This window comes from Roseofilum reptotaenium CS-1145 (assembly GCF_028330985.1).
Lineage (GTDB): Bacteria > Cyanobacteriota > Cyanobacteriia > Cyanobacteriales > Desertifilaceae > Roseofilum > Roseofilum reptotaenium.
Genome location: NZ_JAQMUE010000082.1, coordinates 57672 through 115342 on the forward strand (window position 1 = coordinate 57672; position 57671 = coordinate 115342).

Annotated in this window: 52 protein-coding genes (1 of these 52 only partly in view); 24 read left to right on the forward strand and 28 right to left on the reverse strand. The window is 44.7% G+C overall.

Going from position 1 to position 57671, the window contains the following annotated elements:
• The 4 genes from PN466_RS17425 to PN466_RS26415 form a co-directional block, all read left to right on the forward strand.
• On the forward strand, positions 1-1115 hold the 3' portion of the coding sequence (locus PN466_RS17425) for an NAD(P)(+) transhydrogenase (Re/Si-specific) subunit beta (protein WP_271941832.1). Its footprint begins 301 nt before the window's first position; the window shows 1115 of its 1416 coding nt (coding positions 302-1416); its start codon lies beyond the left edge, outside the window; its stop codon occupies positions 1113-1115.
• 138 nt (positions 1116-1253) lie between these two features.
• Positions 1254-1823 (forward strand): Uma2 family endonuclease, encoded by a 570-nt coding sequence (locus PN466_RS17430; RefSeq protein ID WP_271941604.1) that lies wholly within the window; start codon positions 1254-1256, stop codon positions 1821-1823.
• A 33-nt stretch (positions 1824-1856) separates the two neighbouring features.
• Complete coding sequence (locus tag PN466_RS17435) at positions 1857-3251, forward strand: FAD-dependent oxidoreductase (RefSeq protein WP_271941607.1); 1395 nt, start codon at positions 1857-1859, stop codon at positions 3249-3251.
• 85 nt (positions 3252-3336) lie between these two features.
• The gene (locus tag PN466_RS26415; protein WP_271941835.1) at positions 3337-3546 is read left to right on the forward strand and encodes a DUF1810 family protein; all 210 of its coding nucleotides are present in this window, start codon (positions 3337-3339) and stop codon (positions 3544-3546) included.
• Between the two features lie 230 nt (positions 3547-3776).
• Here the strand turns inward: PN466_RS26415 and PN466_RS17445 are convergent, their stop codons facing one another.
• Genes PN466_RS17445 through PN466_RS17455 form a run of 3 tightly spaced genes read right to left on the reverse strand, consistent with a single transcriptional unit; the run spans position 3777 to position 5798 of the window.
• Positions 3777-4370: an NAD(P)H-dependent oxidoreductase gene (locus PN466_RS17445; RefSeq protein ID WP_271941610.1), complete on the reverse strand. Its 594-nt coding sequence runs from the start codon at positions 4368-4370 to the stop codon at positions 3777-3779.
• Positions 4371-4416: 46 nt separating this feature from the next.
• Positions 4417-5061 (reverse strand): peroxiredoxin-like family protein, encoded by a 645-nt coding sequence (locus PN466_RS17450; RefSeq protein ID WP_271941613.1) that lies wholly within the window; start codon positions 5059-5061, stop codon positions 4417-4419.
• A 32-nt stretch (positions 5062-5093) separates the two neighbouring features.
• The gene (locus PN466_RS17455) at positions 5094-5798 is read right to left on the reverse strand and encodes a glutathione S-transferase family protein (RefSeq protein ID WP_271941615.1); all 705 of its coding nucleotides are present in this window, start codon (positions 5796-5798) and stop codon (positions 5094-5096) included.
• A gap of 164 nt (positions 5799-5962) precedes the next feature.
• Between PN466_RS17455 and PN466_RS17460 the strand changes: the two genes are divergently transcribed.
• Positions 5963-6325, forward strand: coding sequence for a winged helix-turn-helix transcriptional regulator (locus PN466_RS17460; RefSeq protein WP_271941617.1), 363 nt, complete (start codon positions 5963-5965; stop codon positions 6323-6325).
• Positions 6326-7194: 869 nt separating this feature from the next.
• Positions 7195-8781, forward strand: a complete 1587-nt coding sequence (locus PN466_RS17465) for a serine/threonine-protein kinase (protein WP_271941620.1) — start codon at positions 7195-7197, stop codon at positions 8779-8781.
• Positions 8782-8868: 87 nt separating this feature from the next.
• Here PN466_RS17465 and PN466_RS17470 read toward each other — a convergent pair whose 3' ends face one another.
• From PN466_RS17470 to PN466_RS17495, 6 genes are all read right to left on the reverse strand, one after another.
• On the reverse strand, positions 8869-9453 hold the full coding sequence (locus tag PN466_RS17470; RefSeq protein ID WP_271941623.1) for a GNAT family N-acetyltransferase: 585 nt from the start codon (positions 9451-9453) through the stop codon (positions 8869-8871).
• Positions 9446-10285, reverse strand: a complete 840-nt coding sequence (locus tag PN466_RS17475) for a class I SAM-dependent methyltransferase (RefSeq protein ID WP_271941625.1) — start codon at positions 10283-10285, stop codon at positions 9446-9448. The genes PN466_RS17470 and PN466_RS17475 overlap by 8 nt, the downstream gene beginning before the upstream one ends.
• A 129-nt stretch (positions 10286-10414) precedes the next feature.
• Positions 10415-11041: a class I SAM-dependent methyltransferase gene (locus tag PN466_RS17480; protein ID WP_271941838.1), complete on the reverse strand. Its 627-nt coding sequence runs from the start codon at positions 11039-11041 to the stop codon at positions 10415-10417.
• 392 nt (positions 11042-11433) lie between these two features.
• Entirely contained in the window at positions 11434-11859 is a 426-nt protein-coding gene (psaD, locus tag PN466_RS17485) for a photosystem I reaction center subunit II PsaD (RefSeq protein ID WP_271941628.1), read from the reverse strand.
• 118 nt (positions 11860-11977) lie between these two features.
• Complete coding sequence (locus PN466_RS17490; protein WP_271941631.1) at positions 11978-14053, reverse strand: DICT sensory domain-containing protein; 2076 nt, start codon at positions 14051-14053, stop codon at positions 11978-11980.
• Between the two features lie 66 nt (positions 14054-14119).
• Entirely contained in the window at positions 14120-14422 is a 303-nt protein-coding gene (locus PN466_RS17495; protein WP_271941841.1) for a hypothetical protein, read from the reverse strand.
• 245 nt (positions 14423-14667) lie between these two features.
• On the opposite strand from PN466_RS17495, the gene PN466_RS17500 reads away from it, so the two are divergent.
• The 4 genes from PN466_RS17500 (at position 14668) to PN466_RS17515 (ending at position 18820) form a co-directional block, all read left to right on the forward strand.
• Positions 14668-15306 carry a peroxiredoxin gene (locus PN466_RS17500; RefSeq protein ID WP_271941634.1) on the forward strand — a complete coding sequence of 213 codons (639 nt, stop codon included), beginning with the start codon at positions 14668-14670 and terminating at the stop codon, positions 15304-15306.
• A gap of 121 nt (positions 15307-15427) precedes the next feature.
• The gene (locus PN466_RS17505; RefSeq protein WP_271941637.1) at positions 15428-16402 is read left to right on the forward strand and encodes a cysteine synthase A; all 975 of its coding nucleotides are present in this window, start codon (positions 15428-15430) and stop codon (positions 16400-16402) included.
• 322 nt (positions 16403-16724) lie between these two features.
• Entirely contained in the window at positions 16725-18446 is a 1722-nt protein-coding gene (locus PN466_RS17510) for a CRTAC1 family protein (protein ID WP_271941640.1), read from the forward strand.
• 74 nt (positions 18447-18520) lie between these two features.
• Positions 18521-18820, forward strand: coding sequence for a (2Fe-2S) ferredoxin domain-containing protein (locus PN466_RS17515; protein ID WP_271941643.1), 300 nt, complete (start codon positions 18521-18523; stop codon positions 18818-18820).
• Positions 18821-18826: 6 nt separating this feature from the next.
• Here the strand turns inward: PN466_RS17515 and PN466_RS17520 are convergent, their stop codons facing one another.
• From PN466_RS17520 to lpxD, 8 genes are all read right to left on the reverse strand, one after another.
• A complete protein-coding gene (locus PN466_RS17520; RefSeq protein WP_271941646.1) occupies positions 18827-19669 on the reverse strand; it encodes an acyl-CoA desaturase in 843 nt (280 codons plus the stop codon).
• 84 nt (positions 19670-19753) lie between these two features.
• Positions 19754-20803: a fatty acid desaturase gene (locus PN466_RS17525; protein WP_271941649.1), complete on the reverse strand. Its 1050-nt coding sequence runs from the start codon at positions 20801-20803 to the stop codon at positions 19754-19756.
• A gap of 90 nt (positions 20804-20893) precedes the next feature.
• Positions 20894-21946 carry a fatty acid desaturase gene (locus tag PN466_RS17530; RefSeq protein WP_271941842.1) on the reverse strand — a complete coding sequence of 351 codons (1053 nt, stop codon included), beginning with the start codon at positions 21944-21946 and terminating at the stop codon, positions 20894-20896.
• 164 nt (positions 21947-22110) lie between these two features.
• A complete protein-coding gene (gene hpsU, locus PN466_RS17535; protein ID WP_271941652.1) occupies positions 22111-22725 on the reverse strand; it encodes a hormogonium polysaccharide biosynthesis acetyltransferase HpsU in 615 nt (204 codons plus the stop codon).
• Entirely contained in the window at positions 22712-23653 is a 942-nt protein-coding gene (locus PN466_RS17540) for a glycosyltransferase family 2 protein (RefSeq protein WP_271941655.1), read from the reverse strand. The genes hpsU and PN466_RS17540 overlap by 14 nt, the downstream gene beginning before the upstream one ends.
• A gap of 136 nt (positions 23654-23789) precedes the next feature.
• A complete protein-coding gene (locus PN466_RS17545; protein WP_271941657.1) occupies positions 23790-24719 on the reverse strand; it encodes a glycosyltransferase in 930 nt (309 codons plus the stop codon).
• Between the two features lie 128 nt (positions 24720-24847).
• Complete coding sequence (locus PN466_RS17550; protein ID WP_271941660.1) at positions 24848-25390, reverse strand: hypothetical protein; 543 nt, start codon at positions 25388-25390, stop codon at positions 24848-24850.
• Between the two features lie 86 nt (positions 25391-25476).
• Positions 25477-26517 (reverse strand): UDP-3-O-(3-hydroxymyristoyl)glucosamine N-acyltransferase, encoded by a 1041-nt coding sequence (gene lpxD, locus PN466_RS17555; RefSeq protein ID WP_271941662.1) that lies wholly within the window; start codon positions 26515-26517, stop codon positions 25477-25479.
• A 278-nt stretch (positions 26518-26795) separates the two neighbouring features.
• Here lpxD and PN466_RS17560 point away from each other — a divergent pair, with 278 nt between their 5' ends.
• A complete protein-coding gene (locus tag PN466_RS17560) occupies positions 26796-29687 on the forward strand; it encodes a CHAT domain-containing protein (RefSeq protein WP_271941665.1) in 2892 nt (963 codons plus the stop codon).
• 120 nt (positions 29688-29807) lie between these two features.
• Here the strand turns inward: PN466_RS17560 and kaiC are convergent, their stop codons facing one another.
• The 3 genes from kaiC to PN466_RS17575 all read right to left on the reverse strand — a co-directional run bounded on the left by kaiC (position 29808) and on the right by PN466_RS17575 (position 32754).
• The gene (gene kaiC / locus PN466_RS17565) at positions 29808-31382 is read right to left on the reverse strand and encodes a circadian clock protein KaiC (protein WP_271941668.1); all 1575 of its coding nucleotides are present in this window, start codon (positions 31380-31382) and stop codon (positions 29808-29810) included.
• Positions 31383-31462: 80 nt separating this feature from the next.
• Complete coding sequence (gene kaiB, locus PN466_RS17570; RefSeq protein WP_271941671.1) at positions 31463-31777, reverse strand: circadian clock protein KaiB; 315 nt, start codon at positions 31775-31777, stop codon at positions 31463-31465.
• A gap of 62 nt (positions 31778-31839) precedes the next feature.
• Complete coding sequence (locus PN466_RS17575) at positions 31840-32754, reverse strand: circadian clock protein KaiA (RefSeq protein ID WP_271941674.1); 915 nt, start codon at positions 32752-32754, stop codon at positions 31840-31842.
• Positions 32755-33033: 279 nt separating this feature from the next.
• Between PN466_RS17575 and PN466_RS17580 the strand changes: the two genes are divergently transcribed.
• On the forward strand, positions 33034-34242 hold the full coding sequence (locus PN466_RS17580; RefSeq protein WP_271941677.1) for a sensor histidine kinase: 1209 nt from the start codon (positions 33034-33036) through the stop codon (positions 34240-34242).
• 356 nt (positions 34243-34598) lie between these two features.
• Here the strand turns inward: PN466_RS17580 and PN466_RS17585 are convergent, their stop codons facing one another.
• Together PN466_RS17585 and PN466_RS17590 are read right to left on the reverse strand one after the other, a co-directional pair.
• Positions 34599-35366 (reverse strand): Uma2 family endonuclease, encoded by a 768-nt coding sequence (locus PN466_RS17585; protein ID WP_313898638.1) that lies wholly within the window; start codon positions 35364-35366, stop codon positions 34599-34601.
• A 133-nt stretch (positions 35367-35499) separates the two neighbouring features.
• Positions 35500-35802, reverse strand: coding sequence for a hypothetical protein (locus tag PN466_RS17590; protein WP_271941679.1), 303 nt, complete (start codon positions 35800-35802; stop codon positions 35500-35502).
• A gap of 255 nt (positions 35803-36057) precedes the next feature.
• Between PN466_RS17590 and PN466_RS17595 the strand changes: the two genes are divergently transcribed.
• From PN466_RS17595 to PN466_RS17620, 6 genes are all read left to right on the forward strand, one after another.
• Positions 36058-37557: an AAA family ATPase gene (locus PN466_RS17595; RefSeq protein WP_271941682.1), complete on the forward strand. Its 1500-nt coding sequence runs from the start codon at positions 36058-36060 to the stop codon at positions 37555-37557.
• A 27-nt stretch (positions 37558-37584) separates the two neighbouring features.
• Positions 37585-38016: an SH3 domain-containing protein gene (locus PN466_RS17600; protein ID WP_271941685.1), complete on the forward strand. Its 432-nt coding sequence runs from the start codon at positions 37585-37587 to the stop codon at positions 38014-38016.
• A gap of 273 nt (positions 38017-38289) precedes the next feature.
• A complete protein-coding gene (locus PN466_RS17605; protein WP_271941687.1) occupies positions 38290-38463 on the forward strand; it encodes a hypothetical protein in 174 nt (57 codons plus the stop codon).
• An 18-nt stretch (positions 38464-38481) separates the two neighbouring features.
• A complete protein-coding gene (locus PN466_RS17610; RefSeq protein ID WP_271941690.1) occupies positions 38482-39201 on the forward strand; it encodes a peptidoglycan-binding domain-containing protein in 720 nt (239 codons plus the stop codon).
• A 126-nt stretch (positions 39202-39327) separates the two neighbouring features.
• Positions 39328-40359, forward strand: a complete 1032-nt coding sequence (locus PN466_RS17615; RefSeq protein ID WP_271941693.1) for a peptidoglycan-binding domain-containing protein — start codon at positions 39328-39330, stop codon at positions 40357-40359.
• A gap of 88 nt (positions 40360-40447) precedes the next feature.
• Positions 40448-41032, forward strand: coding sequence for a thioredoxin family protein (locus tag PN466_RS17620; protein ID WP_271941696.1), 585 nt, complete (start codon positions 40448-40450; stop codon positions 41030-41032).
• Between the two features lie 105 nt (positions 41033-41137).
• Here the strand turns inward: PN466_RS17620 and PN466_RS17625 are convergent, their stop codons facing one another.
• Positions 41138-41923: an EAL domain-containing protein gene (locus PN466_RS17625; RefSeq protein ID WP_271941699.1), complete on the reverse strand. Its 786-nt coding sequence runs from the start codon at positions 41921-41923 to the stop codon at positions 41138-41140.
• Positions 41924-42087: 164 nt separating this feature from the next.
• Positions 42088-43803, reverse strand: a complete 1716-nt coding sequence (locus tag PN466_RS17630) for a sensor histidine kinase (RefSeq protein ID WP_271941701.1) — start codon at positions 43801-43803, stop codon at positions 42088-42090.
• 362 nt (positions 43804-44165) lie between these two features.
• Here PN466_RS17630 and PN466_RS17635 point away from each other — a divergent pair, with 362 nt between their 5' ends.
• From PN466_RS17635 to PN466_RS17655, 5 genes are all read left to right on the forward strand, one after another.
• Entirely contained in the window at positions 44166-48599 is a 4434-nt protein-coding gene (locus PN466_RS17635; protein ID WP_271941704.1) for a hypothetical protein, read from the forward strand.
• A 103-nt stretch (positions 48600-48702) separates the two neighbouring features.
• Positions 48703-49047, forward strand: a complete 345-nt coding sequence (locus tag PN466_RS17640; RefSeq protein ID WP_271941707.1) for a hypothetical protein — start codon at positions 48703-48705, stop codon at positions 49045-49047.
• A gap of 332 nt (positions 49048-49379) precedes the next feature.
• Positions 49380-50375, forward strand: coding sequence for a S1C family serine protease (locus PN466_RS17645; RefSeq protein WP_271941710.1), 996 nt, complete (start codon positions 49380-49382; stop codon positions 50373-50375).
• A 90-nt stretch (positions 50376-50465) separates the two neighbouring features.
• A complete protein-coding gene (locus PN466_RS17650; protein ID WP_271941712.1) occupies positions 50466-51599 on the forward strand; it encodes a DUF58 domain-containing protein in 1134 nt (377 codons plus the stop codon).
• 119 nt (positions 51600-51718) lie between these two features.
• The gene (locus PN466_RS17655) at positions 51719-52288 is read left to right on the forward strand and encodes an HD domain-containing protein (protein WP_271941714.1); all 570 of its coding nucleotides are present in this window, start codon (positions 51719-51721) and stop codon (positions 52286-52288) included.
• Positions 52289-52524: 236 nt separating this feature from the next.
• Here the strand turns inward: PN466_RS17655 and PN466_RS17660 are convergent, their stop codons facing one another.
• The 3 genes from PN466_RS17660 to PN466_RS17670 are packed head-to-tail and all read right to left on the reverse strand — an operon-like array spanning position 52525 to position 55170.
• Positions 52525-54330, reverse strand: a complete 1806-nt coding sequence (locus PN466_RS17660; RefSeq protein WP_271941716.1) for a DNA polymerase III subunit gamma/tau — start codon at positions 54328-54330, stop codon at positions 52525-52527.
• Positions 54331-54348: 18 nt separating this feature from the next.
• Positions 54349-54798 carry a type II toxin-antitoxin system VapC family toxin gene (locus PN466_RS17665; RefSeq protein WP_271941720.1) on the reverse strand — a complete coding sequence of 150 codons (450 nt, stop codon included), beginning with the start codon at positions 54796-54798 and terminating at the stop codon, positions 54349-54351.
• A 15-nt stretch (positions 54799-54813) separates the two neighbouring features.
• On the reverse strand, positions 54814-55170 hold the full coding sequence (locus tag PN466_RS17670) for a hypothetical protein (RefSeq protein WP_271941722.1): 357 nt from the start codon (positions 55168-55170) through the stop codon (positions 54814-54816).
• A gap of 186 nt (positions 55171-55356) precedes the next feature.
• On the opposite strand from PN466_RS17670, the gene bchI reads away from it, so the two are divergent.
• The gene (bchI, locus tag PN466_RS17675; protein WP_271941725.1) at positions 55357-56466 is read left to right on the forward strand and encodes a magnesium chelatase ATPase subunit I; all 1110 of its coding nucleotides are present in this window, start codon (positions 55357-55359) and stop codon (positions 56464-56466) included.
• A gap of 44 nt (positions 56467-56510) precedes the next feature.
• Here bchI and PN466_RS17680 read toward each other — a convergent pair whose 3' ends face one another.
• Positions 56511-57572 carry a hypothetical protein gene (locus PN466_RS17680; protein WP_271941729.1) on the reverse strand — a complete coding sequence of 354 codons (1062 nt, stop codon included), beginning with the start codon at positions 57570-57572 and terminating at the stop codon, positions 56511-56513.
• Between the last annotated feature and the right edge of the window lie 99 nt (positions 57573-57671).

Below are 57671 nucleotides of genomic sequence, written 5' to 3' on the forward strand. Positions count from 1 at the left end.
GAGCTGCATCTGCTCTAGTGGCGATCGGTGAATTTTGGCGGCGCTTAAACCAGCAGCAACCGATTCCCATTGATGCCAATCTCTCCATTATTCTCAGCGTCTTTATCGGTGGCGTTACCCTCACCGGTTCTCTAATTGCCTTCGGAAAACTCCAAGGCTTACTCACCGGAGCGCCGATTAAATTTCCCCTGCAACAACCCATTAATATCCTCCTGCTGATTGCTTTTCTGGGTACAACCGGCTATTTACTCTACGACTCCATCAACGCCCCGGTTTTCCTGGTGATGACCGGAATTTCCTTACTCCTAGGTATCCTATTCGTCATTCCCATTGGCGGTGGCGATATGCCCGTAGTTATCTCCCTCCTCAACTCCCTTTCAGGTTTAGCCGCCAGCGCCGCCGGATTTGTGGTGATGAATAACGTCCTGATTATCTCCGGTGCATTAGTCGGAGCCTCTGGTTTAATCCTCACCCAAATCATGTGTAAAGCCATGAACCGCACCCTCACCAATGTTCTCTTTGGGGGCTTTGGAACCGCTGAAGGAACCAGTAGTAGTGGAAGTTCTGGAGGAGCAGTACAACAAACCGTTCACAGCATCGACTCCGAAGAAGGAGCCATGATGCTCGGCTATTCCAAATCCGTCGTAGTCGTTCCCGGATATGGCATGGCAGTTGCCCAAGCCCAGCATGTCGTCCGGGAGTTAGCTGATTTACTCGAAAAACAAGGAGTTGAAGTCAAATATGCCATTCATCCCGTAGCTGGACGGATGCCAGGACACATGAACGTCCTGTTAGCAGAAGCCAATGTTCCCTACAACCAACTCTATGACATGGATGACATCAATCCCCAATTTGACCAAACCGATGTGGCGCTAGTTATTGGAGCGAATGATGTTGTTAATCCTGCCGCTCGCAGTAATCAGGATAGCCCCATTTATGGGATGCCCATTCTAGAAGTAGACCGCGCCAAGCATACCATTGTCATTAAGCGCAGTTTGAATACTGGGTTTGCCGGTGTAGATAATGAGTTGTTTTACAAGGATAAAACAATGATGCTCTTTGGTAGCGCTAAGGATATGGTCAATCAACTCGTTTCTAGTGTCAAAGAGTTGTAGTTGTAGTCATTTCCAATAAAATGGAGAGAGTAGTGGCTCAAAGTTTTGAGCCACTACTGCTTTTTATTCCCTGGCGATCGTTGGTTAATTCATCGGATTTGATATAATCAGGATATTCGCGCAAACCAGGACAAACTCATGAAACTTTCTACAGCATTAATTTCCGTAGTAGATTATCTTGAAGGTGAAAAAAAGAGTCCCATCCGCCATGAATATCTTGGCGGCCAAATATTCGCCATGTCTGGTGGCAGCGAAGAACATAATCGTATTACTCTCAATATTGCTAGTTTCTTAAACTCTCACTTACGGGGCAGTGGTTGTAAAACATTCATGTCAGATATGAAAGTTAATATGCCCATGGCTCGCGATACTGCGGAGCTTTTTTATTATCCCGATGTCATGGTGACTTGTGACCCTCAAGATACGGAAAGATACTATAAAACTCGTCCTTGTTTAATTGTAGAGGTCCTTTCTCCTTCCACTCAAAGTTTAGATCGACGAGAAAAACGATTGAATTATCAAAGTTTGCCCAGTTTACAGGAATATTTTCTTGTTTCTCAAACCCAAATGAAGGTGGAAGTATATCGACGGGATACGGACGGAACCTGGTCTCTAGAAATCTTAGAGTCCGATGATAATTTAGAGTTAAATTCAGTGGGTTTAACCTTGACAATGGCAGAGATTTATGATGAGGTTTTGACACAGTGAGAGATGACCGAGTAATAGATTTCAATTCTATCCATGACTAAAGTTCCTATCTATGATGTGGTAATTGTGGGCGCTGGCCCAGTAGGGTTAGCTACGGCAATCGGTTTGCAAAAACGAGGTCTAGAAAATATCCTAGTTATTGATAAAACTCGTGAATTTCGTCAAGTTGGTCAGGGATTTGATTTACTACCAAATGGTTTAAAGGCGCTGAAACTGATTGCTCCAGATGCATATGACGCAGTTAAACAATCTGGAACTTTATATTTAGCTTCTCCCGATCAGCCTAGTTCCCCATCTCCTCAATGGGTCTATAAAAATACCCAAGGTGAAATTTTACGGGCTGTTCCTCTGAGTTTTGACCATTGGTTCAAAACCTATGGAGAAGGGCGCGTATCTATCGGTTGGTACACTTTGCAAACAACTTTAAGAACGCTGCTGTCTGAATCCCAAGTTCAAGCCAATTGCCGTTGTGTTAATATCGTACAAGAATCAGATACAGGATATCTGAGAATTGACTATCAATCTAATGGTCAAGAATCCCCAAATATTTATGCTCATTGGCCAGAAAGTTTCACAGAAAATCCCTCTACAGAACCGACTTCTATTCAATCTATTCGCGCTAAATTGGTAGTTGCTGCTGATGGCATTAATTCTACAGTTCGCCGTCTGATCTATCCAGACGATCGCCCTTTGTATTCCGGTTATGGTCTAATTGGATGTACGGGGACTGAAACAATTCCTGATACTTTAGCACAAACTATCTATGAAAAATTTATCGGCCAATTGCCTTTAGTCTCTATATTTAACGAACATTCAACACAGGGAATCAATAACAACAAGTCGCGTTTAATTTTGGCGAAAAGACCGAATCATCAATTTGCTTACATCATGCATCATTGTTTTTCTGTAGAAGAATTAACTCAACAAAGCAAGCCCGAAATTATCGATCGTACCATTCATATTCTGACCCAGGAAGAATTTCCAGAAGAATTGCTTGAGTTATTACGCTTATCTCCGGCAGACTCTATGGTAGCTCGTCCCTATTATATCTATCCGGTTACTGCTGATTTATCGTTTCCAGAAACGGCCGATCCTCGATTAAAAACAGCTTGCATCCCTGAGTTTTCATGGCATCGAGACAAAATAGTTTTAGCTGGAGATGCAGCTCACGGAATGCCGCCTTTTGCTGGACAAGGCGCTAATCAAGGTTTGGAAGATGCTTGGTGTTTGTCTAGGGGAATTTCTCGGTTATTTGAGCAAGGTTATGAAGAGAATTTAGAGAAAATTAATGAAGTGTTTGATGAGTATGAAAAAACTCGCTATCCAATTATGGCCCAAGTGCAACAAGCCACGTTGAGGGGATTATATCAAACTGACCAAGAATGGCAGGATTATAATCAAAGGATACATGGCAGGTCTTTAAGTTGAGATTGGACGCATCTCTCTTGCGATTAACTAACTCAAAGCAGCGATTATTGAGTCAATTTTAGAGCATTCAGTTTTAGGCGATCGCCTGCTCGAATGTACAACAACCGTTTTAGGGATAGCTGGGCGATCGGCACATGACATGTTTGGCTCCCCTGATGACCTGAAATTGCGATCATGTGCCACCTTATTTTCAGTCGTGCCACCCCCTGATTCTGTGTTTGTACAAGTGTTGGATCGGTTTTACAACGGGGAACGAGACAGGAAAACGTTGGAGTTGTTGGGATGCAATCAATAATACAGCGCCAAGCGCTCTCCGTGGAGGAATAGGGGAGTGGGTGGAGTGAATAACATATTCAAAGCTCCACCAAGTCTGTTCTTTGCTCCCTCTAGTTCCCCATCACAGCACCAAGCACTATAAAACAAGTCTGGGCTACGAAGACCCAATCAAATAACATCTTTTCGTCAGACAAGAGGACACCCTTCAATACAATATTGAAGTAATTGAAAGTTTTTTACTTGAGCTTTCTAAGAGCCTTTGAAGTACTGATTGAGATGCGATTCAAATCGGATAAAGTCATTTTCAATATCTGGGTTTTTCATCACATCAAAACAGACAAACGTTGGTAAAGGCTCCATGTCAAAAAACTTAAAGTTGAGATGCATCGGCCAGAATAAATCATCTACACTTTTGCCTTCAAATAACCACTGATTGGGATCGTTAAAGGCTTCTTTTGGTGCGTTAAACGTCAGGGAAAGCATGTATTTTTTACCAGTCAGCGTTCCACCCGTACCATATTGCTTGCTGGGGTCTTTGCGAGTTCTGCCATCACCGTTACAGAGCCGACTATCCAGACCAGAAGAATACACATAATCCATGTATTTTTTGAAGCTCCATGATACCCCCATCCAGTTGACGGGAGTTTGAAGAATAATTGCATCAGCCCACTGGTGTTTTGCGATTTCTTCTTCAATGTCGTAATCATCTTTCATCGTAGTGATTTTGACGGTATATCCTTTGGCACTCAGAAGAGTTTGGGCTTTTTCAACTAACGCGGCATTGAGTTTGCCGGGGGAGATAGCATATTCTTCGTGGCCATTGATGATGAAGATATTTGGCATGGTTGAAATTTCCTGGGGTTATGGTTGATAGGGGCAATCGAAGTTATTACAGCCCTTTCAAAGCATCTACAATAACACTCGGTTCTGCCCGTTTGGTGTAATCGACATCTGTAAAGGCATACACAATTTCGCCATTGGGTTGGATGACATAGGTGGCGGGAATGGGTAATTCAAAATGGTCATTGCCATTATGAGCCGCCACATCAATGCCGAAACTTTGATAAATAGGAAGCAGAGAAGCGGGCAACTTAAAGACCAGCCCAAATTGTCGAGCGACCTGATTGTCCACATCACTTAAGACGGGAAACGCTAACTCATTTTTCTCTTGCGTGGTTAAGGAATTATCTGGAGTTTCGGGCGAAATGGCGACTAGAGTGGCTCCAGTCTCTTCAATACTTGCCAGGGCATTTTGCAATGCCTGGAGTTCTAGGTTGCAGTAGGGACACCAACCGCCGCGATAGAATGCGATCGCTACAGGGCCTTTCGTCAAAAGTTCTTTAATACTCACAGGTTGCCCTGTAGCGTTTGGCAAAGTGAAGTCTGGAATGGTATCGCCCACCTTGAGCGTTTGCTTCAGAATCCCGGAGTCCCCTAAGTCCGTGGTAGCCTGCTGCATTACATTCTGTGTTTCTTGGGGAACATTACTGCGAAATTGTTGTTGGAAAGCTTGTAAGTCGTTTGCGAGCGTCATGTTGAATTCTCCAATGGGTATTAAGTGTGAGTTTACGCATTAAACCGTGAGGCATTTTCGGCTTGGGAAGCGGCTTCATCCCCTTTGCCAAAGAATGCTGAGAAGGGTTTGGGAATCGTGACGGCCTTTTGAGTGGCAGGTCGAGCATCGATGCGATCGCACCAAGCTTGGAGGTTATCGAGTCCCTCAATGGAAACTTTTGCCCAAGGGTACGATCGCACCCAGGGATACGTGGCAATATCAACAATGGTGAAGTCGTCTCCCAATAAATAGGCTTTGCCTTCGAGTTGCTGGTCTAGCACTTCTAGCAATCTCCGTGACTCGGCCACGTAGCGATCGATCGCGTATTGGTCTTCAATTCCTTTAGGGGCGGCAATGCGTTGAAAGTACATGGCTTGCCCCATCATTGGCCCAATGCCACTCATCTGAAACATCAGCCATTGCAAGGCTTGAGACCGGGCTTTTTCGTCGAGCGGAAGAAACTTCTGGTACTTTTGTGCGAGATACCAGAGAATTGCTCCCGACTCGAAAACGACAAAGTCATCATTGCCGCGATCAATAATTGTCGGAATGCGGCCATTGGGGTTGAGCTTCATATACCACTCAGATTTTTGCTCTTTTTTCCCAAAGTCAATGTAGGTCAGTTCGTACTCAACCTCCGCCTCTTCGAGAAAGATGACGGGCTTCCAACCATTCATCGTGGAAGCGGTGTACAGATGAATATCGGGGGATGCCATAACAACCTCTGATCATGAAAGGATGTAAATCGGATATAGGAGACGGCTAGTGCTTGTCGTCATCCCAAAATCCGGCCAGTGATGGTACAGGTGAGCTATATATCTTAAGATAAATAATCTAGTAACTAGCGTCAACCAGTATACTTTTAGTAACCAAATTTATTATGAGTACTGTTACCAACATCACCACAGATAGCAAGGGTCGCAAGAGTGCAGTAGAGCCTTGTTTAGAACCCTGCCCCATTGAGCGAGGAATGCGCGTGTTGGGGGGCAAATGGAAAGGCTCAATTCTCTGGCATCTCAAAGATGGCCCGGTGCGCTTCAATGATTTGGTGCGACAGTTAGGGGGAGCCAGTAAAAAGATGGTGAGCCAGCGGCTGCAAGAAATGGAAGAATCGGGTTTGGTCAAACGGGAAGTAGTGAGCGATCGCCCGATCGCCGTCGCCTACGAAATCACCGAGTTTGGCCAAACTGCGCTCGGCTTTTTGGAAGAACTCAAAAATTGGTCAGAAGCTAATAATATCTAGAGGAATTGCAGATTTTCAGGTATGCTAAGGCATAATTGGAAAAAATCACCACGTAAATGAAGGGTTTGGGAATAGGCAGAAGTTGCTGTTGTGACCCAATCTATAGCGATCGCCTTATCCAATACTATACAGACATTGACCTTATGCGACATATAGGCTGCTGTATAATTACCCTTGTGTTGACCCTCATTCCATTGCCGTCATTTGCAGAACCTCTAGCACAGTTCTTAATAGGTGAATAGACATGCCAACCGACAGAAGGAGGTACAGCATTCACATGGAGAGTTACGGACGAGGTTGGCTTATTGGAAAGGGATTTGAAGACAATCGTTTAAGCTCAGTCGAAACCTGGTCTTTTAATTCCGAAGGCCAGCTAATGGAGCGGCGACAGTTTTCATCTAATGGAGCGTTTATTGAGCTTTCTGTGGTTGAGCGTGGTCAACAGAATCTCTCCTCTAGGGGTCAACTAACCCGTCGTACAGGTGAAAGGGTTCAAATTCAACATTCTCTAAGGAAAATAGACGAGAATCATATTGAAGTGACGTGGGAGGCTTACATGGATAACAGTTGCTGATGAGATCTGTGTGCGCCGAGAAATTTAGGCTTTGACATTACCCCATGGTTAACTGTCAAGTTCTTGAAAGAGCATGTATGATGATAAATAGGGATGCATAACTCAAAAGTCATACCTAGATTGTGATTGATGATTGGATTGCTCTGCCAGTCGCTTGGTATAATTACTCTCAACTCCCAGATAAAGGTAGTAATTAGAGCGACAATGACGATCGAACACCTGCTTAACTTGCGTCATAATCAATCTAGGATAGCCCTATCCTGGCAGTCAAACTTAAGAAGCGAGTAAGGCCTCAATGAGCTACTGCGTTAACCCGGTTTGTCCAAATCCAGAAAATTCTCCCAATGCTCAAGTTTGTGCTGCTTGTGGCTCCAAACTGCTGCTTCGAGAACGTTATCATATCTCTAAACTCTTGGGACAAGGTGGATTTGGGGCAACTTTTCTGGCTCAAAATTTATCCCTTCCAGGGAATCCCTATTGTGTGATTAAGCAATTGCGCCCGGCTTCTACCTCTCCTCAAACCCTGCAAATGGCTAGAGAGCTGTTTCGACGAGAAGCAAAGACCCTGGGTAAAATTGGCAATCATCCACAGTTACCTGGTTTGCTCGATTATTTTGAAACTGAACAGGAATTTTATTTGGTTCAGGAATACATTAGCGGAGCAACCTTAAGCCGAGAGGTAAAACGGGGAGGGCCATTTACGGAAGCCGGAATTAAGCAGTTTTTAAGCGAGCTGTTGCCAGTCATTGAGTATATTCACTCCAATCAGGTTATTCATCGAGATATTAAACCCGCTAATTTGATTCGCCGCAATCAGGATAAGAAGTTAGTGTTGATTGATTTTGGGGCAGTTAAGGATCAGGTAAATCCGACAGCAGTAGATAATAGTTCAGAACAAACTGCTCTAACGGCTTTTGCGATTGGCACTCCAGGATATGCCCCCCCAGAACAAATGGCTCTGAGACCCGTTTATGCCAGCGATATTTATGCAGTGGGTGTAACTTGTATTTATTTGTTAACCGCTAAATCTCCAAAGGATTTGGGTTACGATCCGGCGACCGGCGAAATTCTTTGGGAACGACAGGTACAAATTAGCGATCATTTAACTCGCGTGTTGAAGAAAATGCTCGATGGGTCAGTTAAACATCGCTATCAGTGTGCCCAAGATATTTTGAAGGCTTTAGAGTTAGAGCCTTATTTGGATAGTTTAGCCCAAGGGATGTTAACGGGGCCAGTGAAACCGACAACGGAGACCTCTTCTAGGGGGACAGGAGGGCGCAATACTGGGAATTCTGGCCCAAGTAGCCATCTCTCTCGTTTCGGGGTGTCGATTCGTTCGCGCCAATCTAGATTGCGAGGCGGTAATACAGGACTTTCTAATACCTCAATTTCAACTCAAGCCAATTCTGGCCCAACTTCGGGAGGAAGTTCGGGGGCAAACAAGCCAAAGATTCCCACTCGTTTGAAGGAGCAAGAGCTGCTCACCTATTATGCCAAGGGTCGTAGGGATTTTGTCGATCATGACTTGAGTGCCCTTAATCTTCAGGAAATGGTGTTTCCAGAGGCAAATTTCCGAGAATGTAAGTTTGTGAAGACAAATTTCACTCGTGCCAATTTATTTCGCTCGGATTTTACAAAGGCGCGTTTAAAACAGACAATTTTGCGGGATGCGAATTTGAGTCGCGCTTATTTTAATTATGCGAATTTAGAGGGGGCGGATCTGCGGGGCGCTGATTTGAGTTATGCCTATTTGAGTAGTGCCAATTTGAATGGGGCAAATTTATGTGGGGCGAATTTAACGGGGGCTAAGGTGACCGATCAGCAGCTAAAGCGGGCGCGAACGAATTGGAGGACGGTGTTACCCAAAGGGCGCGGAAAGTAGGCTGAATGAAGTTGGAACCCGAAAACTTAATCAAGGTTTAATAGTGAAAACCCAGGTTTAGGGCTGACAATCTTCTGAACTCTTGAGTTATCGATCGTGTTTTTCTCGCCATATTTGAGCTGTTAACTCCATCCTTAACATATCCTCTACACTACTATCAGGCATAGTCCATGAACTATAGAGGATTGTTTTCACAACAAATCCTAATTTCTGGAAAAGGTTTACTGAAGCCCTATTAGATACTAAAACGGCTGCTCCAATAAGTTCAAAGTTCAATTCCTCAAATGTGTAATCAATTAATTGCCCGATCGCTAATGTCCCATATCCTCTATTTCTGTACATTTCATCCAAGATTGCGATACCAATTTCTGCGGTTCCTATTTCCCAATTAATTCCCTTAAGAACAGCATATCCAATCGGCAGGATTTCGGTAACATAATAAATCCCAAAGGCTAGGGGGTCACCCGATCGAGAATAGGGGAAAGCAAACAATGAGATGGCTTGTATGAATTCTTCGGTTTGATCGAGTTCAAAATATGGATTCCAGCCTAACAAAAGACTTAACTCTGGATTGCGAGCCAGCTTTATTAAGTGACTCACATGCCCACTTTCCATAGGCTGAAGAAAGATTTTGTTTGGACTCTTGGGTTCTAAAATTACTTTCTTATCCATGACTTTCTCTTTTCTCACGTAAAGGTTTAAAGGCAATCAACCAAACTTCTTGTGGAAAATAGTACGAAGAATCCCGATACAGGGATTTAAGATATTTTGCCATTCTAGGGCGAGCAAGCAACATCTCTAGGAAAATATTTCTAGAGGTATCTAATTGAGTATGTTCCTTATCTTTATTGAAACTGTTAATGGTCGCTTCGTGTTTAATATAATGTTCTATGGCTGCGAGATCGTCAGCTTGGATTTGCTCTTCATAGACAATACGGTAGACCTGATGCTCGATTCTACAGGATGAGAGGGCTGCGACAATATCTTCTGCTGAGGTAAAGCGATCGCCTCTCCCTTCTGCAAAGATATGCCGATATTGCTCGTAGAAATTAACATAGAAAGACCTCTGAGTCGCCAGCGCAATAAATCCAACTCCAGTCTCATTGAGCGAACCCGCACATTTTTGTAAGACCGATTCTAAATCTTGACGGGGAACCATGTAGAAACCATGCATTGACCACAGCAGATCGTAGGCATTGGGATCGAGTTCAGCCTCCTGAATTGTGCTATTGTATTGCTTCTCCTGGCGGAAAGGATGATACATCTTCTGTTGAACTTGAGTAATAGCACTTTCAGAGGGATCTAATGCGTCATAGATAATTGATTCAATTGCTTCGTCGAGTTGAACATAGCGATCGAACGCCTGCAACCATCTTCCCGTACCACAGGCAACATCGAGTAACCGAAGGGGGGATGGTTGAGTTGGGCTGTTTAATTTTTGCTGATGTTGTTTGAAGAAAGTTCCCGACCAATCAAATTGTCGAGCCAGTTGCCAATAATCCACGACTGGATCTAAATCATCTGGTTTTCTTACAGCAGCGTTGTCTGGAACAGCTTGGAGAACAAAAACACCCAGAGGTTCCTGAATAAATGCTTTGCCAGAGTCATCAGTTTCAGCTAACTGCGAAAATGCCTAGAGAACCTTCGCAAATTTTGCCTCGTGCAGTTGGCGTAGATCGCATTCCATGCAAAAGGACCTAATTTTGATGCCTGTATCCGATCGCACTAAGCATGACGTGACATCTAATTGAGCATCAACAGGATAAAACTGGTATGGCCAAGATTGGCGATCGAGTAAATTTTGAATATCATCTGCGGTCAACAGTTCATCCTCATTGCCCTTAATATCGAGCATATACTCGCGCTGGATTTGAGGAATACCGGTAGCCGCTTGGTGAACGATAATGACTCTCCCATTCGGTTTGGTATGAGCTAGGGCATGTTCAATGGCTTGAGGTGGATCGTCAAAGTAGTATAAAACATGGGTTAACAACACCAGGTCATACGGTTCTTGAGAAAGGGGTTGATGTGGATCGAAGGAATCTTCACGTACCGATACGTTTATGGTATGTGCTAAAGAGGCGTGGTGAAGGCGATCGAGGAAGCGATCGCGATGAATCGGATTCGGTTCAAGAGCAACATAGTGCAACTGTTGCCACGGGCGATCGGCTTGAGGAGCGAGACTCTTAATGATTTCCAGATCGATATCCCCTTCTCCGCTACCGATGCTGAGTACCGATAATGTATCATCATTGTGCAGGGGCGATCAGGATTGCATTAACACGGTCAAATTGCTCTGAAACCACTCAATTGATGCCTTAGTCATCGTTGAGGCAGCTTTACGCAGCTCATAACTTTCAGCGTAAAATCGATCGTCTAATGCTGGCGCAAAGAATAGTGGCGAGTTTTTATGGCCTTCTTTTTCTACATTATGTTCTAAGCTTCCTGTCACTTCATCTGAAATTATCATTTGGAAAACCAATGGTAGATAGTAGACCAGTTTAATCTCTCATACTCAGACATATAATGACAATGCTTTCTTTTTAATGAGAACGATAAAGGGCGATCGCAAAGATCGCCCTTTTGCATCAAAACACTCCCAACTAGGGGAGTCTTTTGCTCGTTTTACTCAAGGCATATGAGTTGAGCGCCTTAAACCTCGTAGGGTTGTTTACCACTAAATTTAAGGGTGGCTGGCTCAGGATTGCTGCCGATATTGCGGTCAACTTTACCGTTAAATTGCCGACCTTCGTTCACTTTTTCAGGGAACACACCATCTGCGGGATGAAGATACTGAATTTCACCATTGGGATAAACCCGGTAAATTTTATAATCGTTGATCTTAAATTTGGGCCGCAGTTGGCGATAGGCGAGGGCCAAGCATTGTTCTTTGCGAGCCAGATACAGAAGGTTTTCACCTTGTTGCATAGTGGCTGCACCACCGGTGGGCATCTCAAAGACTTGGGCTTTGGGCGATGTCCAAGTGATGGCGTATTTTTCTTCTACTGATGCTTTGGTGAGTAGTCCACCAGTACTTCCCCCAAATAGGGGAGCTTGTCCGGTCAGTGTCTCACTCATGGTTACAGCTCTCTCCTCTAAACCAAGATTTTTATGGCATCGTATCACTGAGATGGGGGTGGACTAGAGATTTTGTTAGGAACTGTTACAGTTGTTCATAATTCATGGGCAGTAAGTCCTATTTGTGTCGTCCAATAGTGGGTGACTGACGACGGGAACGGGAGGGGCGATCGCCTCTTGATGAGCCTCTTGATGGGCCTTTCGATGAGCCTTTATCTACGATAGGCAGGGTAAATCGGAATTGAGAGCCTTGGTTTTTCCCTCCAGATTCAGCCCAAATCTGTCCTCCCCAGTTGGTGACGATTTGACGGCAAATGGCTAAACCGAGACCTGTACCACCGGTACTGCGACGTAGGGCCCCTTCTTCTTGATAAAACCGATCGAAGACCGTTTCTAGGCGATTGGGTTCAATCCCGCGCCCACTGTCTTCAACGGTGACTAAAATCATCGGTTGGTTATTCTGCGGTCGTTTTTGGGGAGGAACTCGCTCTTGAAACGGCTTGGTCTGGGTACTACAGATGGCTTGGATGGTGACCTGTCCCGGAGATGGAGTAAATTTACAGGCGTTATCGAGCAGTTTCGATAAGACTTCAACTAACCATTCTCCATCGACGTGAACCAGGGGTAGAGTCCTGGGCAGATGGGTAATAATCTGGGGTAAGTCCTGATTGGGTTGATGAGAGCGAATACTGCTGATGGCCAGGTCAATACATTCTTCCAAAGGTAGGGGTTCGGGATTCCAGTCTACTGAGCCACTTTCAAGGCGAGAAAGGGTCAGGAAGTCTTGGATCAGCTCTCGTAGGCGTTCAGCATCATCTAGGGCGGTATTGAGCATCACCTGGCGCAAGTCCTGGGGCATATCTGGTTCACTGGCCAAACTTTCTAGACAAACTTGGATGGTCGAAAGTGGGGTGCGCAGTTCGTGACCCGTGATAGCGATCAAGTTACGGGTGGTGCGATCGAGGGCTTCGAGTTGTTGGTTGAGGTCTTCGAGGTTAGCATAGGCCTGGGCTTGGATGAGGGCGACCCCAATTTGGGAAGCGATCGCCTGAACCATTTCCAATTGACTCGATGCCCAAGTATAAGAACTCTCGCCACAGTGGTGAATTTCAATCATTCCGAGAAGTTCCTCTTTGTAGAGTACAGGAACCATTAACCAGGAATGGATTTTGGCGGGGGTGACTTGATCGGTTAGGGTCGGGTGATTGAGGGCATCTGGGTTTAAGTTACTCAGATAAGCGCGGTGATTTTGCTTAATGACATGGGAAAATAGGGGATGATCGGTTAGGGGCCAAGTTTTTCCTTTCAAGGAAGAGAGCTTACCGGAGTTCATGTATTCATATTCGATGATCACCTGTTTTTGAGACGCTTTACAGGGATATATCAGACAACGACAGCTCTCCATTGCTTGACCGAGTTCTTTGGCAGCAATCTGAAAAATTTCTTCTGGATTGAGGGAGCGACGAATGGCATCAGTAATGGAGTTGACTAAGCGTTCTTTTTTCTCTTGGTTGGCGATCGCGGTATAGGCCTTCACCAGTTTATATTGACCGGCTTGTAAATAGGTTACTAGACGCTCGGCGAAGGGAGCCGGATCGAGATGAGAGATCTGACAGGCAGGCGCTTGTGTGATCCGAGTTTGGGCTTGTTCCACTTTAGCCGCTAATTCCGGACGATACTCTAAAATTCGAGACAGTAAGGCCTGGGCTGCCTGTTCGCAAATTTGGCGATCAAATGTCCAAATGCCCTCAAAGCGTCGTGCTTGATCCATCGTCATCAAGGGAATTTCGGGCAATCCCATCCCTGATGGATCGCGTTCGCGACAAATTAAACACGTAGCATACTGCTGACCAATAATCACCAAATGCCATTCATGCTTGAGTTCGTCCTGGGAACTAAAGGCAATCGTTTCATACTCTTGGGAAGCATTCTTAAATTCCGTTTCTGGAGCAGCCAGAACATAAACCTGGTCAGTTTTTTGAGCAATGCGGCGATAGCGATGAGACTCTTGGCGATAAAACCGTTCTCGCTGGAAATTAGCAATGACTAAGGGCTGATCGGCCCCAGCCCCAGCCAAGACCTGGTCTTCCATAGCATGGGAAAGGGCGGTCAAAGACGGCTTAAAATAGATTTGCGATCGCAGTTGGGGTAACCTTTGTAAAAGGTCTGCCAACACGGAAGGATAATTACTCATTAACGCTGCTTGGCCCAGTCAGGACAACTCCACACTTAACTTTAAGTTACTTTAAGTTTAGTTCGTTTAAGTTTTTATTCTATCGAGTTCCTGGGCCCTTTGATACGGTTTATAGTCCAGGCAATCGATCGCCCGCTCAGAATTGGCATAGTGAGGATGTACGGTACATTTGAGCCGATGGTCATTCGTAAAAAATTGACAATGGGCACAGGGAATCTGATGCATTTGTTTGGCCTGAGCTAGAGTATCTCCCATGGCTCTACCTAATGTCCAGGCGATCGCTGCCATGAAAACCCAAGCACTGACGAAGCAAATCGGAACCCCCAAAGGCTGTATACTTTGAAGCAGTTGAAAGAAAAAGTCAATCATCGTGAGCATAAACGTATTCTCGATCCTTAAAAGTCTGGACAAGCAAGTTACAATCCGTTATAGCAGGAAGAGAGGCTCAATGAACTGGGGGATGACGATTCTAGATTGTGGCGATCGCCTCAGATATCTTAAAGCGTGAAATAAAATAACGAATTGTAAACCCTCTAAAATCTGAAATCTCCTATGAGAGGATAGTATTTGATGTCCAATCACTAACCGAACTACGATCGAAAAAGGATAGTTTTATGAGTCTCCGACTAGGTGATACAGTTCCTAATTTTACTCAAGCCTCTTCCGAAGGTGATATTGACTTCTATAGCTGGGCAGGAGATAGCTGGGTTGTACTCTTTTCCCATCCCGCAGACTATACTCCCGTTTGCACCACAGAACTGGGTATGGTTGCCAAACTCAAACCCGAGTTTGATCAACGCAATGTTAAAGTCATTGCTCTGAGTGTCGATGGTGTAGAATCCCATAACGGATGGATTGGGGACATTAACGAGACCCAGAAAACAACCGTCAATTATCCCATTTTGGCTGATGAAGACAAGAAAGTCTCCGATCTCTATGACATGATTCATCCAGAATCCTTGAATAACTTAACTGTTCGTACCGTTTTTATCATCGATCCCCAGAAGAAACTGCGCCTGAATATAACCTATCCAGCGAGTACCGGACGTAACTTTGATGAAATTCTACGGGTGATTGACTCCTTACAATTAACAGATAATTATCAAGTGGCTACCCCCGTCAATTGGCAAGATGGAGGCGATTGCGTGATTGTACCTTCTCTCAAAGATCCAGAAGTCTTGAAAGCAAAATTCCCTAAAGGATATGAAGAAGTTAAACCCTATTTACGCATGACTCCCCAGCCCAACAAATAGGTTATAGCGCTTCACGCTAGGATGAGGAAGTGGGGAAACGGGGACACGGAGACGCGGAGGGAGATTCTTGCCTAGTTCCCTATTCCCTATTCCCTAAAGATAAAGTTCGGTAACTAAACGGATGGATATCAAAGCAGGATTTATAGCCACAGTGGGCAATACGCCCCTCATTCGATTAAACAGCTTTTGCGAAGAGACCGGGTGTGAAATTCTCGGTAAAGCAGAATTCCTCAATCCAGGGGGTTCAGTAAAAGACCGAGCCGCCCTGTATATCATTGAAGATGCTGAAAAACAAGGACTCCTCAAACCTGGCGGCACAGTCGTTGAGGGAACTGCTGGCAACACAGGAATTGGTTTAGCCCATATTTGTAATGCTAAAGGATATCGCTGTAAAATTATCATCCCTGAAACCCAATCCCAGGAAAAAATAGAGGCCCTGCGAACCCTCGGTGCAGAGGTTCAAACTGTCCCTGCTGTACCCTATCGAGACCCAAATAACTATGTGAAATTATCGGGGAGAGTAGCGGCTGAACTCGATAATGCGATTTGGGCGAATCAATTTGAAAATTTAGCCAATCGTCAGGCCCATTATGAAACTACAGGGCCAGAAATTTGGCAACAGACTGACGGTAAAATTGATGGTTGGGTTACGGCTACGGGAACCGGGGGAACTTATGCAGGAGTGGCCCTATACCTAAAGGAGAAAAACCCCAATATTCAGGTGGTGGTTGCTGACCCCATGGGGAGTGGTTTGTATTCCTATGTGAAGACGGGAGAAATTAAGCCAGAAGGAAGTTCGGTAACGGAAGGAATTGGGAATTCTCGGATTACAAAAAACATGGAAGAAGTTCCGATTGATGATGCCATTCAAATTGACGATACTGAATGTATTCGCGTTCTCTATCAGCTATTACGCCGGGATGGTTTATTTATGGGTGGTTCTGTCGGTATTAATGTGGGAGCTGCGGTAGCTTTAGCGAAACAAATGGGACCCGGACATACGATTGTGACGGTCTTATGTGATGGGGGCGCTCGCTATCAGTCCAAGCTTTATAATCGAGAGTGGTTAGCCTCGAAGAATTTGCTACCGGATTAATATGACCCTTTGCGTGGTAATGGATAATAGGTAATTGCCACTCTAAACCTTGAGGAACCAAAAACCAATGAAAATGAAACGTAATCTTTTCATATTTGTGGGAATTATATTGATTTCCTTAGTTTTGGTGTTATTCAAGCCATACCATCAATTAAGGGATATTTATCTTAGTAAATACTACCCATTAAATACTCATTCTGGTTTCATACAGCAGGACATCGGTTTTTCTTACTCACTATTTGACTTAGGTGTAGCTGAGATTAATCAAGACAGGTTTTTAGATATATATTCTACAAATCACAATAGTCGCCAACTCTTCTTAATGAATCAACAAGGAGAAGATTTCAAAGATGGGATTACAGAGTTGGGTTTACCCCAAAACTATGAAGCGACATACTCACCCGTGCCCGATCCTCTGTTAAATAAGACAGAACCCGGATTATATATCTATTGGCATAATTATGAATTAATAGTTGCCTCCCAAGGTCTAACTAATTTAGAAAATATGAGAGGTCTGATTATTGTTCCTCTCTTAGCAACCTCTACAGAATCCGGTGAAATATCAACAAAAATAGACAAGAAACCTGCCCTATCAGCAGGAATTGATAAGGTACAAGTGGCAAAATTTAAGGTGAAAGGAGATGGGCGATTATCTATTAAGTTTCCAGCATTTTATCCGTTTTTTCAACCGCTATTTAAGTTGAACACTGGAGCTGATATAACTCATGTTTACATCGGTTCTCGTTTTGAATCTCCGACTTCCGTTGATTTTGCTCTACCTCCTATTTATGCTTTACCTTATATGGATCGACACGGTATGGCTTGGAATGATTATAACAATGACGGGAATATGGATGTAGCGATTGCCAGAGCAGGAATGCAAGGTAAGATATCAGAATTTGATCCGGATGCTAAAGATGAATTAATGCTGCAAACCAGTTCCGGTTTTGAAGATATTGGAGGGAATGTAGACCTGGATAAAGAGGGTTGTGCTTCACGACAAGTGGCTTGGGTTGATTTTGATCGAGATAATCTTTTAGACCTTTACATTATGTGTGGACGGCATTTGCCACCTAATTCTATATATCCGAATCAACTGTATCGCCAAACTGCTGAAGGTCGTTTTGTCAATGTTTCTGCTGAAAAAAATGTAAATATACCCGAAATGGGGTGGTTTGCTTGGTTAGATATAGATAACGATATGGACATGGATTTATTTTGGGCTGATGAAATAAGTTTTTGGCTCTACAGAAATGAATCAGGAACGTTTATTGCTGAAAAGTTAGGGGAAAATAAGCGTAAGAGCTTAGTGAATCAATTGACGATCGCTGATTATGATGGAGATGGAGACCTAGATTTATTCTCCGCTTCCAGAAAACAGAGTATATTATTTACCAATGTGCAGGGTAAATTGGAAAGGGTCGATCCAGAATTAATTGGACTACCCGATCGAGCATTTGCAGCGAACTGGGTTGATTACGATAATGATGGGTTGATAGACTTACATACTTTACGGTATGGAATGTACCGCCAACTGTCAAATCACACATTTGAAAAAATAAATTTATTAGAAGTTAGTGCACCAAACACATTCGGGGGGTATGCTTACTGTACTTGGTTCGATGCAGATAATGATGGCGATCGCGACTTACTCATGGGAAAATCTGAAGAAATGTCCTGGTGGGAAAAGCGGCAAAGAAAAGCACAAGATATTGCGGAGTTAACTAAATACAGTAAATCCAAAGTGTTACTGTATCGAAATCTGGGAAATAACAATCATTGGTTACAAATTGAATTGAAAGGTTCCCCCGGAAACTCGGTCGCGATCGGTGCTAAGGTCAAAGTCACTACGGCTAATGGTACACAATTGCAACAAGTCGGACAGTCGGAAGGAGCTTGGCGATCGCAAGGGCATTACCGCCTATACTTTGGTTTAGGAAAACAAGAGGCAATTCACTCAATTCAAGTTACATGGCCTGATGGTAAAGTTCAGGAAATCCTAAATCCCGACCTCGATCGATTATTGATTATTGAGCAAGCATAAACTTGGATCGATCGGATGGCTCCCCCATACTTTTTGAGAGACTAAAGAAACAATATAAAAAAAGAGGGTGAAATATGGATGAAACCGCACTAACCAAACAGGTGCGCGTGTGTCAGCATCAAAGTTGCCGTCATTTGGGAGCCGCTCAGGTGTTGGAGGCGTTTGAACTGCACCGGGTCGATAGGGTCGAGGTTGTAGCCGTTCACTGTTTGGGGCAATGTGGGAACGGGCCGATGGTTTTGGTTTTACCCGAAGAAGTTTGGTATTATCGGGTTTCTCCCCAGGAAGTGCCTGCGGTGGTTGAGCGGCATTTAAGGGGAGGAAACCCGGTCAAGAGAATGTTATATCCGAAGTTTCATCCCCCTAACAGTTAAATTAAACTAGGATTCATTGGGAAGGCGAACTTTGGTGATTAAGCCGACTCGATGCAAGAGGCTAATGACTCCCCAACTCGGATCGATTTCCCACCATTTTAAGCCGCAACGGGCAGAATAGGGAAAGGCATGATGGTTATTGTGCCAACCTTGTCCGTAGCTCAAGGGGACTAACCACCAAACATTGGTCGATTTATCATTGGTGTCATAGTTACGATAGCCGAAGGTGTGAGCCACACTGTTGACCCCCCAGGCACCATGCCAAAGGAGAACGACGCGGACGATGCTTCCCCACATGACCCAAGGTAAGCCTCCCAGGGCAAATAGGATGGCAGCGAGACCAAAGTGCAAAACTAGGAGATAGCGATCGCAGAATAGATAAAACGGATCGTCTTTAATATCTTTGGTCACTTTAGCAATTTTGTCATCTAAGTCTGGTTTGTGATAGAGAATCCAGATAAAATGGCTCCACCAGAATCCTTTATTGATATTGTGATAATCGCCCTCTTGGTCTGAATGGGCATGATGAATTCGATGGGTTCCAGCCCAATCAATAGGGCTAGATAAACCGCTAAACGTTCCACAGAACACAAAAAAATATTCAACCCATTTAGGACAAGTAAAGCTACGGTGACTGGCTAAACGATGCCATCCGATTTCCACTCCCGATCCGGTGATCATGTGCAAAACCAGAAAAACGCCAACCGCAGACCAACTAAAAAATGGCGGGAAAAAGGCTAAAACCACCCCGATATGCATAGCAATCATCACCCCTACGATAATCCAGTTTAATTTGGGGGAGGCTTCGGTTTCAGCAAGGGTTGCTTCAGAACTAATTTGTTCGATCATTAAACGTTACCTTGGATAAACTTGTTTAGCTGATGAATTAGGAGAGGGATTACCGGTTAAGTATCCGCTCTAAGTGAACTTTAATTACCCGTTTTGGGTAAAGGGTTGATAGCATTTATCTTCATCATATAAGTGACAAACGCTGGTAATTTTCCAGAGGGAAGAGAGGGAAAACTCATTGGTGGTCATATATTTTCCCCAGTTTTGTTCCAGACTGGCATGAGCCTGACGCAGATTGTACCAGGGAATGGCGGTGGAGATGTGATGGGGGATATGCACATTGATGTCATGGGCCATCCATTCAAACCATCTGGGATATTGACAATGGGCTGTTCCCATAAGTTGGGCTTCGGCTTCATTCCATTCTGATTTGGGTTTGAAGGCAATATCGGTTTTGGTGTGATGCAGGAGGGTGATGGTACTCATCCAGAAATGGAAGACGAGCCAAGGCATGAGCCAATAGTTGACCCATCCCCACAATCCGGTAGTGGCAATGAGTAAGGGGAATCCGATTGCCATTTGAGCGATGACAAAGAGGGCTGAAAATCGAACTTGTTCCCGTTCTTTACCGGCAAATGTCCACCATTGGAAGTGTAGGTTTGCCCAATGAACGGCGGAGGCTAACCACCAAAATTTACCCCGCAGGCCCCGATAAGCCCATTTTTCAATCGGATGAAAACTGTTGTATTCTTCACGAGAATAGGCTTTCCACGCATTATCTATTTCGAGACAGTTGGTATATTTATGATGGATGTTATGTTTAATCCGCCAACCATGAAAGGGATAAATGCAGGGAATGAAAACAAGATGGCCAATGAGGTTATTAATCCATTTGCGATTGGCAAAGGAGCGGTGTCCACAGTCGTGACCGATGACGAATAAGCCGGTGAAGGCGCTACCGGTAAAGAGCCAGAGCAGGGGTAAGCAATACCAGGGGGCGATCGCCGTGCCCCACCATCCTAAACCAACGAGGATCAGGTTAATGATTAACCCTGACCAGGCTTTGACGGGATCTTTACTAAATACTTCTCTGGGAAGGGTGTTGATAATATCTCTGAGGCGGATATTGGAGTCGAGGTGGATCTTTTCGTCTGTTTGCGGCCGTGCAGACGGATAAGCGATCGCTGTTTTCATTCAACGTTTTCCTGTTTGATTTGTTTCGGATCTAGGGCAATCTAAAAATATACGCCCATAGAGGAGTGGTCTTCAAGTCCTACGAAAAAATTACTGAGATTCGGAAAAGGTACGATAACCCTTATCTTCGTCATACAAGTGACAAACATCAGTTATTTCCCAAAGCAGGCGGAAAGAAAACCGTTTTCTGGTGATATATTTGCCCCAATTTTCTTCAAGGCTGGCATGGGCTTTGCGCAGGTTATACCAGGGAATAGCTGTAGTTAAATGATGGGGAACATGAACATTAATATCATGGCAAATCCATTCAAACCACCAAGGATATTTACAATCGGTGCTACCTACGAGCTGGGCAGTGACTTCATGCCATTTTCCGTCGGGTTCAAATTTGAGATCGGGCAAAGTGTGGTGCAGGAGGGTTACAGTACTGAGCCAAAAGTGGAAGACAAACCAAGGCACGCACCAGAGGGAAAACCAGCCCCACCATCCCGTAGTGGCAATGAGTAGAGGAAAGCCAATCGCCATTTGTGCAATCACCAATAGGGCAGAAAATTTGAATTGTTCCCGTTCTTTTCCTGGCTTGATTGTCCACCATTGAAAGTGGAGTTGGGCCCAATGGACAATGGAACCTAACCACCAGAATTTACCATGGAGGGAACGATACACAATTTTTTCAAAGGGGTTGAGGGATTGATACTGTTCCACGTAGAATGGATTCCAGGTATTATCGCGATCGATGTGGTTGGTGTATTTATGATGAATATTATGTTGAATCCGCCAGGGATGGAAGGGATAAATGCAGGGAGTGAGGGCAATATGACCAACCAGATTGTTTACCCATTTTTTATTGGCAAAGGAACGATGACCGCAGTCATGGGCAATGACAAATAAGCCGAAAAAGCCCGTTCCAGTGAAGAGCCAGAGCAGGGGAAGTAAGTACCAAGGGGCGATCGCGATTCCCCACCATCCTAAACTGACGAGAACGACATTGGAGATAAACCCAAACCAAGCTTTAAATTGGTTTTTGGCAAAAACATCTTTGGGTAAGGTTTTTAAGACATCTTTTAAGCGCAAATTCCGATCGAGCTGGGGTCGTCCCGCTGATATAAGCTCCGCCGAGGGATTGGCGATCGCTGTTTTCATGCTCAATGTTCCTCTATTAACAATTGCATCATTATACCCTCTACTTCCGCAATTTTCATGAATTTTAGAAAAGCAAATTTTGCTCTTCAATTCAGAAATTTGACATCCATAAAAAGGACATCTTTTCAACCGTACAAATACTTATTCTTTGTGCAAGAAAACCTTTAGTGCTCTTCCAAGGGCGTGCGAGGGCTATGGGCCTTGGCGGGGGTTCCCCAGCAAATATAAGATTCTGGTAATGAGCGAAACACACTACTACGGGCCCCAACCACGCTATTCGCTCCAATTTTAACCCCTGGAGACACAAAACAATCTGTGGCAATCCATACTCCATTTCCAATCTTAATGGGGTCAGTAACTAGGCGAAAACAGGGGTCTGTAATATCATGGGAACCCGTACAAAGATAGGTTTTCTGGGAAATGACACAATGTTGGCCAATTTCAATCTGGTCTAAGCTATAGAACACCACATCATCGCCAATCCAACTATAATCTCCAATGCTAACTTTCCAGGGATAGGTAAACCGGGCTGTGGGCCGAATGACCACTCCTCGGCCAATTTTTGCCCCGAACCAGCGCAACAACATGACCCGAATACTATGCCAATTATGTAGCGTTAAGGGAAACGTAATAGCCTGTATGAACCACCAAAGAATAATCACCCAGGTGGGACGACCGCGATCGAAATTGGATTGGTCATACTGGCACAAATCGACCCAGGACGGGGAATCGAGGCGATAGGATAGGGAGGATTCAGGATTTAACTCAGGAGTTGACATGGGTCGGGGAAGATTGAGTGCCAGAAGATTGCGCTTTCATGGGATTAATATGCCCTCCAAACTGGCGTAGTTCAAATAACTTTACGCCAATATTGTATTCATACTGACTCAGAAGTTTGGCATAGATATATCCTGCTTGCCCATCTAAAAATCCCAGTTGGAGAATATAGTGTAAGATAAAGCGAATTGTCGGTTTAAAAGGTAAGCGCACCCATATTTTTTTTAGCCACCGTTTGCGCTGTACGGCATCTCCAAATAAGTTAGAACCAATGGTATTCCCTTCGTCCATACCTTCGATGAGATTGTAATAGACTCTAGCTTCCCAATTTGAATAGCGGTTATGACGAGCTAACCAAGCGTAAATATCCCGGAAATCTTCATGGAGCATATCTTCTTTGAGATAACCGACATTCCCCGCCAGGATTACATGTTCATGAACTTCATTATCACCGGCATTTCTAACATCTTCCACGTTCAAATTTTCGTAGCGACCTTTTTGATGTTTGAATAGCCGTAAATTCCAGTCTGGATATCGTCCCCCATGGCGAATCCAAGCCCCTAGGAAAATGACTCGGCGATTGAGATAATAGCCATTCATGTTGGGGTCTTGAATGGCTTGTTTAATTTCTTTCCATAATGGGGGAGTAATCCGTTCATCACAATCAACAATCAAAATCCATTCATTACGAAAGGGGAGGTTGTCTAATGACCAGTTTTTCTTTTTTGGCCATGACCCATTAAACTTAAATTGAACAACTGTTGCCCCTAAGTTTTCGGCAATTTCTGCGGTGCGATCGCCACTTTGGGAATCAACTACGAAGATTTCATCTGCCGGGTGCAAACTATCAAGGCAAGCGGCAATGTTATCTTCTTCATCTTTTGCTGGAATAATAATCGATACCGGGACTTTAGAAGCTTCAGAGGTCATAAGGGCACGGGAGGTATGAGACAACGTTTAGGATATCAGATCAATCTCAAACTTTGGATTGTGACATCTGCAATTTTTCTCCTTTAGTTATAACAGGTCTGGTATAACGGTGAAGATGAATAGGGCACAGATAGATTTACTTCAATGGAGGATTGCGAGACCACAAGCCTTCGATCGCCGTAGTCAGATAGCCGATTTGACCATAAGCATAGACTAGATTATCAAAGCGCAGAGCTGGATCGCTGATATATTTCACTGATTTATAAAGTCCCCGAATGATGCGCTCTCCCCCCAGTGAAAATTGATGAAGTCCTCCTCGGTTGGAGAGTTGTTCGCGGTAGCATTCACTCACCCCTTGCCACCATCCTCGGCGCAGAAACCAAGAGCGGTTGACTCGCTCTGGAGCAACATTGTGAGCAACTAAGGCTTCAGGGATATAGCTGACTTGCCATCCTGATTTTAGGGCCAATTCGGTCATCACCAATTCTTCGTTGGAGAGCAATTTTTTTCCTACCCGTCCTAAATTGGGGTCAAATCCACCAATTTCTTCTAGGAAACTGCGTCGGAGGGAGTAGTTTAAGCCTCTGGGGGTATTGCCCGGTTGGGTAATTAAGACCGGACTATCGCCTAAATCATAGGCTCCTAGATTACCGGCTAGACCCTCTGAAAGCCAAGGGGGAGGGGTAATATCAGTCGGCCAAATGAGGGTGACTTTACCGCCAGCGATCGCCAGTTTATCGTTTTCTGCATAGGCTCTGGAGAGGACTGTTAACCAGGACGGGGTAGCGATCGCATCATCATCTAAATAGGCTAAAATTTCTCCACTGGCGTTTTTTGCCCCTGTATTGCGAGCGACAGATAAACCAGTCACTGGTTCATAGACCGATTTTAGACGGGGATGGGGTTGTAAGGATTTGATAACTTCTTGGGTGCGATCGCTCGACGCATTATCAACAACAATGACCTCAAAGTCAGGATGATCTTGATTGAGCAAGCTTTCTATTGCGCCACCAAGATATTGATCTCGGTTATGGGTACAGATAATAGCTGAGATTTGGATGCTCATTGGGGAATAGGAGAGTGGGGACGTGAGGAAACGAAGACGTGGGGATAGATGACTTTAGGACTTTTTGGGATCGTATAGATTAGATTCCATCTCTGTTTTACCCAATTTTCCAATTTTGTCCAATCCCCCTATCTCTCCATCCCCCCATCCCCCAATTGGCGATGCAAACTCTTTAAGGATTGGGCTAACTGAGATAGACGCTCTTCTAGCATATGCTTTTGGTTCAGAAACTGTCGCAATTGTTGATAGCGGTGAATCGCTAAACTCATGGATGCCACTTCTTCTGATGGACAGGGACGACTCCAAACTTCTCCATTTTCATTGAGTCTACAGAGTCGATAGGATGTGCGAGAACTTGCGCTAGAATTCCCATGGGTTGAATTAGGGGTAGATTCAAGCCATCCCTCAATAATTGGCCCCTGATGATAAAGGGCTGTAATTTGATCGTGGATCTGGTCTAACCGATCTTGCCATTGGCAGGCGATCGCCTCAATATCATGAAGTACATCAATGGCTAAATTGGGAGAATATTGATTTTGATAACGGCTTAAGCGCGTCGGTTTATACTTGGGAAAAGGGGGCAGTTCAGTGGGCCGATGAACCTCGGCTGTGCCTAATCTTCTCTTATTCGTTGGTTCAAGAGGATTGGAATTGGGTGGATTAATGTCCATAGCGCTTTGCGCGGCAGAAGGGTAATAGGGAATAGGAAATGGGGAATCTCTGCGTCGGGAGCGTCTCCCGATCTTTTTCTACTGGTTTAGCGCGATTCTAAATGACTCAGCCGCTTTTGCAACTCCTTCAAAGACTGGTATAAATCCGGTAGACGTTTGTAAATGGCCGATGCTTTGAGATAAATGGGATGATTCACCGCAGGGTTTCCAGAAACTACGGAGCCAGGAGCAATGTTTCCATGGACTCCGGCTTTCGCGGAGGCAATCACGTTATCACCAATGACCGTATTGTTGGCAATTCCCACTTGTCCCGCGAGAAGGACTTTATTCCCTATTTTTGTGCCACCTGCCATACCGGTTTGACCGGCGATCGCACAATTCGAGCCAATCTGAGAACCATGTCCAATCTGCACTAGGTTGTCAATTTTAGTATCGCTACCAATGCGGGTTTCTCCAACGGCTGGACGGTCAATGGCGCTATTACATCCTACTTCCACTCTGTCTTCTAAGACGGTTCGTCCAGATTGTTCCATCTTAAACCAGCCTTTAGGGGTAGGAACAAAGCCAAATCCTTCCGAGCCGATCGCTGCACCACTATGAATAACACAATTTTGACCAATCAAAGTCCGTTCATGGATGGTACAGTTGGCATGAAGAACGGTGCGATCGCCGATTTCGGCTTGGGGATAAATGACTACATTGCCATGAATACAAACTCCATCGCCAATTTTGACCCCAGATTCAATGACCACATGGGGGCCAATATAAACTCCTTGTCCCAACTGTACATCCTCGGCGATCGTGGCGGTGGGGTGAATCTGCGGTTGAGGATGAAATGGTTGATAAAAGAGGGTAATGACTTGGGCAAATAAGAGGCGCGGCTCCCGGGTAGCGATCCAGGCAATTCCGCGCTCTGTGGCAGATTCGATTAAATCAGGGGGGATAATTAAGGCGATCGCCTCAGTGGTGTTAATCTGATTGATAAACTTCCTACCCTCAATGAAACTCAGACTTTGTGGAGTCGCTTGATCTACAGGTGCAACTCCCGTAATCTCTGGATCGAGATCGGGTAGGGAATTTTCTGAGGCCACCTTACCCAATTTTTCAATAATCTCGCTGAGTTTCATAGATCTAAGCACCAAGTTTTGAGGGTTGAGAACTGCATCTTTGCAAAGTTTACAGTAGTTTTCACCACAAAATGCAAAACTGGGTTTTAACCTTTCCTTCCTATAAAATGTGAAAATTGATCGTTTTTATTATTCTAAGGGCACTTTTTCAACGACATGTCCACTACTACATCGAGATGAGCTAGGGAACCCTCTGTCTATCTCAACGCGCTAAAGAGGATTAGCCTGATAGAATAGTGCCATTCGTGCGATTGCAGCTAAGGGCTATCCACCAAACAGTGAATCAACGCATCGTTTTCAAAATGGGTTCTGGGGATTTTGATCGAGGGTTTCCAGTAACGCTACAACTGGGTGAGGAAGGACGAACCCCACAGCTTGAGTTGACCCGGTTTTTAGATGCAGCTCCCGATTTACCGCCCCTTTATCAGCAGTGGGTGTCAGCTTATCATCAGTTGGGAGGTTTGGATACTCGGATTCGGATTCCGACTATGCCAATTACCCATTTGGGGGTTCCAGAAGCGCACCACAACTGTCGAGAAGCCGCGGAGAAGTTGCGATCGCACTTTAACCACTGGTTACGTCAACCCAATATTCTCGATTTACGCGAAGCCATTCTCGAAACCCTAAATCGCCAAACCCCAGTACGCATTATTATCCAAACTCAAGATTGGGTTCTCCAGAGACTCCCTTGGACAGTTTGGGACTTTTGGCAGCGCTATCCTCAAGCCGAAATTGCCCTCAGTTTACTCGATTATCAAGGCGTTAAACCCGAACTGACGCTACAGGGAACGGCGAATATTTTAGCCGTATTTGGGGAAGATCGGGGCTTAAATTTAGCCTCGGATCGACACAGTTTAGATCGCCTCTCTAATGCTCAGATTACTTATCTAGAGCGTCCCAGTTTTTCCCAACTATCGCGAAGCCTATGGTCTCAACCTTGGGATATTTTCTTTTTTGCCGGCCATAGTTCCAGTCAATCTGGCGGTCAGTTTCAACTCAATCCCCAGGAACGTTTAAATTTAGACCAGTTGAAATATGCCTTAAATCGCAGTATCGATCGCGGATTGAAATTAGCCATTTTCAATTCCTGCGATGGATTGGGATTAGCTCAACAGTTAGCCGCTCTCAATTTGCCACAAATGATTGTCATGCGCGAGCAAGTCCCCGATCGCGTCGCCCACGAGTTTTTACAGCATTTCTTGTATCAGTTCTCCCAGGAAACCCAGTTATACGAGTCCGTGAGATTGGCACGGGAAAAATTACAGGGTTTAGAGGATCGATTCCCTTGTGCTACCTGGTTACCCGTCATTTTCCAGAATCCCGCGTACTTACCTTTGGTATGGAAAAAAACCGAGGTTGAGTTAACGCCTCAATCGAGTTTAAGTCGCTTAGAACTTCGCAATCGTCAAATTTTACTCAATAAGGTGAATCTATATTGGGTGAAAGGGGTTTTGGAGGCTTCGCTCCATGGACGGGTGTTACTGGAGTTGGGGATTGAAGAGCGCTATGATGCGATCGCCCATCCTTGGGGCTTAGTTTGGGAGAGCAGCGAGCAAATGCAACCGGTTCGAGTGACTCACCGTTCGGCAATAGAAAAATTCGAGGCTTTAGGAATGGGGAGATCGCTCCTCATCTTAGGCGAACCCGGTTCTGGAAAAACCACCACCCTTTTAGAATTAGCACGGGAATTCATTCATCGAGCCAATCAAGATCACCATCTCCCCATCCCAGTTGTCTTTAACTTATCCTCTTGGTTAGGCGAACAACAATCCATTTTAGATTGGTTAATTCAGGAACTCTATACCAAGTATCAAATCCCGAAAGAACTCAGCCAAAATTGGATCGACGACTCTGCACTCCTCCTGTTACTCGATGGCTTAGATGAAGTCGCTGTCAACAAGCGCCAAGCTTGCGTCACTGCCTTAAATGAATTTATGCAAAACCATGGCACTCTAGAAGTTGTCATTTGTAGTCGCCACCAAGATTACGATCAACTCTCACAAAAATTGCGCGTTTTAGCGGCTATTTATCTCCAACCTCTAACCCAGGATCGCATTGAACAATATTTACAATTTTGTGGCTCGGACTTATCCGGATTACGGCAAGCCATGCAAAGCGATATCATTTTACAAGATTTAGCCCAATCTCCCCTAATGCTGAATATCATGGCTTTAGCCTATCAAGGCATGAGTTATGATGATTTCCCTAAGCAGACAAAAGAACAATATCATACTCATTTATTTGATGCTTACATTGAACGCATGTTTAGCCGAAAAATCGGTGAACATTTTTATTCTAAGGCTCAAACCAAGAACGGGTTGATCCAACTCGCCCAATGGATGGTCAAAGAATCACAAACGGTGTTTTTAATCGAACGAATGCAACCGAGTTGCTTAAAGACAAAATCTGAAAAATTGAGATATTGTGCTTTAATTGCCCTCATTGGTGGTATCTTCAGCGCTTTAGGAATTGGGTGTAGTGTTGGACATATTGCTGGTAGTCATATCGGATTACTCTCTGGAGCAATTTTAGGCATTGCTGGAGGACTAGCGGGAGGGATTATTTTAATGTGGGTGTTACCTCGGATTGAACCCGTAGAAAAAATGAAGTGGTCTTGGCACAAAATGAGGATCAATCTGATTCCAGGATTGCGAGTCGGATTGATTGCGGGTGGATTTTATGCCTTAAGTGTTGCCTTAATCTTTAATGTCATTTATGGCTTAAACATGGCAGTTAAGGAGCTATTGATTTTTTGGCTATCTGGATTAAATTTAGGCGTGATGTTTATTTTACTCAGAGGTTTAACTGGAGGAGACATCAATACCCACACTGTACCCAATCAAGGCATCTGGTTAAGCGCTCGAAACGCCTCCTTATTTGCAATCCTAGGCATCTGTACCTTAATCGTCCTAGCGAAAATTGTAGGACATCCAACCTTGTTTGGCGCGATCGCCGGTTTATTAATTGGTCTATTTTCCCCTAGCAGCATCGCCTGTCTACAACACTTTACCCTGCGAGTTGTTCTCTATGGTTCTGGAAAAGTTCCTTGGAATTATGCCCGCTTTCTCGATTATGCTACCAGTCTCATTTTCTTACAAAAAGTGGGTGGAGGCTATATTTTTATCCATCGTCTGTTGTTGGAACACTTTGCCCAACTTTCTCTAGAATAAAAGTTTTGTATATTGTAGGGGCGAAAAATTTTTCGCCCCTACTGTCCTTGTAAACCAATCATAAAGGAAAGGAAGGGCAAAACTGGGTTTTCCCTATTCCCTATTCCCTATTCCCTAGCACTATAACATATCTTCTTCTTCCTTATTCTGAACCCCGCGCATAATTCGAGAAAGTTCACTTTTTTCATTCACAGAAATTCGACTCGGTGAACCACTAATAATTCCTTCATAGTTCCGGAAAGAATCCTTGATTTCTGCACCATGTTCTGTAATCGCATATTCTCGAATGCCTTTATCATGCCACGATCCGCGCATCTTAAAGACATTGATCGCTCGCGACATTTCCCCACGAATTTCTACATATTGTAGCATTAAAATCGTATCCGTAATCGTCGAAATATGAGATTCAGTAATCGAATGAGACCCCATAAACTGATCCGTCGTATTAGTAAAGAAACCGGTAATTTCCTCCTGTTTTGCATATCCCGTTACCCCAATCACAAATTGACGGAAAGCATTATTACTCACCCCTCGTGCTAAGGCAGACAGGGAATCAATGGCAATTCGAGATGGTTTGAATTCTGTAATTTTAGATTTAATCAATTGCAAATGATCTTCTAATCCCGCTGACTCTGGATACGCACACAGAATTTTCAGCAGTCCTTGATTTTCCAATTCTTCAAAATCAATTCCCCAAGAGTTCGCATTCCGGAAAAGCTGGGCCCTCGATTCTTCATAGGCAAATAAAATGGCTCGTTCTGAATTCTTACAGGCATTTTCTAGAAACTTACTAACCAATAGGGTTTTACCGGTTCCTGTTGCTCCAGTGGCTAAAATAATCGAATCTTTGAAAAATCCGCCACCACACATTTCATCTAAAGTGCTAACTCCGGAAGAAACTCTAGCATTAGAAGAGCGTTGAGTAAGTCGCATCGCACCGAGCGGAAAGATATTAATTCCATTATCGGTAATGGTAAAAGGATATTCTCCTTTCATGTGCGTTGTTCCTCGAAGTTTGAGGATTTCTACGGTTCGTCGTCGTCGTTCTCCTTCTAAGGCGTTGCGAACAATAACTACATTATCGGAGACAAACTCTTCTACCCCAAAACGAGCAACTGGCCCATATTCTTCTTCCCGTTCTGTCGTCATGACGGTGGTGACACCGAGTTGTTTGAGTCTGGCAACTAGGCGAAAAATTTCTCGGCGCACCACAGAAGCGGCATCATATTGTTGAAATACAGCAGTTACGGAGTCAATGGAGACGCGCTTGGCTTTGTATTTACGAATGGCATATTGAAGCCGTTCTATTAGGGCAGAAAGGTCAAAGTTGCCGACAATATCTTGACCTTCTGGGTCAGGAGATGCATCTAATATAAATAATTTGCCATCATCTATGAGTTGCTGTAAGTCCCAACCAAAACTGGCGGAGTTTTGAATAATATCTGTAGGAGATTCTTCAAAGGTGACAAAAATACCGGGTTCATTAAAATAGGTAATGCCATTGTAGAGAAATTGAATGGTCAGCATGGTTTTACCTGTCCCTGATGTCCCACTGACTAGGGTGCTGCGACCTTGGGGTAGTCCACCATGACTGATGTCATCAAAACCTTCAATTAGGGTTCTAATTTTGGTGATTCCAGTAAGTTTTTTATGGGGAGTCTTTTCTGGTTCGCTAATTTGATCAAATGTACTCATAGGTGATATAGCTCTAAATTAGAATAATAAAAGAGATGATGAAAAAAGATGGTCTTGGTCATTCCTGTTTTATCCTAGATTTATCCTAGACTTTCATCATCGCGCAGTTCATCATATAATAAATCGAGTCCAATCAACACTTTTTCGCGATCTGAGAGATCTCCAATGATTTTACGGACAGGAGGGGGGAGTATTTTGGCAAGGGTGGGCGTGGCGAGAATTTTATCTTCTTCAGCAAGTTGTGGGTTTTTTAGAACATCAATCACTTTGAGGGCATAAACTCCTTGGAATTCTTGTTCGAGAATGTCGTTAAGTGTTTTTAGAGCGCGTACTGAGTTGGGGGTATTTCCAGCAACGTAGAGTTTGAGAATGTAGGTTTTTTTTAGGGGACTCATGGTTGTTCTGTGTCAAAGGGTTCTAGATAGTGTTGTCATTCAGGACTATGAATTCACAAGAGTTAGGATTCACGAGGAATTGAGCGGCGATACATTTCACACAAATGGGCAATAGTATCAATTAGGGTTAAACGATAGTCAAGTAAAATCTCTTCACTCCGTCCTTCTAGCTGTAATTGTTTGGAAAATTCTTCCATTAGTTCCATGTGAATTTCAACAATTTGAGACACAGAAATATCGGCAAAAAAAGCGATGTTTACAAACTCGTCAATTTTGGAGTTGGTTCCTTCATCATCGGAGAAATAAGTCAGTATTATATCCTCATAGTCTTTTTTTAAGCAATCGAGTAAATCTTGTTGTTTTTCATAAGATAAACGACGGAAAAAGTTTTTGGGGTCTCGTTTGTAATACACGCCGAGATATCCTAGTCGTTCTTTAAGTTTCTCCGCTAAACGTCGTTGCTGACGTTTTAGGGAGTTTTGAATGGCGATCGCATCGATCGCATTTCCGGGTTGTGCGCTGGTCGATTTTTGGGTGGTTGATAGTTCCAGAAATTTGGCGATCGCCCGATTAATGACCGAGGGAACTTCTTGCAGTTGCTCGGCCGTGACTTCTAAAACTGCATCATGGTATAATCGCCTTATCCCTGTTAGATTAGGACGGTCTAAATTATCCGTTTCTTCTTCATTCTTTGAGTGAAGTTCTAGAGGTGGGCTTTGTGCCATAGATTCCCCGATCGCCACTAGAGGTAAATAGGTTTTTTGTTGCCGCAGTTTACCTAAGAGTTCCGATATCTCCGGGGTCTGTTCTACCACCAAACAGTCAATTTGCTGTCTGTGCTGATCGACATATTCGATTAACTCACCTTCAGAAAATAAGCGAGTGTGAGCATGGCGAGTGTCTTCTAGGCATTGCTCTAAGGCATCGCCAAGGGACGCGGATCGGACAAAGGTACAGATAGACAGTTGAGAGGGCACGCCAAGGTGTTAAAAGAAACTACAGGTATCGGCTTCGCCTATAGAAAAAAGCGTTGCGTCAATAATCGAGTAAATTTATTTTTTTACAAGTCTTTATATCAATGTAAACATTCTAGACTTAATTGTAAATAAATTGTTATGTTTCTGGGAAGTTTTCCGGTCTGCTTAGGGCTACCTCCCTGAAATTCTGGTTAATGATCCAGAATTAGGTGAGCGATCGCTTACTGATTTCAGGCTTAAGCCACCAGGTGTTGCTGACATTGTGGTTACCTAACGTTCATGAACCCTCCTTTGCTCCAAGCTTTTACTTCTCCAGTGGTCGTCTGTCCACAAACCACTCTGCTCGAAAGGGCCTTAATAGAATGGAGTTTAACGGATCGAGAGCTGCTTGTGGTTATCGATCCGGCCCAATTCCCGATCGCCTGTATCCAGTTTTCCCGGTGGTTACCGTATTGGCTGCATCAAGACTCCCAAGGGGTTCATACTCCTTCATTACTCAAAATCAACCCTCAATTATACCAAATTGGAGAACCGATATTAGAAGCGATCGCCTGTTTTGCCAGCGACCTAGAGATCGGCGCACTTCAAGAGCAACTCCAACAGTTTAATCCGGCGATCGCCTGCCATTATGCTCTCATCAATCAGGAACGGGAATTTGTGGGATTGCTCGATAACCAGCGCTTGCTTCAATATTCCTTAGATCAGAAAGCGGCTCATGGACTAGAGCGAAGAGAAGCAGGAGGACGGGAGATCTTCCTGAGCGATCGCACCTTGGATACTCACCCCTTCTCCCAAACCCTTCCCTCACCCCTGTTTTCCTCCTCCCATACAGACAATCTCTCCCAGCTCTCTCCAGAGTCTCCAGCCGACTGGCAACTTCAAACTCTCTTGACTCGCGTTACTCAATTGGTCAAGGAAAATCATGCCAAAGACCAGATCTTAGCCTATATCAGCCATGCTCTAAAAACACCAATTACCTCAATTTTAGGTTTATCCAACCTATTATCCCATCCCCATCACTCCCTCAGTGAACCTCGACAACAGCAGTACTTAAATTTGATTCATCAAGGAGCCAAACAACTGAGGATGATGACTGATGATGTAGTCACTTGGACACAGCTCGAACTGGGAGAAGTCGTGTTAAAGAAATCGCCAGTTAAGCTCTCCCAATTATGCGATCGCATCTTAGCCAGCTTTCAAGAATTGGTGCAAGATCGGGTCGAACCACCCTACCTGAATCTCACCCCAGATCCCGATCTTACCGATGTAATGGCTGATGAATTTTGGGTGCGGCAAATGCTCAACCGACTATTATCGTATAACGTATGGGCGATCGGCGATGGGTCGCATTATCGCTCTCCCCAACCTCTCTCCATGGCTCTCGAACTTGAGATCCAAGCTCAAGGAGGATTTTGGATTAGCTTTCGTTTAACCAATCCTCACTTAACAACCCCGATTGTTGGTATTCCCTTGTTTGGTTTCTCCTGATTCTGAACTAGCGGTTTCTACTCTGTTACAAGTGATTAAAATAGCTGCAAGTCAGGGATAGGGGGCGCTCCCTGAGCCAAGCTATATGGATTGTTTCATCTAAAATAGGGCTTTGTTTGTAGTAATATCAAATCTATTTATTTACGCTACAGAGATCTGTAGGGGCGGGTTATACCCAAATCTTGTAGACTAACAACTATTGCAAGTAAACCCACCCTCCTCCACCATGTCTCTACTTGTAGCAACCATTTAAGGATTTGATATAAGCACGAAGAGTGCTTAAAAGCCTAGCTGGAGAGGGTTAAAACCCTCACTAGAAACAAAATCTAATGCACCAAATTAGGTGAAACAGTCCACTACAAAGAATCAGGATCGATATTTAACTGTCGCAGTTTCTCCCGTAGCTGTTGTAAGTCCGATTCGGCACTTTCAGCTCGCTCTGTGGCGCGATCGCGCTCTAATTCAGCACTGTTAGCTCTGTCCCGCTCTAGTTCTTTTTCCTGACGTTGGCGATCGCGCTCTTGCACGACATCCTCATAAGTCCCGAACGCTTCCCCACTCGGCGTGAATAACTGCAATGTTTGCTCGCTGCTACTAAAACTCACCTGTAATAGCGGACTTTTCCAACCTTCCATTTGAGGAATTTCTGTTAATATTCCCCCACTTCTCAACCATCCTTGCAGTTGATTCTTTTTCGGATTGTAGACATAATATTCTTCCACGCCATAATAGTCGTAGAACTCAAACTTATCGTCCATTTCGCCTTTACTATTACTCGGCGAGATGATCTCAAATGCCACTTGAGGCACAATATTTCCTTCTTCCCATTGTTTATAGGAGCCTCTATCTTTTTTCTCCACTCCCAAAACCACCATGATATCCGGTGCTTGGCTAAACGGTAAATTTTCTTCTGCTACTGTTAACGTTCCCGCTTTTTTGGGATACCACAACAAATCACCCGCCACAAACACATTTTCTCGCTCTTGAAACAGAGCCGACAATCCTCCGACAATGGTGGTAATTAAACGAAATTGAATCGTATTATCCGCCATCGGTTTTCCATCACTTTCTGGGTAGAGTCGAGCGGCAACTTGCGATTGAGAAAGTAATTCTTGTACCATCATTTCGACCTGAATACCGATCGTGTTTGCACTCCTATTTTGAGGATACCATACAGCTTTGCTGTAGTGGAGGAATGGGGAGATAGGGGGATCGAAAGGTAGCGCATAAAGGGCGAAAACTTCTGTCAGCCTCTACTTAAGACTCAAATGTCTCTTTTACTCCAGAACCCGTGGCTTCTTGAATCAAGGCTTCGGCGCGATCGCCATCTTGATAGAGTAATTCTAAAAACTCCCAGGGTTCCATCCCGACTAACCGGGCGTAAAATCCAACTTCACCCATAATTCTGGCTTCTGACTGGCGCAAATACATACTGAGGCAGTGATGGGCCTGGTTTTCGGGTTGGCGTTGGGTACGGAAAAAGGCTAAAGCATTGAGTAACCGGTCTTCATAGGGCGCGAGGGGTCTAATGTTCAGGTTTTGGGGAGTGCGTTGAGTCATAGGGTTACAGCCGTAATGGATAATGGGAACACCCTGTAGGGGCGATCGTAGAGCTGGTTAACGGGGAAAAAAAATAAGCAAATAAGGCTCAAGCCCTCTCAGTGACTGCCTCCGACGCTCGGAACGAAAATGCGTTGTTTCAGCGATTGGCTGAGGTGCGTCGGTTTTATAGCGCTATGGGCGGGTAAGGGGAGTCTATACTATAAATTTACAATATTTAAACTGAGTCTCCTATACCCGCCAACTTGATAGTCCATGAGTTTTAAGGAAGAATTTGAACTACTACTGCGATCGCGCTATCCCATCATCTACATTCCCACTGCCGAAGAAGAACGGGTGGAAAGGGCGATCGCCGAATCGGCCAAAAACCTCGGCAGTCGGGGAGTCTATACCTGGGATTTCGTCGATGGTTATCAGGGCAATCCCAATGATAACGGGTTTGGTCGTCGCAACCCCCTCCAAGCCTTAGAATTCGTCCAGAAAGTTCCCCCCACAGCCGCCGGGATTTTTGTTCTCCGGGATTTTCAGCGCTTTTTGGAGGATATTTCCATCTCGCGGAAACTGAGAAATTTAGCCCGCAGCCTCAAATCGGAAGCCAAAAACTTGGTGATTCTAGCTCCAGAAATTGCCATCCCCACCGACTTAACCGAAGTGATTACCGTCTTAGAATTTCCCTTACCCCAGAGTGGAGATATTCGAGAAGAAGTCAGGCGGTTACTGATGGGATTAGGACAAGTCATTGAGCAAGAAGTCCTGGAAGAAATTGTCCGCTGTTGTCAAGGTCTTTCCCTAGAGCGCATTCGTCGAGTATTGGGAAAAGCGATCGCCACCCATGGGGAATTGCGCCCGGAAGATGTAGACCTGATTTTAGAAGAAAAGCGGCAAACCATTCGCCAAACCCAAATCCTCGACTTTTATCCCGCTCAAGAACAAATTTCCGACATTGGTGGTTTAGAAAACCTCAAAGACTGGCTCTTGCGGCGCGGTGGCGGGTTTTCCGAGCAAGCTAGAGCCTACGGACTGCCCCATCCCCGTGGTTTACTGTTAGTGGGCATTCAAGGAACGGGGAAATCTCTGACGGCAAAAGCGATCGCCCACCATTGGCATCTTCCCCTCCTGCGCCTCGATGTGGGACGACTATTTGCCGGACTCGTGGGAGAATCGGAATCGAGAACCCGGCAAATGATTCAACTGGCTGAAGCTCTCGCTCCTTGCATTTTATGGATTGACGAAATTGACAAAGCCTTTAGCGGCATGGGATCGCGGGGAGATGCAGGTACAACGAATCGGGTATTCGGAACCTTTGTCACTTGGCTAGCAGAAAAAACCTCACCGGTTTTTGTCGTTGCCACCGCTAATAATATCCAAAGTTTACCCCCAGAACTATTACGCAAAGGGCGATTTGATGAAATCTTTTTTGTGGGACTCCCCACCCAAGAAGAACGACAAGCCATTTTTGAAGTTCATCTTTCTCGGTTGCGTCCCCAAAGTCTGAGAAATTATGAGTTCAAACGTCTTGCCTATGAAACCCCGGATTTTTCCGGGGCAGAAATTGAACAAATGATTGTAGAAGCCATGCACATTGGCTTTAGTCAAAACCGGGATTTTACCACCGATGATATCCTAGAGGCAGCCAGTCAAATTGTTCCCTTAGCTCGCACGGCTCAAGAACAAATTGAATTGTTACAATCTTGGGCAGCATCCGGTAAAGCGAGACTTGCCTCTCGTTCAAGTGGTTTAAAACCGCCCTTGTAGTCGTTATTATTTTCCAGATTTATTCTTATGGTTGGTAGATTAGTTTCCGGATTTTTTCAAGTATTTTTGGGGATCGCGTTGGCGATCGCCCTGATGTTAGTCGGTGGATTAGCCGCTGCCCGTTATTTTATGGCCAGAATGACCATTGACCCTCCCAAACCGGAGTTTCCAGAGGCACAAGAGGCTAAACCGGCTTCTGCTTCCCTGTCTACTCCTGCTGAAGTCCAAAAGCCAAAAGAACCGGAACTTCCAGAAGGAGCCTACAAAGCGAGAGTCACTTGGCCCGATGGTCTGATCTTGCGGAATGCCCCCAGTTATGAGTCGGGGTCTATTGGTGGAGTCGGTTATAATGAAACGTTGTATGTGATTGGAGAAAGTGAAGATAAGATTTGGCAAAAAGTTCGGGTTGCTTCTCGAGATGCCTGGGTGAAAGGGGGAAATGTAGAGAAAGTGGAATAGAAGGGAATGGGGAATGGGGAATAGGGAATAGGGAATAGGGAATGGAGATGCAATTCTCTCTTCTATGAAGTACAGCTTGAAGCCTCAGACCCTAAGTAATACAAGCTATTGCCTGTTGCCTATTGCCTAGTGCGAAGCGCAAATTAAATGTTAAGAAATATCTCTAAACCTCAAGCTTGATTGCAATTTAGGGGCAATTATGCACTGAAAAGAAACTTGGGTGATACCCTGAGAAGACAAAATTGATCAGCACTCATCCAGAAATCATCTTTTATGTATAATAAGTCTTCTAATTCGGATTGGCTTGAAGCGATCGTTACTGGTAGTATCGGTGCAGGTATTGTAACTTCTTTTGCCGTCAGTCAAGGACAACACCCCCTAGTCGGTTTAGCCATTACCTTATTTGCGGGTATCTGCGCTTGGTTAATCGATCGGCAAATGCACTAATTGATACTGATTCAATCCATGTTTACCCTTGTGTTACCATTCGGTAAATTCATCTTTTCGGGTTCTCGCTTAATCCAAAGCTTGCTAACAATAACCCTGATTCTGGGGTCGTTGACCCTCTCAGTCAGAGCTATAGAAATAGGAGATGATGGGCCGCAAGTGCGGGAATTGCAGCAACAACTCCAAGATTTAGGGTATTTTGATTTACAACCTACAGGACGATTTCGGGAACTGACCCAAGAGGCAGTCATCCGATTTCAACGCGATCGGGGATTAATTCCCGATGGTATTGTGGGCGCAGAAACTTGGAGTCGATTGCGATCGGGAGGAAACCAAAGATCGACATTAGACAATTCTCCTGTACTCCAGCGCGGAGACCAAGGCCCGGAAGTCACGGCTCTACAGGAAAACCTGATGGCCAAAGGCTTTTTTAATGGCCCCATTACGGGATTATATGGTTCCTTAACCGAGGAAGCGGTTCGCTCCTATCAACAAGTCCAAGGCTTAACCCCAGATGGCATTTATGGCCGCCGAACTCAAGCACGACTCGAAAACGGAGCGCCAGTGGGTCAGTCCTTAAGTTCCAGGTCAGATCCCCAAGTTCTAGAATTACAGCGCCGTTTAAAAGCCAGAGGATTGTATGATGGCCCCTTAGATGGAATCTTAGGCCCCCTAACCCAAGAAGCCATATCCAGAGCGCAACAGAAGTATGGCATTAGTCCAGAAGATATTCGCTGAGTTTCTCTAGGTGGTGGCCCTCTGAACCAAAGAAATTGCAAGTGAGCAATCTTGAGTCATTTTGCTCGAAAAGATCGCCTAAAATAGGGGCAGCATCGACACCTGGATTAAGATCTCCTACTCTCTATGGACTCTCTAGCCTATCTCCATCTAGCCCTAGCCTATCAAGACCCGACCAGCACCAAACGGGTTTTACGAAAATCAATCCAGCAATTTTGGCAACAGTTGCTGGCTAAACCAATTTCTAGTCGATTGATCCTACGATTACTCTCTTTAGGCATCGCGCTGGCGATCTTGACTTTAGCGCAAGTAGCTCTAGCTCTACGATTCGGAGATTCTGGCACAGATGTAGCTCAACTTCAGCAAAATCTCCAGCTATTAGGATACTATCGAGGCCCCATCACCAGAGTCTTTGATGGAGCAACTGAGCAAGCAGTACTTGGTTTCCAACGTGATGCTGGTATTGGGGTCGATGGCATAGTGGGTTCGGAAACTCAATCTGCGATCAATCGGATCTTGTTCAACCAATTGCCACAAGCAGGATTCAATACGTTCCCTCAAATTCTGCCCCCTCCTCCAGCACCTTTTAATACGCCATCTTTTACCCCCGGTATCACTTTTGGCGATCCCTTTCCGAATTCCTTTAATCCGGCTCTGGGTCAACCCAACTTTAATCAACCCTTTGGGACAAACTTTGGATTACAGCAAGTAACACCCAGTTCTCCGATCGGGCAGATTCAGCTACTGCAAAGTAGACTGCAAGATCTAGGATGGTATCGAGGCACAATTGATGGCATCTATGGCCAACTGACAACAGAGGCTGTGGAGCAGTTTCAGCGCTTCAGAGGTTTATTTCCTAGTGGCATAGCTGATAGCAGAACTCTAGCAGAATTAGGTTTAGGATCGGACCCAATAGCCGGAGGAAACAATACTTTTCCCCGTGTAACACTCCAAGGATATGTTGTCGTGATTCCAACCGGTAATAATTTTGTATATCAACAAATCCGCATACGGTATCCCAGCGCTATACAAACTCGAAATCGAAGAGGGAGATTTGTTTATATACAAGCCTATGACAATCGCGATCGTGCGGAGAGTCAGTCGGCTTTATTACGATCGCAAGGTTTTACTAATGCCAGAGTCGTCTATTTCCGTTAAGCTCTAAATATCAAGGATAATGATTCCTGTGGCGATCGCCCTTGAACACTCACTTACCACCTAAACCTGTTACTCCTATTGATCCTCTATGACTGAACCTGTTGCCGATCTCAATACCCAAGCTCCTATGGCGACTCGCATCCGTAATCTGGTGGTGGCGTTAACGGCGATCGCCTTAAGTGTAGCTTTGTTTCTAGGTCTACAAACCCAAAATCCGTCTACGTCTCTGTCTGAGTTGGCCGAAACCTCTACACCGCTAGAAGTTGCCCTAGAGAATGAGAAGCCAACGTTAATGGAATTTTATGCCAATTGGTGTTTAAGTTGCCAAGCCATGGTTCCTGATATGGTAGCGTTGCGAGAGGGCTATGGGGCACAAGTCAATTTTGTGATGTTGAATGTGGATAATACCAAATGGTTGCCAGAAATGGATGCCTATCGCGTCGATGGCATTCCCCATTTTGTATTTTTAGATCGTCGGGGAGAGGCGATCGCCGAAACCATTGGCGAATTACCCAAACCCATTCTCAAAGATAAATTAGACGCTCTCGTGGCGGGTGTCCCCATTCCCGACGCTGGCAATATCGGCAAAGTATCCAGCCTAGAATCGGGTTCACGAAGTGAAGTCCCCATAGTTTCCGATCCCCGCAGTCATGGATCTCAGGTCGTGCAGTAGGCGATCGGATGTCTCCAGGAATTTTATATCAAGTGGATTGTGAATGTTGGATAGAAGAATATTATTCAATACTTTCATCATAACCGTTTCATTGGTTTCCCTCCTCTAAGATAAATTGATAAACCGATCGCGATATAAAAAACCTTGAACGTAATCAATTTGCATTCGTTGCGCAAAAGCCAAATCCTCTTCGGTTTCCACTCCTTCTAAAATAATTTTTTTTTCTGTGCCATGCACATAATTAGTCAAGAACTGAACTAAACAAATTAGATTTTTGTTTTGTTTATTCTGAACAACATATCGATCCAGTTTAATAAAATCAACCAGTTGCATGACTGATGTGGAGATCATCGATTGTGGATTACAAACATCATCAAGAGCCGTCTCAATTGTGGCGTTTGATAATTCATGGATCATGGACAAACTCATCATAGCATGATTGATTTCAGTATTTTCAATTAACTCGACGACAATTCCCTCACTATTTTGATAATTATGAAATAACTCTACAAATGGATTTTTTCCAGAATGGGTTTTGCATTGTTCTCTACTACAGGAAAAATACGAATCTTGATCGAGGTTGACAAAAAGCTTCGTCTTTTTGGGGGCATGAGCTAATTGCAGTATTTTTTGTTGATATTCAACCTCACAGAGTTGGAGTGGTGTGTTGTGTAAAGCCCGATATACTATATCTGGTGGAATGGCTTGATTAGAGGCATCAAAAAAGCGGGCTAAACACTCGAATCCATAGATCTCTTGACTCTTGACTTCAACAATCGGTTGATACTCTACTCCATATCTTTGTTCCGAGATTAACTCATCTATACTCTTAGACCAATTGACCCAAGCATCTATCTTTTTTACTTTCAAACCTGAGCTGTTTAACTGCATTTTTTCTACTTTTCTTCGTTTTTGTCTAGAAGATTTGAATAATGTATGAAAACCAACATTTTTTCTCTGTTGTCAATTCAATGAATGTGTCGTTGCACTAGCATAAGATGATTTAGCCTTCTTACTCCTTTTGTCTTGGGTACTTAAGACTAAGGATTTTGAGCTTAACTGGTGACCAATGGAGATGATCCATGACCAGCGCCTAGAACGATAGCATAGTTACACATATTGAGTTGAGTGGCAGATAGGGATTGAGATCCAACTTTACTTGGGGATGGCGATCTCGATATTGGTAGATTGATCAAGAACGTGGTTCCTTCTCCTATTTTAGACTGGCACAATAGCTGACCACTGTGCTTATCAACAATTATCTTATAGCTAATTGACATCCCTAAACCGGTCCCCTTATCCGCCGATTTTGTAGTGAAGAATGGTTCAAATATTTTCGCTTTTACTTCATCAGACATTCCTAAGCCATTGTCAACAATTTTGATTTGCACTTGGTTTTCTTTTGCCACAGAAGTTTGAATTTTAATTTCACCTTTTTCGAGAGAAATACCCTGCTCTTTCTGCTTTTTACTTCGCTCATCGAGTACATCAATGGCATTGGCGATAATATTAAGAAACACTTGGTTTATTTGCCCACTGTAACCTTCGACTTTGGGAATCTCTCCATATTCTTTGATAATGGCAATTTCAGAGCGATAATCTTTGGCTTTTAATCGATTGTATAAGATCAACAAAGTACTGTCTAAACCTTCATGGATATCTACCGGTTTCATCGTGGATTCATCAACATGAGAAAAAGTCCGCATGGATTGAACAATCTGGGCTATGCGTTCGGTCCCCACCTTCATGGAATTGAGTAAATCAGGAAAGTCTTCCATCATAAATTCGAGATCGGATTCCTCACTATAGTCAACAATGGCTTCGACTGGTTCGGGATAATATTCTTGATATAATTTGAGGAGGGTCAAAAGAGATTCGCAGTAGTCTTTAAGTGGCACTAAGTTACCTCCGAGAAAATGGAGGGGGTTCTTGATTTCATGAATGATACCCGCTAACATTTGACCCAATGCCGACATTCGTTCGCTGTGAACGAGCATGGCTTGAGTGTTTTGTAATTCAGTTAGGGTCTCTTGTAGAGTATTGGCTTTCTCCGTTTGCTTTCTGAGGAGTTGTTCAATTTGGAGCATGTAGCGCTGAGAAGCTCTGAGATAAATGCTCAGAAAGGTAATTAAAGCTGTACTGCCGATAATGATGCTCCAAGTCCGCCAATATTGATCGGGGGCAATGTATTGAGCAGTAGGGATCAGTAACCAAGAAATTTCACGATCGCTCACCTTTAGCGATCGCTGACAGGGTAGCGTCACGGAATTTCGCGATCGCCGCAGTTGACGAAATGCTTGCCCAGAAGCTGAACTCGTCGGCGGGGCAAATTCTGGACATAACCACCCTCGACCAACCAGACTCGGAGGGTTTTCCTCAAGATTGTTGATAAATAATCGCTCATTCACTTTATAGAGCGCTACGGGTTCTAGATCTTGTTTCAGGTTACCTTGCCAAAAATAAATCTCTAGCTCGGTTAGATTCAGCCCCCGTAGGGAGTGTTCTAGTAATGTCTGAATTAATTCACTTGATGTCAGCCTTTCGATCTGCTCTGGACGGATTTTTTGTTGAGTAGAGAATTGTTGTTCTAAGGAATGTTGAAGGCGATCGGCTTGAATCTGTAAGCTATTTCTCAATTCGCGCCGCTCCCATTGCCAAGTTGCAGAAGCAAGAATCATCGCGAAAATTGCACTAAGGATGGTGAGGGCTGTAACGGGTACATTACGATATAGAGCAATGCCGCGACGATTGCGATCTAAAAAATAAGTCATGTTAGATTACTCCATTATCGCCAATGAAGATTGGGAGCATTGGTAGTTGTTGAGAATATTTCTTAACTATAAGGGTATGAAGTCCCAAAAATTGGTGATCTGAATCACATGAAAATTAAAGATTAGATTAAATCTTAGGTTTTTCTTACTCCCCACTGCCAACTCCCTGCTTGTCCTGAGTGGAGTTACAGCGATTCAAACCCAGGAGTTGTCTGGGGGTACATGGCGAAAAGGAATTTTACAGTGTACTCCATAACAGCAGTTTCCATGGTTATCGGTATCTTTCCATCAGAGTGACGGCAGGGGAATTAACGATCCACTAGAATTTAAACTATTCCTACTCTCTGAACCCAATTAAGTTCATGTACGTTTATCGCACAGATCAAGTTAAGCACAAAGCCAAGCAGCATAATCTGGAGAGCCACATTAATCGATTCTGTGATGAACTGTTGCCTCAGAGTGTCGATCAAGCCCAAGCTCATTTTAAGCGCCTGTATCCTTATCTCAAGCGCAAGGTTGACCATAATTATCGATTGATTGCTCGCATGGTACGGGTGCAGGGAGAAAGTGGGGGGGAGGATGTTTTGGTGTTGCTCGATATCCTCAAGCGGGGAGCAAAAGACTATGAACATTTTCTTAGAGACCGGGAAGGGTTTGGCCAGCAGTATCTCGATCTTCAGATTCAGCCTGGGGAATTGGAGAATTGGCTATTGGGTCAACACAATTTAGAGCAGGTTCCCCATCGGGTGCGGCCTTTGGTGCAGGAAAACCCCGATTTATTACCCTGGTTGGAACCTCCAGGATGGAAACGGGAAAACCAGGGTGCATTAATTTATGAGAGTGAAATTTGGTTTGGGGAGTTAAGTAGTGCAGCGATGCGATCGCATGCTTCCCAGTATACCCAATTAGTAGAAGTGATTCAGAGTCCCCAATCGACGGAACAGACGACTGAGTGGCCGGGAGTGTTGCTTTATGGAGCAGGCGATCGCTATATTCTCTTTAGTCGGATTGTCTGTGGGGATCAATCATCGTCGATTCTGTTTCTCTTGTGTCCGTTTTCCCATTATCCCACGCCTGAGGAAATCAGTGCTATTGGCGATCGCACCTATCTCTACAATCAAACTGTCAATTATCTGAACGGCCATTTTAACCTCAATTCCATTACTGCCCTAGCTCGCCGAGCCTATCCCAATTATTTGCTCGCCCATGAGGATTGGCTAATCCTTGAGGGTTCCCCGAAGGTCAATTTAGCCCTGTCTGCGGAAGAAGAGAGCCTCTTAAACTTTGTCTCAACCCCAGGTAATCACGCTCTTCCCTTGTTTTTAAACGGACAAGCAGGAAGTGGTAAATCAACGCTCCTCTTTTATCTGTTTGCCGACTATTGCTATCGCAAATTCTATTATTATAGCGATCGCCTCTTACCTGGCAATCCCCTATTTTTAACCTACAATGAGCGGCTGCTAGAGGTTGCCAAAGACCGAGTCCAAAAACTATTAAAATTTCATCATCGCTTTGTTTCCCAACAAACCAACGACGATCCGATTCCCAATATTCGACATTTTTTTAAACCTTTCCAGCGTTTTTTGCTTAACCTTTTACCCCCAGAATATACCGAAAAATTTGCCTTAGACCGCTATATTTCCTTTCATCAATTCAAGGTCTTATATCAGCACTGTCCCCTCCCCACCGCCCACCATTACTCCCCGGAACGGTGTTGGCATGTCATTCGCACGTTCATTAAGGGATATGGCTTGGAAGAGATCACCTTAGAGGACTACGAGTTTGAAGTTCCACGTAAGGAACGAACCGTTCCCATTCAAGAGTTTAAAGATATTTATACCCTTTGGCAAAATTGGTATCAGAGAAAAGCACAAGAATCCGGATACTGGGACGATCAAGACTTAATTAAACAGGTCTTGCAACTGCCCCTGGATTTAGCCCGCTATACCGCGATTTTCTGTGATGAATCCCAGGATTTTACCCGTATTGAGCTACAATTAATTTTAAGGCTTTCTATTTTTTCTCGCTACGATCTGGGATATCAAACCCTAGAAAACTTTCCGTTTGTGTTTGCAGGCGATCCGTTTCAGACCCTGAATCCAACAGGATTTCGCTGGGATAGTTTTAAGGCCGCATTTTATAGTGAAGTGGTGATTCAACTCGATCCCACCCGTCAATTGGGGTTAGAAATGAATTTCCAAGAATTAGAATGCAACTACCGTTCATACGCTCCAATTGTAAAATTCAATAACCTGATTCAATTCTGGCGCTATCTCTTATTTAATCACCGAGATCTGAAACCTCAAAGAGTTTGGAAGCAAGGACAACTATTACCAGAAAAATTCATCTTAGAAGACAATTTGCCTCGGGAAGTATTTAAGGAATATATCCAAAATACAATTATCATTATTCCCTGCGAAGAAGGCGGAGAAATTGCCTATATCCAAGAGGATGAAGTCTTGTCTGAAGTAATTGAAGGATGGAGTGATGGGGAGCCGCCCAAAAATGTCCTCAGTGCGATCGCCGCCAAAGGACTCGAATTTAAGCGGGTGATTTTGTATAAATTTGGGGAAGCCTGTCATCACCGGTTTTGGACGCTCCTAGAAGCCGATCGCCCCGAATTGAGCATTGAAGTGGAATACTTCTTTAATAAGCTCTATGTGGCAGCTAGTCGCGCCATTGAACGCTTATTTGTCGTCGATACCCCCTTGGGCGATCGCACCCTATGGGATCAGATCAACGATCCTCATCACGTAGAAACCCATTGGGGACGGGTAAAAAATCTCCAGGACTGGCAACAACGGATACAATTTTTGCAAACTGGAACCGATGAAAGTGCGAAGGATTTGCAAGAAGATGACTTACCCTCCGTTGCTCTAATGCTTAGAACCGAAGGCTTAAACGCCCAAGATCCCAAACTGCTACGGCGAGCCAAACAATATTATCGAACCATTGGTAATTTAGAAGACGGCCATCTTTGTGAAGCTTGGGCGCTCAAATTTGAACAACAGTATCAAAGAGCTGGGTCAGAATTTTGGCAACTGGGAGAAGAAGAAGAAGCTTGGGATTGTTTTTGGCAAGGCTCCTGTTGGGCTGACCTATATCAATGGTATCAGGATGTGGCCGATCGCCCGGAACTTAGCGATCGCCATAGCCTCGAACAACCTCTGATTAACTTCATGGTCTCAGAATTTGACCAGGAAGCCATACAAACCTTCACCCAAGCATTACAGGTTTATCACCATAATCAGACCCAAATTTTAGAGCAACATCGTTTTAGTCCCCAATGGGCAACAGCGATCAAAACCTATCAGCAAAACATCGAAGAAATTAACGACGAAAGTACCTTACAACCCGCCATTTGGTACAATATCGGTGAAGTTCTGCAAGCTTTATCAGATGCTGGATATCCAGGTCTACTTACTTCAGCCGGACTTTGCTTCTATCGCGGAAAAGCCTATCAAGAAGCCGTAGATTGTTTCACCTCTGCTCAAGCAACTGAACAACGGGAATATTATCTTGCCAAATCCCAATTAGTCGGACTTCCCGAAGGCTTAGAATATCTGAAACTGGCTTCAAGTGCTAGAGGATCGATCCCAGCCAAGAGTCATTCCGATCTCGAACATCTCATTTATCAATCTTGGAATGAAGCGGGATCGCCCAAAGATCCTGCCTGGTTACGCTATGTTGCTCCTATTTTAGAAAACCAGAACTCTTACTATCATGCCTTTATGGCCTATCTGTATTTAGACGATACCGAAGCTCTAAAGCGCTGTTTTGAGCAGATTTCTGAACCCAGAGAACAGCGCCAAGTTTTACCCCTATGGCTGCAATATTTAATCCGTCGGGAATCTTGGCCAGAATTACCGGAAATTTTTGAGCAATGCACCCGCGAACGGTTAACCGATATTGTCGAAAAAACTCAAGTTTTGGCGGTAGTGATTTATGAATTAGCCCATTCTAATTTGCATCCCAATCGCCTCTCAATTCCCGATCGCCAACGCTACGAATATTTAATTAAAGACCAGTTTCTGGGTCAATCCAACTGGCAAAATTATCTCTTGATGGAACAAGTGGGCATTGCCCTAGAAAAAATCGGCGGTTTGGGAGTTACCCTAGAATTTTATCAAACCTTCTGCGAGGGCAATTATCCCGCCAACACCCAACAGCTTGCCCGCACGCGCTGGTTAGCCACCAAGAAAAAACAGGAAGACTATTACACCACCAAGGGCAAAACCAACCGCCTGATCCGCATTCGCTCGGAACTAGCGCAAAAATCCCGCAGTTGGAAAATCCCCCTAGATACGGTATCAGCAACTCCTCCCTCTGCTCCCCAACACCGTCCTTCCCCTCCCCAACCCCAGCAGAAAAATCCCCCTCCTGTTCCAGAGTCTACTAAGACAGCCCCTGCACATCAATCGGTTGAACGCTCTTTAGATCTGCCGACGACTAACGAGCAGACTATTCACCCGGTCGAAATTTTAGGCTTACCCAAAGAGGTGGAGGTGAAGCACATTAGCCATGGAGTGCTGTGGTTCACCCTTAAAAACCTCGTGATTAAGGTTACTCCAATGGTCAAACAAGTGTTAATTGCCGATATCCTCAGTGGCGATCGCCTGCGGGTCGATTTAATCAACTCTAGCCTATTGTTCAAAACCATGTCTATGAAAGGTTCTGGCAATGAACCGCTCATCTTTAGTTGCTTTAATGCCAGCTACGAAGGACGCTTAGAACCCGGCGATCCACCCCAATTATTCCTCAATATTGCCGAACATCAACTGTGCTTCAAATTCTGATTCACTACTCCCTTGATCCAGCCTGAGTCATCCTTTGTGCTTTTATAATTTGTCCTCACAGATTGAGTTAGAATTAAACTAACTCAGTAATTTTTTTAGTAAAATGAGTCCAGAAGATGAAAACTTTATCTGTACGACTTCCAGAAACCGTGTACTGTTCAAGAGCAAACCAGCAGAGCTGCTGAATCAGTTATTTACCGATAGTTGCGTTCCTATGGCAGTAGTCACGGAAATTATGAGTGCCGAAACTTCAGATTTAGCCAAGCAAAATTTACCAGAAAAAAATTGGCTCAGACCCGTCGATCAAAGTATTGCTCCTATTATCCAAAGCTGGAATTTAGGTGCGGGAGAATCAACTGTTCTTAGTTTTGCCTTAGAACATCCAGATTACCGTACTGTCATTGACGATCGTGCGGCTCGTCGTTGCGCTCTTTCTCTGGGAATTTGAACCCTAGGAACAGGATAAATTTTAGTGTTCGCCAAACGACGAGGCTTAATTGATTCAGCCACTCAAGCCATTGAATAGGTACGAAAAGTTGGCTTATGGTTATCTAATGATGTATAGCGCTTCGCGCTAGGCAATAGGCTCTCTAGCAATAGCTTGTATGGCTTAGGTTCTAAGGCTTCAAGCTGTACCTCATAGAAGAGAGAAACGATGTAGTCAATTTATTGAAAGATAAAGCAGGCAAATAATAGTTAAGTCATTCAAAAATAAGGAAACTATCAGCACCATCGTGTGTCATCCATTAAAGAAGGATTGCCAACTCTGGGTAAAGAACCATGATTCAACCAAAAACTTTATTCCTGTCCACCCTAGCAGCGGGATTGATATTCACCCCACCCGCACTGAGTCTACCCGAAGCATCCGTACTGGCTCAGTTTAGTAGCGAAGAACAAACGCGGATTCAAGTCTATAGCCAAGCCAGTCCTGCGGTAGTGACGATTAAAGCTGGACGAGGTTCAGGTTCTGGGAGTATTGTCCGCTCCGATGGTTTAGTGTTGACCAATGAGCATGTGGTTTCTGACGCGAGACGGGGAAGAGTGGAGGTGAGAACAGCCCAAGGACAACGATATCAGGGTTATGTCATTGCAGTCGATCGCCGCAACGATCTAGCCTTAGTTTATCTGCAAACCAACGATACCCTACCCACGATCCCGATCGCCAATCGCCAAGGCGTACAAGTCGGTCAACAAGTTTATGCTATTGGTAGTCCTTTTGGCCTTTCCGGAACCATTACCACGGGTATCCTCAGTCGCATCGACCCAGAAAACAGAGACCTACAAACCGATGCAGCGCTTAATCCTGGTAATTCAGGCGGCCCCTTACTCAACTCCCGTGGAGAACTCATAGGAGTCAATAAAGCCATTTTAAGTCGAGATGGAACCAATAGCGGTATCGGCTTTGCCACCAATGCCTCAATTGCCCGCGAGTTTATTGTCGCCAATGGCAATCAACGCGATCCTGGCTTTCCAGATGATAGTGTGGCTCGACGCAATCCCAATTATCCTCCAGATCATGGCAATAGTCGCGATCGCTTTTCTGACCGTCCTCGTTTAGGCGTTACCGTCGATCAAGACTTAATTGTACTAGAGGTAGAACGGGGTTCTTTAGCCGCAGATATTGGATTTCGACCCGGCGATCGCCTCTTGGCCATTAATCACCGTCGTTTACGCGGAGTCAATGACCTGATCGGCTTCCTGGAAACCCGTCCCCGCTCGATGTTGCTCACCGTGCGACGTAATCGGAGAATTGCCGAAGTCTTGGTTGAGTTTTAGAGCGCTAGGCAATAGGCAATAGTCTGTCCCCATCCCCCCATTCCCAAAAGCGCTATAAAAGATAAGGGGAAACGATTCAGGAGTAAGAGCGTGATACAGGCGATCGCCGATTGGTTAGAGAGAAAATGGGTAAACCCAGCCTATGCTGGATGGTTGCTGGGTGCTCTGATGGTCTTTTTCTTTGGGGCAGCGACCAATACCATGGTGGGATGGTTATATGTGATGAGTGGTATTATCGCCGCTCTGCTGTTTATAGCTGCTATTTTACCCGTGCGATCGCTACGCGGCCTAAAGATCCATCGCCGTCGCATTCGCCCCATCAGCGCTGGCGATCATCTCACCCTTGAACTCGATATCGAAAATTGCACCAACCAACCCAAAACCCTGCTCCAAGTTCAAGACCTACTGCCCTTTGTCCTCAGTCCTCCCCAAACCACAGCGATCGCCCATATCCCCGCTCACAGCGCCTACAAGTGGATTTACGATCAACCGACCCAAAAAAGAGGAATTTATCGTTGGAGTACCCTACAGCTTAGAACAGCCGCCCCTTTGGGGTTATTTTGGTGTCGCCGTCGCCGAGAAGCCCCTGCTACGGCGATCGTTTATCCCCAAGTGTTGCCCCTGCGGACTTGTCCCCTGATTGATGACCTAGGACAGGACCAAAGCCCCAAATTTAAACGCGACCATCAGGGAGTACAAAATGCCACAGAAGGTCTGACTCGATCCTTACGCCCTTATCGCACTGGAGATCCCTTAAGGCTAATTCACTGGCGTACCAGTGCCCGCTATGGAGACTTAAGGGTAAGAGAATTGGAAATTATGGCTGGTGGTGACGATGTGGTGATTGCTCTCGATACGGAGTTTGCTTGGCATCCAGAAACCTTTGAACAAGCGGTTATTGCTGCGGCTTCTCTCTATTTCCACGCTTCCCGGCGGCAAATGAATGTTAAACTCTGGACCGCGTATACGGGACTTATTCAAGGTTATCAAGTCGTCTTAGAGAGCCTTGCGGGAACTACCTTTGGCGAACAGGCGCGTAATTTACCCAATTTACCCTTAATTGTACTCACTCAAAATAGCGATCGCCTCAAGCAACTCCCTATCGGCAGTCGTTGGGTCTTTTGGCCCCCAGGAGATTGGTCTGGTAGCCTTAAAGAAGATTTTAAGGGTTTACAAATTGTGGATGATCGCCCCCTAGAGTCCCAATTGCAACAGCCTCTTTGAGAGGATGGGGGAATGGAGAACACGGGGATGCGGAGACGCGGGGAGAGCGCTCCCTTCGACTCCGCTCAGGGAGCGCAGATGGGGGAAGATGGATAATTATTAATTATTAATTAGAAATCATGCTTTCTAAACGCTTTGAAGATGCCCTCATCTTGGCACACCAACTACACCAAACCCAAATCCGTAAAGCTTCAGGAGTTCCGTATATTGCCCATCTTCTGGGAGTTGCCAGCATTGCACTGGAATATGGTGCAACTGAAGATGAGGCAATCGCTGCCCTATTGCATGATGCCATAGAAGACCAAGGAGGAGAAGCCACCCGCGATCGCATTCGAGAACAATTTGGAGATAGTGTAACGGCCATAGTCGAAGGATGCACCGACGCTTACACCACCCCCAAACCTCCTTGGAGGGAACGCAAGGAAGCGTATCTTGCCCACCTTCCCCAAGCTTCTGCTTCCGTTCGCCTCGTCTGTGCTGCCGATAAACTCTATAATGCTCGCTCCATTGTCAAAGACTATCGCCAAGTGGGAGAGAGCATCTGGGACAGATTCAAAGGAGGAAAAACCGGAACCCTATGGTACTATCAATCCCTAGTCGAAGCCTTCCAACAAGCAGAAAATACGCCCATAGTCCAAGAACTGACGCGAGTTGTGAATGAAATGACGCTGTTAGGTAATAGGGAATAAGTAATAGTACCAGTAGTGGATTGTTTCACCTAAAATAGGGCTTTGTTTGGTGTAAGCACGAAGAGTGCTTAAAAGCCTAGCTGGAGAGGGCTAAAGCCCTCACTACCAACAAAATCTAATGCATCAAATTAGATGAAACAATCCAGATTGGTGCGTTAGCGAAGCGTAACGCACCAATCTGCTATATATGGAGTCGTTGCGTCAGTCCTAGAGTAATTGGACATTTCCCATTCCCCTTAAAACGGAGGATCTTCATCATCGTCCATTGATTCTAAATAGGACGATTCGTCCTTAATACTTTCTGGTTTAGGTAAGTCTATTTTTGCTTTTAAGTTCATTATTTCTCCATCAAAAAAATCGGCAAACCCTTCGGCTGCTTGTCTGACTTTCTGTTTTTCCCGTTGTTTTTCCTGGTCTAAACTTGGTTGTGGTGGAGGAGTTGGCGATCGCCTCGCAACTGATTCTTGCACAATCTCTGGTTTTTGAGCTGGAGGTAGTGGATTAAGAGGTATTTTTTTTTCTGTATCATCCAGAAGCTGAAATTTCAAACTAAAGGGATGATGGAAGGTTTTCTTAAAGGCTTCTTGTAGTTGGGGTTGAACACCTTTGACTAAATTTTGCGCTCCTTTCCTATTAATGCCAATCTGGGCGGTTTTATCATTTAAGCTTAATAAGCTGCAATGCTTGGAAATTAAAACTTTGGTTCCTGGTAATTCTAAGTTATCAATGACGGTTTGCCAAAGCTGTTCTAAGTTGTCAGTCTTCACCGGAGTTACCGGTTCAGTTGGTTGTGTGTCTTGTGCAGGAGAGGGTTGGGGATTTGGTTGTGGTCGAGCAACAGGTTTTGTCCCTGGAGAAATGGCGGGTTTTGGCGCAGGCAAAATACTGGCAGCAGGAGTATTTACGACAGGTGCAGGACTGGCTTGAACGGGGGGTTGGTTGGCTGAGAGTAGGCCTAATAAACTAACTTCTAACCAGAGTCGCGGTTGAGTCGTATTTTTCAGTTGAGTTTCGCTCTCTTGAAGATGGGTTTGAGCCGCTAAAATTTGGGGTAAACTGAAGTGTTGAGATAATTCGATTAAGTGCTTCCAAGTAGAAGCAGTGAGAGCCACTAAATCTTGTCTTTGCGGTGCGGTTTTAGCAATCAGTAAATCGCGATAAAAGCTAGTTAAGTTATGAAGTAAGGTTAAGGGTTCTCGTCCCCGATCTAAGATATTTTTAGTTAAGTCGAGAATATCAGCCGGATTGGGTTTGCTAATTGCCTCTAATAACTGTAATAAATCACGCTCTGGTACTGACCCCACTAAGTCCCAAACCTGTTCTGCACCCACTTCGGTTACGTCATCTGCACCGACTAATAAACTGAGTTGATCGAGTAAGCTTTCGGCATCCCGGAGTCCCCCTTGGGAAATTTGTGCCACTAAAATTATTGCTTCCTCGGTAATAGCGATCGCCTCTTTGTTCGCGATATCTTTTAAGTGATGCACCATCGACTCCAGGGGAATGCGTCGAAAATCGAACCGTTGACACCGGGAAATAATCGTTGGTAATACTCGTTGCGGATCGGTGGTTGCCAGGACAAAAACAACGCGATCGGGCGGCTCTTCCAAGGTTTTCAGCAATGAATTAAATGCCGCTGTACTCAGCATATGACACTCATCAATTACATAAACTTTATACCGACATTGAACCGGTGCAAATTGCGATCGCTCAATAATTTCCCGAATATTATCAACCCCCGTATGACTCGCAGCATCGAGTTCCATCACATCCCAAGAAGAGCCTTTTGTAATAGAGACACAAATCTCGCACTCACCGCAGGGAGTAGCCGTGGGCCCCTGGGTCTGAATACAATTGAGAGACTTGGCTAAAATCCGCGCACTAGAAGTTTTCCCCGTTCCCCTCGGCCCCGTAAACAGATATGCGGGGGCGATCTTATTCCGGTTTAACGCATTCGAGAGCGTTTGCGCGATCGCCTCCTGTCCCACCAACTGGGCAAAGGTTTGGGGTCGATATTTATGATGGAGCGGTTCGTAATTCACGGCAGAAAAAATGGCAGATTAATTGCCCAATACATCTTCAGGAGTAACAATGGTCATTTGAGGCACACGAATAAAATCATTAGGGTTAAACGTTAACAAATAGGAAATCTGATAAACATCCATAAACGCCATTAATCTCAGATCGTGCGTTCGTTTACCCTTAACTTTGTACTGGGTTACCCATTGAAACCACTGCTGAAAAATACGCTCATTTTCTTCAAGCATCCTAAATTGATCCATAAACTGTACGAGGACTTCAGCCGTCAATTCAGGAGTCCATCCTAAACCATTGACCTCTACTGGACGAGTGGCCACAACCCAAAACTCAATTAAAACTTGAGCTGTAATCACACATTGATCGCCTTGATTAAAAAGTTTAGCGATCACCCCTGATGCCAAACTATGCTGTACGGAAGTGCGATCGGCAACTCGAAGTAAAATATTTGTATCCAGTAAGTACCAAGTCATAGGAATATTGCCGGGTTAATCATACATGCTATCTCGATGCAAAGCTTCATCAGGTAACAGGGAACTCTTTTCAGGTAAACCTTGCACAAAAGTTAACCATTTTTCTGTTCTTTCTTCTGGAGTTAATGAAGTATTAAAGTGATTCAGGCCTTCCATCATCAAATCATAATTAATCTCTTCCACAGAACGCTTGGGGTGACGATTCTGTAATTCTTCGATGAACGCCACAAATGAAGACCGCTTGCTTGGAGCAGGATGGGAGAAAACCACAAACACATCCACCTCTTGACCTTCATAACCAGAGGGGACTTGAATTTCCACTTTATCGCCCGGCAAAACTTTGGTCGAGACCCGAAGCGCAGACTGCATCATAGGAGGATTCATGGTTGGGTACTAGATATGGGGTCAGCACTACTCTATCGCAATCGTCCCGCGATCGGCCGGTAGCCCTGAGTTTTGCCATCCTCTTCAAAACCGCGCCCTTTTCAGGGAAGATAAGTAGAGAGGGTTTATACTCTCCTGATGCGATCCTAATGAACCAATAGACTAAGCAACCTTATGAATTCAGTCCTCGCCCCTGAGCAGAACTCAACCAGTCAAACCCCCTTATCTCCTGTGCAGCAGAGCCGCCCTGTTTTCCCCTTTACTGCTATTGTGGGACAGGAAGAGATGAAACTCGCCCTACTGCTCAATGTGATTGACCCGAAAATTGGGGGAGTGATGATTATGGGCGATCGCGGTACAGGTAAATCTACCACTATCCGTGCTTTGGCCGATTTATTACCCGAAATCGAAATCGTCGCTGATGACCCCTTTAATAGTGACCCCCACGATCAAGAACTGATGAGTGATGAAGTCAGAGAACGGGCGACCCTCCAAGAAAACCTCCCTATTACTCGCCGCAAAGTAATGATGGTGGATCTACCCCTGGGAGCAACTGAAGACCGGGTATGTGGAACCATTGATATTGAAAAAGCACTCTCGGAAGGGGTGAAAGCCTTTGAACCGGGACTCCTGGCTAAGGCGAACCGAGGGATTTTATATGTAGATGAGGTTAACCTTCTTGATGACCATTTAGTCGATGTCTTACTCGACTCTGCCGCCAGTGGCTGGAATACGGTAGAGCGGGAAGGGATTTCCATTCGCCACCCAGCCCGGTTTGTGCTAGTCGGTTCTGGAAACCCAGAAGAAGGGGAACTCAGACCCCAATTATTAGACCGGTTTGGAATGCACGCCGAAATTCGCACGGTTAAAGAGCCGGATCTACGGGTGAAAATTGTCGAAGAGCGCTCTGCATTTGACAGTCATCCCCAGGAGTTTTTACAACGCTCTCAAACCGAGCAAGAAGCGCTGCAACAAAGATTGGTACAAGCTAGAGAACGCCTATCTTCTGTCAACATTGATTATGAATTGCGGGTGCAAATTTCCCAAGTCTGTTCAGAATTAGATGTGGATGGTTTACGGGGCGATATTGTCACCAACCGCGCAGCTAAAGCGTTGGCAGCATTTGAAGGACGCACAGAGGTTACTCTAGAGGATATTCAACAAGTGGTTACCCTCTGCTTGCGCCACCGTCTGCGGAAAGACCCCCTAGAATCGATTGATTCTGGCTATAAGGTGCAAAAGGTCTTTTGCCGGGTGTTTGGTTTAGCTGAACCGGAAGCATAAAAGGTTGTAGGGGCGAACAATTGTTCGCCCCATCTCCCCACAGCCTATTCTCGGTCTTCAACCCAACTCGATCTCCAGGCATGTTCGGCTTGGGCGATCGCATATTCTTTTTGTTTGCGCTGATAGTCTTGTCCCTTCGAGTACAAGCGATCTTGTAAATGACGCAGTTGCTTGCGGTAGCTTGTTACCTTAGCATCACTAAACTCGATATCCAATAGGCGCAGGTTAATCAGCATGATTTTCAGAGGCAGAGAAAAGGGTAAAAGGGCGATCGGATCGCGATCGTCATCTTCATCCTCATCGTTATCTTCATCCTCATCTGGATCGTAGTCTCCCTTCTGTAAGCCAATAATTACTGGAGGAATTGAGTCTTCATATTGCTTGAGTAAGCGTTCTGGCAATTCAATCTGGCCTTTCAACTCTCCTTTTCTTCTAGGAGTGAGAAAGTTTTCTGCCTCAATCACTAGATTTAAAATATTCGGTAAACTGGGAGCGAGGGACTCTTGAGTGCCCATGGCCTGTTTAGCCACTTCTATCAAAGGTTCAGGTATATTTTCGGTAAAAATATTGGCTTTTCTCAAGAGCTGATTCACTTCATGGGAGAAGTGCTCTAATCGCTTGAAGATCTGTTTTTCTATATTTTGTTGCCATTGAGCTAAGGCTTCTGGATTCTTGATTAAGGGGTATTCTTCCTCTGATTCCACTACCTTTGAGTCTAAGGAGGGTTCGTTACGCTCTTCTGGGTTCTCATCCTCCTCGTCCTCCTTGTCCTCCTCATTCTCCTCTTCTGCTTCTTCTGAGGGCAGAGCCAGAGGGGTTTCTAGAGGGCGGCTGACTATTCCCTGAATTTCCGCTTCTGCTTGTTGGGCTAAACGTTTAACCCTTTCCTGTAACTTCTGTCTTCCGGTTAACGAGAGTTCCAAAAACTCGTGAGGATATCCTTGGGTACAAATCTGATAACTGGCTACAATTAACTGTTGGCGTACCGCTTGCCCTAAGTATTGGGTATAGTGACCATAGGCTTGATAAAATTCTTCTGCTAAAGAGGCGATCGCACTTTCCAACTCCTCGATCTCTCGTTCGATTCGCTGTAGGGGTCTAGCCATAATTTTATATTTACTCTAGGATTTTCTATCAATTCCACCTGGAGATAGCAAAGGAGCGTAAACTCTACGCCCCTTATCTAAGCCAGCAAACTTCCACTA

What these genes read in the sequence shown, in the direction of transcription:
- PN466_RS17430 (WP_271941604.1), top strand. Translation starts at nt 1,254, where the DNA reads ATGAAACTTTCTACAGCATTAATTTCCGTAGTAGATTATCTTGAAGGT.
- PN466_RS17435 (WP_271941607.1), top strand. Translation starts at nt 1,857, where the DNA reads ATGACTAAAGTTCCTATCTATGATGTGGTAATTGTGGGCGCTGGCCCA.
- PN466_RS17445 (WP_271941610.1), bottom strand. Translation starts at nt 4,370, where the DNA reads ATGCCAAATATCTTCATCATCAATGGCCACGAAGAATATGCTATCTCC.
- PN466_RS17450 (WP_271941613.1), bottom strand. Translation starts at nt 5,061, where the DNA reads ATGACGCTCGCAAACGACTTACAAGCTTTCCAACAACAATTTCGCAGT.
- PN466_RS17455 (WP_271941615.1), bottom strand. Translation starts at nt 5,798, where the DNA reads ATGGCATCCCCCGATATTCATCTGTACACCGCTTCCACGATGAATGGT.
- PN466_RS17460 (WP_271941617.1), top strand. Translation starts at nt 5,963, where the DNA reads ATGAGTACTGTTACCAACATCACCACAGATAGCAAGGGTCGCAAGAGT.
- PN466_RS17465 (WP_271941620.1), top strand. Translation starts at nt 7,195, where the DNA reads ATGAGCTACTGCGTTAACCCGGTTTGTCCAAATCCAGAAAATTCTCCC.
- PN466_RS17470 (WP_271941623.1), bottom strand. Translation starts at nt 9,453, where the DNA reads ATGGATAAGAAAGTAATTTTAGAACCCAAGAGTCCAAACAAAATCTTT.
- psaD (WP_271941628.1), bottom strand. Translation starts at nt 11,859, where the DNA reads ATGAGTGAGACACTGACCGGACAAGCTCCCCTATTTGGGGGAAGTACT.
- PN466_RS17490 (WP_271941631.1), bottom strand. Translation starts at nt 14,053, where the DNA reads ATGAGTAATTATCCTTCCGTGTTGGCAGACCTTTTACAAAGGTTACCC.
- PN466_RS17495 (WP_271941841.1), bottom strand. Translation starts at nt 14,422, where the DNA reads ATGATTGACTTTTTCTTTCAACTGCTTCAAAGTATACAGCCTTTGGGG.
- PN466_RS17500 (WP_271941634.1), top strand. Translation starts at nt 14,668, where the DNA reads ATGAGTCTCCGACTAGGTGATACAGTTCCTAATTTTACTCAAGCCTCT.
- PN466_RS17505 (WP_271941637.1), top strand. Translation starts at nt 15,428, where the DNA reads ATGGATATCAAAGCAGGATTTATAGCCACAGTGGGCAATACGCCCCTC.
- PN466_RS17510 (WP_271941640.1), top strand. Translation starts at nt 16,725, where the DNA reads ATGAATCAACAAGGAGAAGATTTCAAAGATGGGATTACAGAGTTGGGT.
- PN466_RS17515 (WP_271941643.1), top strand. Translation starts at nt 18,521, where the DNA reads ATGGATGAAACCGCACTAACCAAACAGGTGCGCGTGTGTCAGCATCAA.
- PN466_RS17520 (WP_271941646.1), bottom strand. Translation starts at nt 19,669, where the DNA reads ATGATCGAACAAATTAGTTCTGAAGCAACCCTTGCTGAAACCGAAGCC.
- PN466_RS17525 (WP_271941649.1), bottom strand. Translation starts at nt 20,803, where the DNA reads ATGAAAACAGCGATCGCTTATCCGTCTGCACGGCCGCAAACAGACGAA.
- PN466_RS17530 (WP_271941842.1), bottom strand. Translation starts at nt 21,946, where the DNA reads ATGAAAACAGCGATCGCCAATCCCTCGGCGGAGCTTATATCAGCGGGA.
- hpsU (WP_271941652.1), bottom strand. Translation starts at nt 22,725, where the DNA reads ATGTCAACTCCTGAGTTAAATCCTGAATCCTCCCTATCCTATCGCCTC.
- PN466_RS17540 (WP_271941655.1), bottom strand. Translation starts at nt 23,653, where the DNA reads ATGACCTCTGAAGCTTCTAAAGTCCCGGTATCGATTATTATTCCAGCA.
- PN466_RS17545 (WP_271941657.1), bottom strand. Translation starts at nt 24,719, where the DNA reads ATGAGCATCCAAATCTCAGCTATTATCTGTACCCATAACCGAGATCAA.
- PN466_RS17550 (WP_271941660.1), bottom strand. Translation starts at nt 25,390, where the DNA reads ATGGACATTAATCCACCCAATTCCAATCCTCTTGAACCAACGAATAAG.
- lpxD (WP_271941662.1), bottom strand. Translation starts at nt 26,517, where the DNA reads ATGAAACTCAGCGAGATTATTGAAAAATTGGGTAAGGTGGCCTCAGAA.
- kaiC (WP_271941668.1), bottom strand. Translation starts at nt 31,382, where the DNA reads ATGAGTACATTTGATCAAATTAGCGAACCAGAAAAGACTCCCCATAAA.
- kaiB (WP_271941671.1), bottom strand. Translation starts at nt 31,777, where the DNA reads ATGAGTCCCCTAAAAAAAACCTACATTCTCAAACTCTACGTTGCTGGA.
- PN466_RS17580 (WP_271941677.1), top strand. Translation starts at nt 33,034, where the DNA reads ATGAACCCTCCTTTGCTCCAAGCTTTTACTTCTCCAGTGGTCGTCTGT.
- PN466_RS17585 (WP_313898638.1), bottom strand. Translation starts at nt 35,366, where the DNA reads ATGATGGTACAAGAATTACTTTCTCAATCGCAAGTTGCCGCTCGACTC.
- PN466_RS17590 (WP_271941679.1), bottom strand. Translation starts at nt 35,802, where the DNA reads ATGACTCAACGCACTCCCCAAAACCTGAACATTAGACCCCTCGCGCCC.
- PN466_RS17595 (WP_271941682.1), top strand. Translation starts at nt 36,058, where the DNA reads ATGAGTTTTAAGGAAGAATTTGAACTACTACTGCGATCGCGCTATCCC.
- PN466_RS17600 (WP_271941685.1), top strand. Translation starts at nt 37,585, where the DNA reads ATGGTTGGTAGATTAGTTTCCGGATTTTTTCAAGTATTTTTGGGGATC.
- PN466_RS17605 (WP_271941687.1), top strand. Translation starts at nt 38,290, where the DNA reads ATGTATAATAAGTCTTCTAATTCGGATTGGCTTGAAGCGATCGTTACT.
- PN466_RS17610 (WP_271941690.1), top strand. Translation starts at nt 38,482, where the DNA reads ATGTTTACCCTTGTGTTACCATTCGGTAAATTCATCTTTTCGGGTTCT.
- PN466_RS17615 (WP_271941693.1), top strand. Translation starts at nt 39,328, where the DNA reads ATGGACTCTCTAGCCTATCTCCATCTAGCCCTAGCCTATCAAGACCCG.
- PN466_RS17620 (WP_271941696.1), top strand. Translation starts at nt 40,448, where the DNA reads ATGACTGAACCTGTTGCCGATCTCAATACCCAAGCTCCTATGGCGACT.
- PN466_RS17625 (WP_271941699.1), bottom strand. Translation starts at nt 41,923, where the DNA reads ATGCAGTTAAACAGCTCAGGTTTGAAAGTAAAAAAGATAGATGCTTGG.
- PN466_RS17630 (WP_271941701.1), bottom strand. Translation starts at nt 43,803, where the DNA reads ATGACTTATTTTTTAGATCGCAATCGTCGCGGCATTGCTCTATATCGT.
- PN466_RS17635 (WP_271941704.1), top strand. Translation starts at nt 44,166, where the DNA reads ATGTACGTTTATCGCACAGATCAAGTTAAGCACAAAGCCAAGCAGCAT.
- PN466_RS17640 (WP_271941707.1), top strand. Translation starts at nt 48,703, where the DNA reads ATGAGTCCAGAAGATGAAAACTTTATCTGTACGACTTCCAGAAACCGT.
- PN466_RS17645 (WP_271941710.1), top strand. Translation starts at nt 49,380, where the DNA reads ATGATTCAACCAAAAACTTTATTCCTGTCCACCCTAGCAGCGGGATTG.
- PN466_RS17655 (WP_271941714.1), top strand. Translation starts at nt 51,719, where the DNA reads ATGCTTTCTAAACGCTTTGAAGATGCCCTCATCTTGGCACACCAACTA.
- PN466_RS17665 (WP_271941720.1), bottom strand. Translation starts at nt 54,798, where the DNA reads ATGACTTGGTACTTACTGGATACAAATATTTTACTTCGAGTTGCCGAT.
- PN466_RS17670 (WP_271941722.1), bottom strand. Translation starts at nt 55,170, where the DNA reads ATGATGCAGTCTGCGCTTCGGGTCTCGACCAAAGTTTTGCCGGGCGAT.
- bchI (WP_271941725.1), top strand. Translation starts at nt 55,357, where the DNA reads ATGAATTCAGTCCTCGCCCCTGAGCAGAACTCAACCAGTCAAACCCCC.
- PN466_RS17680 (WP_271941729.1), bottom strand. Translation starts at nt 57,572, where the DNA reads ATGGCTAGACCCCTACAGCGAATCGAACGAGAGATCGAGGAGTTGGAA.